The following is a 57,671-nucleotide window of genomic DNA, read 5'->3' as shown; positions in this document are numbered from 1 at the left end:
GCAATGTTCCGCCAATTGAAGGGCCTTGGCTATCTACTATAAATGATCAGGTTATTTCTTATGTAAAAACCAAAAAATTAAAAAATGCAGTATTGATTGGTCACAGTCTGGGAGGAACTTTAAGTTTGTGGCTGGCATCTGAAGAAACTAATTTATTCAAAAAGTTAATTCTCGTTGATGCTTTACCGGCAAGTGCGGCCTTAATGATTCCGAATTACAAAGGCGAAACGATTCCTTATGATAATCCGCAGAGTAAAATGATGCTGGCTATGGATCAAAATGCTTTTAATGCAATGAATTCACAAATGACTTCTTACATGTGCCTGAACAAAGAAAAACAAAAAATAATCAATGACTGGATGAATATGGCCGATAGAAAAACCTATGTTTATGGTTATATTGATATGCTTAATTTAGACCTGAGAAAAGAAATCTCCAAAATTAAAATTCCGGTAGTAATTTTAGCAGCAACAAATCCAGATCTTGCTACCGTACAAAACACATATAAAGCACAGTATGAAAATCTGCCATCCGCTAAAATTCTTTATGCATCAAAAGCAGCGCATTTTGTAATGTACGATCAACCGGAGTGGTTTATAGAAAATGTAAAATCAGAATTAAAATAAAGTGGCTGAAAAAGAACAATTCAACGAGATATACTCCAAGCATTACAATAAAGTGTTTCGCTTGTGCAAAGGTTATTTTTGTGGAGACACTGCATTGGCCTCTGATGCTACTCAGGAAATCTTTATCAAAGTCTGGGAGAAATTAGACACCTTCCGAAACGACTCGAGCATTAGCACCTGGATTTATAGGATTGCAGTAAACACATGCCTTCTTTATTTAAGAAAATCATCTTCAAGAAAAGAAATTAGAACCGATATCCTGCCGCAGACTGTTTCGGAAACTTATTCGAGCGAAAAAGACGAGCAGCTTCAACAAATGTATCAATGTATACAAAAGCTTGAAGAAACAAACAAAATGATAATCCTGATGACTTTAGACGGTGTTGAATATCAGGAAATATCTGAAGTAATAGGAATTACCGAAGAAACACTTCGTGTTAGAATCCACCGAATCAAAAAAAGTTTAACTCAATGTGTACAAAATGAAAACATTTGAAGAATTACAAAATATTTGGGATCAGCAAACAGAATCTGATGCAAAACCAACAGCCAATGAAATTATTAAAAAAGCCGAGGCAAATACTAAAAAAATTAAGCGCAGTCATTTTTGGACCAAAGTCATTTTAAGTCTGACCTCATTAATACTAATCGCATATTATATTTGGGTAGGCGCTTATAAACAAACATTGTTTAGTTTTGGATTATGCATCATGATTACAATGCTTCTTGTACGTATAGCCTTAGAATGGATTAGCACAAAAAAAATTAAAAACTTAAAGACCGATGTCAACTTAATTGAATATAGTAAACTGGCTCATCAGTTTTATGAATGGAGAAAAAAAATACATTACATTTTTACACCCATCATTTATCTGACTTATATTATTGGTTTTACAATGCTTTTGCCTGTTTTTAAAGACAATTTCTCAAGAGGTTTTTATCTTTACATCCTCTCAAGCGGTTATATTTTTTTATTAATCTTCGGATTATTTATGATAAGAATAATCAAAAAAGAAATAAAGCTTTTAAATATCTTAAAAAACATCTCTTAAAAAGAAAAAAGATGTTTTTCCAGGAAAACTTTTGAGAAATATGGAGCTTTTGTTTTTTGTTAAAACATAAGTTTGGAAAATTTCTAAAAAAAATACGCAAAGTTCACTATGAACTTTGCGTATTTTTTCATTGAAATACTTAGGAAAACCAAGGTATTACCAAATTGTTATCCTATCTTTCTTAGGCAAAAACATTTTATCTCCAGGCTTTACATTAAATGCTTCGTAAAAAGGTGTCGTATTCATTAGAGGTCCGTTAACACGCCAATTTGGTGGAGAATGTGGATTATTGTTAATCCACAAACGCAGGAACTCGTCTTTCATTTTTACTCTCCATATTTTGGCTATAGAAATAAAGAAGCGTTGGTCTGGTGTAAAACCGTCGATTTTTGTGTTTCCTTTTCCTTGTTCAGTCATTTTAAAAGCATCATAGGCAACTGCTATTCCAGCAATATCCGCTGTATTTTCGCCAACTGTCATTGCGCCATTAATGTGTAGATCGCCTAAAACGGTATAAGTACTGTATAAATTGATAACCTGTTGTATTCTTGACTTAAATTGTGCATAATCCTCTTTTGTCCACCAGTTTTTTAGGTTTCCATCCTTGTCATATTGAGCGCCCTGATCATCAAAAGTATGGGTTATTTCGTGACCTATAACCATTCCGATACCGCCATAATTAAGTGCATCATCTGCATTATTATCAAAATATGGAGCTTGCAAAATACCTGCAGGAAAAACAATTTCATTTGCAGTAGGATTGTTATATGCCGTAACTGTTGGAGTTGTCGTATACCATTCTGACTTATCCACTGGTTTACCTAATTTTGACAATTGAAATTGATATGCAACCGTAGAAGCCGAAACCATATTCTCAAAATAAGTATTTCTAGCCACATGCACATTGCTATAGTCTCTCCATTTATCGGGATATCCTATTTTCTTAGTAATGGCGAACAATTTTTCTTTAGCTTTTTGTTTCGTAACAGGACTCATCCATTCCAACTTATCAATTCTTTTGCCGTACGCTTTTTGCAAATTATTCACGAGGACTAACATACGTTTTTTGGCATCTTCTGAAAAATATTTTTTCACATACAATTCGCCCAAAGCTTCGCCTAAGTAATTGTCAACGACATTAGCCATTTTTTCGCCACGTGATTTTTGAACAGCCTGACCAGAAAGCACTTTGGTATACTCAAATGAGGCATCTGCAAAAGGTTTACTTAAATCATCTGCATATCTTTCCAGAGAATTTGCTTTCAGGTAAATTTTCCAACTATTGATCGGGATGGTTTTTAAGAGCTTATTAAGGGCATCATAATACGCAGGCTGACCTACATTAATGAAATCGGTTTTAGCTCCTAAATTATTTAAAAAAGTAGTCCAGTTTATGTTGGGATGCCTTTTTACAAGATCTGTCACCGCTATTTTATTATAATTTGCCTGCACATCTCGAAGTTCCACTTTTGTTTTATGCGAAGTCGCAAGTTGTTTGTCAATATCGTAAACCAAATTAGCATTCTTTTTAGCTTCTTCAGCATTACTGCCTGTTTGCTGAAATAATGTAGCAAGATATTTTTTGTATGATTGCTGTATCGCAACAGTCGATGAATCTGATTTGAAATAATAGTCCCTGTCAGGCAAACCGATACCCGTTTGATAGATTCCGGCAATATTCATACTGCTGTTTTTTTGATCAGGAGATACTCCAAAAGCAACAATAGAAGAATTGCCTGCTTTTTCTTGATTAACTACAAAGTTCATTAAGGATGGCAAATCACTAATTGTTTCAATTTTGGCAAGCAAGGGTTTGATAGGTGCATAACCGCGTTTGTCAATGGTTACGGTATCCATACCTGATGCATAAAAGTCTCCTACCTTTTGTGCAATACTTCCTGCTGGATTCTCGCTTTTCGAAATACTATCTAATATTCTTTGCAAGCGCATTCGTTGCGGGAAATTCATAAACATATAGGCACCTACTCCGGCTTGAGATGCCGGTATTGATACAGAATCGTACCATTTGCCATTTACATATTTAAAAAAATCATTACCAGGTGTCAATGTGGAATCTATTCCAGTGATAGCAACATTTTTTTTCTCTTGATGTTTTGAACACGCTGTAAAAGCTAAGACTGCAATAAAGAGCACTAAGGATTTTTTCATAATCTAGATGATTTCTATTAAAATGAATTAAAAAAGATTTGGAAGCATAGTTAATTTTTGCAGAACAATATACGAATTCAGTTTTTAATTTTAAAGTTTTTGTTAGAATGCTTCCCGCTACTAAATAAAAAGCTTCAGAGAAATCCAGAGTTTTTTTATAGCCCTTTTTACGTTTTTCTTTCCGAACACAAATTGCAAATCTGTATTATCGAGATTATTTATACTTTAGTTCCACCTTCTTCAAACTTATAAATTATATAAAAATTTATCTTCTGTATTAAAAATATTTCATATCTTTATGATATCAATTTAATATCATTTAACTATTACTCAATATGAAAACAGAAAAAATTTTAACACCCTTTAATGGCTATTTGGTTGTTGCCATTCTATTACTTTCAATGACAATAGCACTTTATGGCTTTATCTCGAACAACATGATATTAGCAGTGGCTTCAATTTTAATATCTGTTTTTTTAACAAAGGGTTTTATTGTAATAGGCCCGAACAGCTCAAAAGTTCTATTACTGTTTGGAGATTATAAGGGAAGTATTAAAGAAAGCGGTTTGTTTTGGATAAACCCTTTTTATAATAAAACGAGTTTATCTTTGCGTGCAAGAAACTTTGAAAGCGAAAAAATTAAGGTTAATGATAAAATGGGGAATCCTATTTTAATTAGTGTTATATTAGTATGGAAAGTTAAAGATACATTTAAGTCTACGTTTGAAGTTGATAACTATGAGGCATTCATTAGAATCCAAACAGATTCGGCTGTTAGAAAACTTGCAGGTTCTTTTCCATATGACCATTTTGAAGATGAGAGAGCAACCGTAACATTAAGTACTAATTTTGATGACGTTAACAAAGCCCTTGAACATGAAGTTACGCAACGATTAGAAATCGCCGGAATAGAAGTAATAGAATCAAGAATTGGATATCTGGCCTATGCTCCTGAAATTGCTCATTCGATGTTAAGAAGACAACAAGCGTCGGCTGTTGTTGCTGCACGTCATAAAATTGTAGAAGGTGCAGTTGGTATGGTAGAAAGTGCTTTAAAACTATTAGCAGATAAAGAAATTATAGAATTTGATGAGGACAGGAAAGCAACAATGGTAAGTAATTTAATGGTAGTACTTTGTGGCGATAGCGAAACTAAACCTGTAATAAATACCGGTACTTTAAATCAATAAAAAGATGTCTGAAAAAAAGTCATTTGCATTAAGAATTGATTCAGAAACGATGAAAGCAATTGAAAAATGGGCTAATGATGAATTTCGTAGTGTCAATGGTCAGATTGAGTGGATGCTTAATAACAGTCTAAAGAATGCGAAAAGATTAAAGGAGAAAAATGAGCAAAAAAAATAAAGTATATAATAATTATCTACTAAAAAGCTCAGTTTTTTCAAATCATCAACAAAATGGTTCAAAATGTCCTGTCAGGGCTACTTAGATAAAAGCTTCAGAGAAATCTGGAGCTTTGTTTTTTTATTTAGAATTATAAATGAGAAATTCCAAATTAATTAACCTCAAAACAAATTACTTATCAATTGGTCTTGAATCTTTTAAAAGCTCATTCAATCCAACTTTATCAAATAAAATCCTGCCAACTTTAATATTTGACCATCCCTTTTTTAATTTATATGTAAAAGTGGGTATGTTATTAATCAATTCACAGTCTAAATAGAATGTAGAAATAGTACTGTTTGTAACATCGCTTAATTCCTGAATATGGGTGGATATAAAAAAATATGAATTGGTATAAATACTAACACCATTTATTGTTGTTCTACAAATTTCCGCAGCGTCTTCAACATTTGTTCCACTGAAAAGCTCATCAAATACCGCAAAGCATCTCTTTCCTTCCGCTGCCTTTATAACAACATCTTTAAGATTAATAACTTCTGTCATAAAATGGCTGTAGCCACTTAAAATATTATCTCGTTTATTAATTCCAATTGAAAAATTACTACAAAAAGGAATTATTCCTTTTGATGCCGGAATGGCCAGTCCGAGATTCCCTAAATAGATACACAAACTAATCGATTTAAGAAAAGTCGACTTTCCTGACATATTAGGCCCATTTAGTACAATAACATTAGTTAAAGCTGTAAAGTTATTTTTAACTGGATTTTTAATTAATGGATAGTAGAAATCATTCAAACTTATTTCTTTTTCTTTAAAAGTTGGAAAACAAAATTTTCTATTTTTAATTGCCAAACTAATAGAACAATAGGACTCAAACAAAAATAAATCTTCCCAAAATAGTTCTATCCTCTGTTCTGTTTTTAGCTTTAATATTTTATTTGTTAATTCTTTAATATGTTTTCTTTTTAAACGTTTCTCTCTAATTATTAACTCATAATGTTTCAATTCAAAGAAGGAAAGAAAAGATAGAATTCTATTCAAATCTTTTCTATAAATTTCAGGAAAATCTTTTATATTGATTCTTGAAAAATACACAGATTCAAGCCTGTGAAAAAATAATAACATTTGATGTAATTTGTTGTTTAGAACAATTTCATCATAATTAGGACTCGAAAATAGAAAACCTGTACTTTTAAAATTTACTGCTTTAAAATTATTTAGGAAAAAGTGAACCTCGTTTAAATAAAGCACCGTATAAGAATAGTTCTCTAAAACTTTCATATTAGATCCAAAGGCCTTTAGAATATTTTGTCTTTCTATAATTTCACCTTCACTTCGTAAAGGTGTTTCCAATAAGTAAAGAATCTTATTTTTTGTGAAAGAATTTAAAGAATAATCAAATATAGGCAGTATCTCATTTTTTATTTTTAAATCTTGAATATTATTCATCTTAGCACTTTAAAGTTAATTTTAATATTCACTACAGCGATTATTTCTATTTAAAAATTCAGAATGTGATTGCATTAAAAATATGCAAAATTTATTAAACTCAAATACTAAAACTTAAAAATAAAATAACATCTAAGTTTTTGGCTTCACCAATAATTTACTGATAAAATGGACTTATCAGCGAAATATAATATTAAGTCTGTATTTACATTTGTGCAGCTTTTCATGAAGAACATTTAGAAGAGCAGAAGGAAACATAATAAAATCTCATGTGACATAAAATCTTTCTCAAAGAATATTTTTTCTATCTTCCCGAAATAAATTTTTGCAAAATGAATCAACTGTTATCAATTAAAAAATCTTTTTTATACACTGCTATTCTGCTGACAAGCTATTTTCTAGTTTCGTTCTATCCAAAAAACACAGAGCAAACTACTTCTGATAAAATCAAAAAAGTACTGATTTTTTCTAAAACTAATGGCTTCAGACATGAAAGCATCACTGCCGGAATTGCAGCTATAAAAAAATTGGGTCAGGAAAATCATTTTCTGGTAGATGCTACTGAAGATTCTCTTGTTATTAATTCAAAAAACTTAAAGCAATATCAAGCTGTTATATTTTTAAGTGCTTCTGGTCATGTTTTAGATGAAAATCAGAAATTGGCTTTACAAAAATTTATACAAAAAGGAAATGGTTTTGTTGGCATTCATTCAGCTACAAACTGCGAACCAGACTGGTCTTGGTATACACAAATGATCGGCGGTATTTTTGACGGGCATCCGGAACCGCAAAATGCTAAACTAATAATCGTCAATCACGAACATCCTTCTACAAAACATCTTCCGGAAATTTGGGAAAGAAAAGATGAATGGTACAATTTTAAATATTTAAATCCAGATGTAAATGTGCTAATAAAAATTGACGAATCTTCCTATAAAGGCGGTAAACATGGCGACAATCATCCTTTGGCATGGTATCATGAATATGATGGTGGCAGAGCATTTTACACTGCTTTAGGACATAGCCCTGAAAATTACAGCGATCCTCTTTTCGCACAGCACTTGCTTGGAGGTATTACTTATGCAATGGGCAAATAGAATTCACTTTATTTAAATGACTACGATTAATCTGAAAATTCCATTTCTTCCTATATTTTAATCTTAGCCATTTTAGAATGGCATACAATACAACATAAATTAAGATCGTACTTACACAAATCCTGTTTTTCAACAGATTCTCAATAAATTTGGAATCTGTTGAATTTATTATTTAAGAAAAAATTAAACGGCAAAAAGCATACTTGCAGCACCTAATAAAGCGGCAACTTCATTATCTGTCGAAACAGAAACGGTAATTTCAAGACCCGATTCCTTAATTTTTTTATTGAAACTCTTCAGAAAAAATTCGCTTGCATTCGCAATTTTTCCGCCAATGATAAAACTATCAGCATCAAATTTTTCTAACCACGGAATCACTACTGAAGCTAAATCTTCGCCCATTTTTTCGAATACTTTTATAGCAATTTCATCTTCGGCGACAGCCAGATTAAAAAGTTCTAATCCGTTATTGAGTTCTTTTTTCGCTAATGTTTTATAGTGTGATATAAGACCTCTCGCCGAAACATAATCTTCAGCAATACCATCTTTATAAGGGATATTGTAGATTTCACCTTCTGTTGGAACCAATTCTCCAGAAACAATTGAAACGCCTTTATCGATAAAACAAGCCCCAAGTCCGGTTCCAAGCGTCACAGCCATTACCTTTTTAGAAAGATTTGTTGCATCTTTAAAAACCTCTCCTTTTCCAAAACAAACAGCGTCGTTTTCAAAAAGAATTGGAAATTCGCTGGAAAGATTGAGCGAACCCTGAAATAAATAACGAACGTTCAATCCATAAAAGTGTTCGTATTTTGATTGATCTTTTATCCAGCAGAGTCCGTTAATATAATCAAACGGGCCTGGCATGCATACCGCAAGTCCCTTGATTTGATCTACTTTTGAATTTTCTACTGAAGTACGAATCGCTTTTTCCCAAATAGACATGACCTCATTAACAGGCAAATTAGAATCAAATGATTCTTTATGCAATGAAAAATCAATCACTTTCATGTTTACAATATCTATTATCGCTGCGGTAATATGAGTTCCTCCAATGTCTATTCCAACGGCATATTCTTTATTCATCTTATTTTTCCTGAATTGAACCATTAAACGATTAAGTACTACCTAATCTCTTAATAGTGTATTTTATATTTTTAATTTTAGATATTCTTATCTTTTAAAATCTGAGGATATTTGATACTCGTATGAACAATCATTTCTCCAAACAATGTATTCGCCCAGGCAAACCATTTTCGGGTAAACTTAGTCACATCGTCTTTGTGAAATGATTCGTGCATAAAACCAGTATCTGCATTTGTTTTGATCAAATTGCTAATACAAGCTTTAATTTCTTTTTCGTCTACACTTGTAATGGCTCTCAAAACAATACTCATTGGCCAAATTGTATCAGCTCCGGTATGTGGTCCGCCCACACCTTCGCCTGCTTTTCCTTTATAGAAAAAAGGATTGTTTTCTGAAAGCACTACTTTTCGCGTATTCAAATAAAGTGGGTTATCCGGTTCAATTGCGCCAAGGTAAGGTAATGATAATAAAGAGGGAACATTGGCATCATCCATCATATGAAAACTTCCGTATCCGTTTACTTCAAAAGCGATGATTTTACCAAATTTTGGATGATCAATAATGCCGTTTTCTTCTAAACCTTTCTGAACCTGTTCTCTTAATTCTTTGGCTTTAGCCACCAAATCTTTGTCTAACATTGACGGCAAAGAGAAGATTTCGATTAAATAACCCAAAACCTCAATCGCAAACATATTACTCGGAATCAAATAGCCAAATAAAGTACTGTCATCACTTGGTCTGAAAGTTGAAACAATCAATCCGCAAGGTTTTACAGGATATCCGTAACCGCCTAAAGGCACTCCATCTGTAGCCCAGGCCGTTTCACGCTGAAAAGTATACGGTCCTTTATCATGCCAACGTTGTTGCTCTTTGAAAGTCTGCAATACCAAAAGCATTGCTTCTTTCCATTTACTGTCAAATAAACTCAAATCGCCGGTTTCCTTCCAATAGCCATGAGCCAATCGAACAGGATAACACAAACTGTCGATTTCCCATTTGCGTTCATGGATTCCGGGTTGCATTTTAGTCATATCGTTTTTCCACTCGCTGACTTTAGTAAAATCTTTATAAAAAGCATTTGCATAAGGATCCAGCAAAATACATTTCGCCTGGCGGTTGATTACTCCTTTTACCAATTCTGCCAGTTTTTTATCTTCTTTTACAAACGGAATATAAGGCCATATTTGAGCTGTACTATCACGAAGCCACATGGCATCGATATCTCCGGTAATTACATACGTATCCGGTTTTCCATCGATAATTTCAAAATCAACTGTAGTGTCAAGTGTATTTGGAAAACAGTTTTCGAACAACCAGGCCAATTCAGGATTGGCAATTTGTTTTTTAATTCTGGTAATTGCTGCTTCTATCGCCGGACTTGTAAATTTTCGTTCTGCTAATGGAGGTCTTTTGCTGATAAAATCTTTAAGAGCAAAATTAAAAGTATCCGATTGCATTCCAAAAACATCTGTTTGAATTGCGAATAATCCTGCTGAAAAAATTCCGGTATTTTTTATAAATTTTCTACGTGATGATTGCATAGTATTATTTTGAAGTTGAATAAGAATATGGAAAGGCACTTGCTGATGTTCCTCTTTGTAAATTAGGTTCGCTGGTCATATCAAAATTTAATTCACCACCTTTTAAAACATCAAAATGGTTGATGAAATTTTTAGAGTAACCTGCATTGTCCCATTTTAAATCCTGAACATATTTATTCGTTTCTGAATTTTTTGGAGCATTTATAAGGAGCTGTTTTCCGTTTTCTAATTTCAAGGTTAATTTTTTAAATAATGGCGCACCCAAAACATATTCGTCCGTTGCCGGGCAAACCGGATAAAATCCCATTGCAGAGAAAATATACCAGGCTGAGGTTTGTCCGTTATCCTCATCACCGCAATAACCATCGGGAGTTGGTTTATATAAGCGGTTCATTACTTCTCTTGACCAATATTGCGTTTTCCAGGGCTCGCCAGCATAATTATACAAGTAAATCATATGTTGAATCGGCTGATTTCCATGAGCATATTGTCCCATATTCATGATTTGCATTTCGCGAATTTCATGAATTACAGATCCATAATAACTGTCATCAAAAACCGGAGGTGTTGTAAAAACAGCATCCAGTTTAGCTGTAAAATTTTTCTGCCCGCCCATTAAATCAATTAATCCCTGAACATCATGAAAAACACTCCAGCTGTAATGCATCGCATTTCCTTCTGTAAAAGCATCTCCCCACTTTAACGGATTAAAATTTTTCGGAAAACTTCCGTCTTTATTTCTACCGCTCATAAAACCAATCTCAGGATTATAAAGTTTTTTATAATTCATCATTCGTTTTTCAAATACGCTGATTTCTTTTTTAGGACGATTTAACGCTTTTGCTAATTTCCAAATTGCAAAATCATCATAAGCATATTCAAGTGTTCTGGCGGCGTTTTCATTGATTTTTACATCGTAAGGAACGTATCCTAAAGTATTGTAATAAGAAACTCCTTTTCTTCCTACAGCTTCTAAAGGTCCTTCATTATTGGCGCCGTGTACTACAGCTTCATACAAAGTATTGATATCGTAACCGCGTAAACCTTTCATATAAGCATCTGAAACCACAGAAGCTGAATTATTTCCAACCATTACATTTCTAAAACCGGGACTTGACCATTCTGGTAAAAATCCTCCTTCTTTATAATCGTTGATTAAACCTTCCTGCATTTCTTTATTAATCGAAGGATAAACCAAATTTAGCAAGGGATAAAGAGCACGGAAAGTATCCCAAAAACCAGTTCCGGCGTACATATAACCTGGTACAACATTTCCGTTATACGGACTGTAATGTATCGTTTCTCCTTTTGCATTTATTTCGTATTGCTTTTGAGGAAAACAAGTTGCGCGATACAAACAAGAATAGAAGGTTTTTAGTTGCTCTTCGTTATTACTTTCTACGGCTATTCTATCCAGAACTTTATTCCATTCTTTTTTTGAAGCTGCTACAGTTTCAGTAAAAGAAGCATTTCCTAATTCTGATTTTAAATTCAGTTCTGCCTGTTCAGGACTAATAAAAGAGGAAGCTACTTTTACATTAATAATTTCTCCTTTTTTTGTTTTAAAACCAACCACTGCTCCGGCGTGATTGTCCTGCAATTCTAATTTGTCTTTTTCTAAACCTTTTTCATTCCATGTTGAATTTAATGCAAATGGTTTATCAAAAATCAAAACAAAATAGTTTTTGAAATTGGTAGGAACGCCACCGCTATTGCGGGTTGTATAACCGATGATTTTATTTTCAGAAGGAATAATTTTTACATAAGAACCTTTATCGAATGCATCAATTACAATGGAAGATTGTTCGTTTTCAGGGAAAGTAATCTGAAAATGCGCTGCTCTTTCAGTAGCTGTAATTTCTGTCGTAACATCATAATCAGCCAAATAAACGCTGTAATAATAGGGTTTTGAAACCTCAGCTTTATGACTGAACCAGCTTGCTCTGTCTGCTTCGGCGAAAGCCAATTTACCTGTTACCGGCATAATCGAAAACTGACCATAATCGTTCATCCATGGTGATGGCTGATGTGTTTGTTTAAAACCTCTAATTTTTTCGGCCGTATAAATATAAGCCCATCCGTCTCCCATTTTTCCGGTTTGTGGTGTCCAGAAATTCATTCCCCAAGGCCTGCAGATTGCCGGATAAGTATTTCCATTTGAAAGACTGTGCAAAGATTGTGTTCCCATTAAAGGATTGACATATTCAACCGGATCTAACGTTTTAACTTGCGCATTTACAAAAACGTAGCTTTGTAATAATCCTAAAAAAATTAAACTTTTTATTTTCATACTCTGTATTGTTATTCTTCAGTTTTTTTATAAAATGTAAATCTCGAGGCTAAGCTTTGTCAAAGTTTTAAACTTTGACAAAGCTATCTGAACCTGAAATCATACCTACAAGGTTTTAAAAACCTTGCAGGAAGCAAAACTTCCTAATTCTTAAATCTAAAATCTGAACTCTAAAAATCTAAAATTTAAAGAGGTCTATCTTCTTTTTTTACTCCAAAAGTTGTTGATGGCTTGCTTCCCATATATAATTTCAATTCACCGCCTTTCACAATCATATCCTGTGTAATAAATGATTTTGTATACGGTTTTCCATTGTATTCTGCTTTTTGAATATACATATTTGAAGCGCTGTTATCTATAGCTTTTACTGTAAATGAGATTCCTTTTTTATGATGAATAGTAGCTTCGTTTACTAATGGACTTCCAAAAACATAAATTCCATTCGCCGGATTAACCGAATAAAATCCCATTGAAGATAAAACATACCAGGCAGACATTTGTCCTAAATCTTCGTTACCACATAGTCCGTCCGGTTTTGTAGAATAGAATTTATCATCAATTTCCCTAATTAATTTTGCTGTTTTCCAAGGTTCTCCTGCATAGGCATATAAATACGGAATATGATGATTGGGTTCGTTTCCTTGTGCATATTGCCCAATCAGACCGCTGATATCTGGTGAAACTTCTTCTCCTTCTACTTTATCTGTAATTAGAAAAAGGGAATCTAATTTGGCTAAAAATTTACTTTCACTTCCAAATAAATCAATCAAACCATAAGCATCTTGGGGAACCAACCAGGTATATTGCCAGGCATTCCCTTCAACATAATCGTCTTTACGATGCGCAGAGGATAGCGGATTAAAAGGTGTTCGCCAATTTCCATTGGTTAATTTACCACGCATAAAAGTGGTTTCTTTATCAAAATAAAGTTTGTACAAATTGGCTCTTTTTGAGAAATAAGTATAATCTTCTGTCTTGTTTAGTGATTTTGCCATTTGAGCGACACAATAATCATCGATAGCATATTCTAAAGCGTTCCCAACCGTTTCAAGCATTTTATCAGCAGGAATGTATTCTAATTTTTGTATATAATCCATTCCGTCGCGCGTTTGCATAGCCGTTTTTTTGATGGCTTCGTAGGCTAATGCCACATCGTAATCACGGTAACCTTTTAGATAGGCATCCACAATAACGGCAATAGAATGATTTCCATTCATTGTATTGGTTTCATTTCCCATTAAATGCCAGACCGGTAATCTTCCCTGTTGTTGGTAAATAGCCAAAAATGATTTTACAATGTCATTAATTTTATCCGGTTGTGTGATTGTGTATAAAGGATGTAAACCTCGGTAAGTATCCCAAAGTGAAAAAGTTGTGTAGTTTGTGAAGTTTGCTTTTTCATACACTTTTTTATCTGTTCCTCTGTAATCTCCGTTTGCATCATTAAAAATGGAAGGCGCAAATGCAGTGTGATATAATGAAGTATAAAAAACTTTCATTGTTTTATCATTTGCTTTGATTTGAATTTTGCTTAATTCTTTGTTCCATTTTGACGTTGCTTCTTTAACTGTTTTGTCAAAATCCCAATTCGGAATCTCCGCTTTTATATTCGCTGAAGCGTTTTCATAACTTACCGGTGAAATTCCGACTTTTACTAAAACCTGTTTGTTTTTTAAAGACGCAAAATCCAAAACAGCTTTCATTTTTAAACCTTCACCTTCAGTTCCTGAAACGGCAGTTTTATCATCGTATAAGGCTAAATTTGAAATTGGTTCAGAAAATTCCATTGCAAAATAAACACGCTGATCCGTTGCCCAGCCTTCTGAAAAACGATAGCCGACAAGTGTCGTTTCATTTGTTTTTTTGATGAACGTTTTTACTGGTTTATCCCAACCCACACCATCAGCAAGATCTAATAAAACATGTGAATCTGTAGCAGAATTGAAAGTATATTTATGAAAACCAACTCTTTCGCTGGCTGTTAATTCGGCTTTAATTTTATATTTATCCAATAAAACGCTGTAATAACCGGGCTTGCTTATTTCATTTTCATGAGAAAAATAAGAGCCGTAACCGTTTATCATATCTTCTTTTGTACCTTTAAAAAGAGGCACTTTTCCGGAAACGGGAAGTAAAAGAATATCATTTAAGTCTCCAATTCCGGTACCGCTTAAATGTGTATGTGTAAATCCTAAAATGGTATTACTGGCATAATTATAACCACTACACCAATCCCAGCCTTCAAAGATATTTACAGGCCCTAATTGAACTGCCCCAAAAGGAACATTAGCGCCTACAAAAACGTGTCCATGCCCCGCAGATCCTATAAACGGGTTTACATATTGGGTATAATCTGAGTTAGTTGCTTTCGCCTTTTTTTCCTGTGAAATTGAAGTATGGGTAAAAAACAGGTTTAAAGCTAAAATTCCGCTAAACACTATTTTGTTGTATTTTGTAAACATATTCTATTCTTTTATTTGACTTCTATAATGGAATGCTAATGACACGGATTAAATTGTTTATTTAAACCTTTATCTCTCTAAACTTAATCAAAAATCGTAACTTAAAAATAAGCCGGGAGGTACAGGTATTCCAACCCGGCTTAATTCAAACTAACTAACCAAAATTTTTAAATTATTCTTTATTCCGGAAATAAATTATTATTTCTCCTTCTTAATACTATTCTTCGTTTATTAACTAAATTTTCAATTTTCTTCTTCTTAAGAAAACCCAATTAATTCAATACTTTAATACTAAAACAAGCTAAAACGATTTAGTAAAATAGCTAAAAAAAACGAATCGTTTTTCCTTTTAATTTTAAAAATCTTGTGACTAAATCAGACAGATTCTCTGATAATCAAATTGCCCTTTTTAAGACATTTTTCAACTTCAAATGTTTCTATATCTGTCATCTGACTCATTAATAACTGAATGGCATTAATTGCAATATCTTCAATTGGCTGTGCAATTACACTTATTGTAGGCGTATGCAATTTAAAACTGTCATGATCATCAAAGCTAATAACAGCGATATCTTGAGGAATTCTAATCCCCATTCCTCTAAAGGCCTGAAGACCCGCCAATCCCATATAATTTGCTAAAAACAGAACAGCGTCTATCTTAGGATTTTTATTGAAAAAATTTACTAGTTCTTCAATTCTTGTTTCTTCATTGCTATGATAATTTACATGAAGAACAAGCGATTCATTGTACATTCCAGCTTCTTTTAAGGCGTCTCTGTAACCATCTTCCCTTAAAGTCATCTGAATCATTTCAGATGTAATATTAACAACAGCAATATTTTTACATCCCTTATCGATTAGAAATTTCGTAGCCGAATTTGAGGCTTCATAGTTATCCATTACAACATGACTTACTTGCTGTCCCGGAAAATATCTATCAACTAATACAACGGGTTTTTTCAATTTTAAAAGAAGATCAATTTTGTCTTCAAGATTTTGTGTAGGTGTAATAATAAAACCATCTACGTTTGCCTGCAAAAGACTATGTATCAATTCTTCAGAACGTTCATCATCATCTCCTGTACTGCAATAAAAAACTCTGTAATCTATATTTTTAGCCTCATCTTCGATGACTCTTGCCAAATCAGCAAAAAATTGATTCGAAATATCCTCTACAATAAGTCCAATAGATCTTGTTTTTCCAGTCCTCAAACTGGTTGCAATCATGCTGGGTCTATAATGAAGTTTTTCAGCGATATCCTGCACTTTCTTTATGACAGCAGCGCTGATTCCCATTTTTTCCCCTTTACCGTTAATTACAAAAGACACAGTAGATATTGAGACTTCAGCCTTTATAGCAATATCCTTTATAGTAATCTTTTTCATTTATGGTTTATCTTTTTTAAGCTTTAAATATACACAAATATAAACTAAAATAGAATTACTAAAACGATTTTGTAAATATTTTTTAAACAAATCGTTTTTTTAGAGTTAATATAAAGCACTATTCTCAGTATTTTTTGGTCTTTCATGCTAAATTACAGCTTATTTCGGGCTAAAACATTCATTTTTATGAAATTAAAACTTCCAAAATTGATATGTCTTTTATTAAACAGAATCATTATAAGTGGCATTCTAAATTCAAAATAAATGATATATTAGCTAAAGAATTTATAACACTTAAGTTATTTATAACAAAACCTTTATGACCAAAAAAACGATAATTCTAATTGCATTTATTATTCTAAAATTTGCTTTACAATATATCCTTATAAGTCCGGAATATGATTTGCAGCGTGATGAATACCTGCATCTTGATCAGGCGCATCATTTAGCCTGGGGATATTTATCCGTTCCGCCGGTTACTTCGTGGTTTTCTTATTTGATATTTTTGCTCGGAAATTCTGTTTTCTGGATTAAATTCTTTCCAGCTCTTTTTGGCGTATTGACTTTACTAATTGTCTGGAAAACTATTGAAACGCTTAAAGGCAATTTATACGCTTTAATTCTGGGTGCGACTTGTATTCTCTTTTCATGCTTATTGCGACTCAATACATTATACCAGCCAAACTCTTTAGATGTTTTGTGCTGGACCGCTTTTTATTATGTTATTATTCAATACATAACGACAGAAGAAAAAAAATGGTTTTATATTGGAGCAGTTGTATTCGCTTTTGGATTTTTGAACAAATACAACATTCTGTTTTTACTTATCGGACTCTTACCTGCTCTTTTACTTTTTAATCAAAGAAAAATTTTAGCAGAGAAAAAACTTTATTTTGCTTTGATTTTGGGATTATTATTGATTCTTCCAAATTTATTATGGCAATACAACAATCAATTTCCGATAGTGCATCATATGAAAGAACTGGCCGAAACACAACTAATTAATGTAGATCGTATTGGCTTTTTAAAAGAACAATTGTTGTTTTTTATTGGTTCTTTTCTCGTTATTCTTTCCGGATTATATGCTTTATTATTTAACAAACCCTTTGCAAATTTTAAGTTCTTTTTTGCTTCAATAATTTTCACCCTGATTGTTTTTATTTATTTTAAAGCAAAAGCATATTATGCTATTGGCTTATATCCTGTTTATATCGCTTTTGGCGCTGTTTTTCTTTCGAATATTTTAAATTCAGGATGGAAAAGATATTTAAAACCGATTTTTATTTTGATTCCGTTATTGTTATTTATTCCGATGTACAACATGGCTTTTCCAAACAAAAGTCCTGAATTTATAGTGAAGCATCCTGAGAAATATAAAAAACTGGGAATGCTGCGTTGGGAAGATGGAAAAGATCATGCGTTGCCACAAGATTTTGCCGATATGCTGGGATGGAAAGAATTGGCCCGCAAAACAGATTCTGTTTATGCTTCTCTTCCAAATCCGGAGAAAACACTTGTACTTTGTGATAATTACGGACAAGCCGGAGCTATCAATTATTATTCTAAAAAAGGAATCAAAGCCGTTTCTTTTAATGCCGATTATGTAAATTGGTTTAATCTTGATGTGAAGTACAAAAATGTGATCAGAGTTATAGAATATGAGGAAGCTGAAGCTGAATTTAAAGAAACAAGCCAGCATTTTCAATCTTCTGCCTATGTTGGTCAAATAACAAATAAGTATGCACGAGAATATAAGACCTCAATTTTCACTTTTATAAATGCCAAAGTCGATATTAATAAAATATTAGAAGAAGAAATCAAAGAAGTAAAAGATTATAGCAAGTAGAATGGCAGACTTTAGCAATATTGAGTATTTAAAAACCGGAAATCAAAAACAAATTCTGGCTTATGAGATCTTAACCCGAAATAATGTTTTGTTGAATATTGCTGAATTTGAACCTATTTTAGTTGGCACTATTCCGATAAATATTGATATTGAAAATAGCGATCTTGATATTATTTGTTACTGGAGAAACAAAACTGATTTTATAGCCAAAATTCAAGCTGTTTTTGGAAATGAAAGAGAATTCAAAATTCGGGAAACGCAAATTGATAATCAGGAAACTATAGTAGCGAATTTCAGAATTGATCCTTTTGAAATTGAAATTTTCGGACAAAACATTCCGACAAAAAATCAAAACGGTTATAAACATATGATTATCGAACACCAAATCCTGGCATCAAAAGATGAAAACTTCCGATTAAAAATCATTCAACTCAAACAAAAAGGTTACAAAACCGAGCCTGCTTTTGGTCTTTTATTGGGTTTAAAAAATGATCCTTATCTGGAATTACTGAATTATAAAATTGATTCCATTAGCTAAATCGCTTTCTAAAAACACACAAACGACTGTATGTTAAGAAGTTATTAAACTTTAAAGCATCTAAAAAAATATTTCTGTAATTTCTTGCCATAACCGTATTTACTGCTTATCTTTGCACCCGAAACATCGCGGGATAGAGCAGTAGGCAGCTCGTCGGGCTCATAACCCGAAGGTCACAGGTTCGAGTCCTGTTCCCGCTACTAAAACAAAGCTTCAGAGAAATCTGGAGCTTTTTTGTTTTAATCTACGTCGGACTCATATTCGCCGCGGCGAACACAGGTTCGAGTCTTCGCCGCGGCGAACTACTAAGACAAAGCTTCAGAGAAATCTGGAGCTTTTTTGTTTTAATCTACGTCGGACTCATATCCTCCACGGCGGACACAGGTTCGAGTCTTCGCCGCGGCGAACTACTAAAACAAAGCTTCAGAGAAATCTGGAGCTTTTTTGTTTTTTAATACTTCCGAAAACAGACATACGCTAGCAAAAAAAGATTTAAAAAAGCAAAGCCATCCCGTAACACAATGGCTTTTGCTTTATTGATTTTGATTGCGTTCACCAGCGGGACGCTCGCGCTAGCGGGGGACACTGGTCAGGGAAGTTTAAAAAATGTGGAATTTTCACTTAAAGCATTGATGTTATCGGTTGGAAGAGGTACACAATTTTATAGTACGGGGAGGTAATTTGAAATTAAGAATCTTGGTATTTGGTATCGAGACAGCTGATACAGGAAGGGGATAAGTTGCAGATTTTGATTCGGATTATTTTTCGGGGTCGTCCAGCGGTTGCAGGATAATCTAAGTACGTAAATTACGCTTTGGTACGTTATACATGATAACAATGTCGCTATAAAAGCCAAAAGCCATTCCGTTATGGAATGGCTTTTGGCGTAGGTTTACCGCAATAAATTTATTTAATTGAAAATTTAATAACCTAAATCTTTAGCTTTACTTTTTGTATATCCTTCAAGTTTAGAGATTATTTCCGTATTAAATCTTGCTTGAATTCTACTTTCTTCTTCTTTGTTAAAATCTTCTTGTTTAAGCCACTTTCTTTTATTTCCCATAAAAACTGCACGAATAGCAATATCGATATGTGTCGAATCTTTAAAGGTTTCTTCATCTCCGACAAAAGAGACATAGTACATTTCCTCAGGTGCCTGACTAAAATAGAATATCCGAGTGTCTAAAAAATCATATCCACTTTTTGACCAATTATCAAAACTCTTATATTTATCTGGAATCCTATAATCAGGGTAATTTGAATATAAAGTATCTATTGCGTTTTCAATATTTTTCTTTGATGTAGGAAAACTAATTGTATTGAATCCTCCTAAGGTTCCATCACAACTTATTAAAGAAACTGTAACAAGTAAAACCCATCCTTTTATTTTATTTTTGAATATCATAATTTTTATTTTGCTTATTATTCTTTAGTTGCTTCGTGAATTTTCCCATATGTGTCCATTACAGTAGAATAAACTGTTTTTGGCAAAGCAAAAGTTCCCAATCCTATAGCCATTGCACCTGCTCTTCCTCTTGTCTGAGCACTATAACCAGGAGTCAATGCAATCGCCAATTCCTGAGTGACAAATTTATAATCTGCTTTAATAGCTTTTGTAGCAGTAAATAATCCTGCACCTCCTCTAATCTTTAATTTATCATACGCTAAGTCATGCGCTAATGCTGGAAATTCCTCTATTCCTTGGGGTACATATGAATAATCGTCATTTCCTGCATAAGTCTTTGGGTTAGATGGACCTGGATAAGTTAATCCTCCAAATCCAAAAAATTGTTGCCCAATGGTTCTAGGGTCTAAGGCATCTGGTGTTAAACTTCTTTGCACTCCATGCGAAAAATCTTGTAGTGATTTATCTGCATAACCTTCAAATTTTCCATTTTTTCTACTGCCAACAATTGTTAATTCATCTGCTAAAATTGCTCCATCGCTTGTTTTTCCATGTCCTCCCTCTGACATTTCTCCTTCAACAAATGAACCCATCTGCTCATCTGTAGGAGAGTTGTTTAATGCATTTTTTTCAAATCCTAGGTATGACATAAAACGTTTTATATCATCTGCTTTATCAGTTGTATAACCAGTAGCAGTTTCTTCCCATAGTCCACTTGGGTCAACAAATCTAATAGGATTGTTATAACAGTAGCGATTTGGGGTTAAGTCATATGCTAGCTCGGCTAAAGGGTCAATATTCATCCAGCGACCAATCGCAGGGTCATAATTACGTGCCCCATAGTCATACATGTTAAGTCCAAGCTCGTCTTGCAACTCTTTTCCATTGTATTTATACTTTTGCGCTGTTGCATTTCCTGCACCAATTACCGTTGCATTATTATAGCCTTTATGTTTTAAGCCAAACGGATAATAATTATTTTCTTCAATAATATTTAAGTTCTTGTCGTAACTCAAACGAACATTACCCAGATGATCTTTATACTGATAAATATAGTCAAAAGTTCCTGAATTATAAGATACGTAACCCTCTGGCTGGGAGAAAAACTTCAATTGACTGCCTTCATAGATAAAACCTCCTGCGTAATCTGTCACAATTCCATTTGCTGTTTTCTGTTGTTTTACACCCGTAGCATCATATTCATACTTTATATTTTGTCCTGCGATAGTTACTTGCATTGGTAAATTAAGATGATTGTATTGTACCGCTGTAATCCCTTTATTGGTATCGCTTTTCATATTTCCGTTAGCATCATAAGTATAATCAGTAGAGCTATCTGCTGTCGGTCCAATCTGATCATCCCTGAATCCATAAGTATCATTGGCACTGTCAGACACTGTTTGAAGCTGATTTCCCATGTCATAGGTATAGGTAAGATTGTCCATAATGCCAAAATCCGACGGATTGGTAATATAGGGTACACCGGCCACAATTTCCCCTTGTCGTACAAGATTAGTAATGTTTCCATTTTGGTCATAATTTATACTTTCTCTAAACTTGTTTAAATTATCAACCGCGTCAGTTAATCTGTTTAATTTATCATAGCTATAGGTATAGTTTTTTATACTTGCATCACTATTGGTCGTTTTCCAAAAAGTCTGACTGATGTTTCCATTAAAGACTTTTTTAGTGTTATCAGCAATGTCATTGTAATTGATTTGGAAAGCAAACAAATCAGTACCAATCGTGTTCACATCGTTAATATTTTTAAGCCATCCTCGGATATTATATCCATAATTTACAGTTTGCAAGCCTTGTACCGTTTTGCCTCCTACTTTTTTGATGATTAACTGTCCTAATTCATCGTAGGTATTGGCAGCTATGATTTCAGGCGGAGTGGCTCCGTTAATAGATTGTTCCTGTTTAGTGAGCCTATCGGCATGATCATAAGTAAAAGTATCTTTTATGGTAGTAGTGACACTATTTCTGGTGTGCAACGATGTCACATCTAAAGTTTTGCCAACAAAATCAAGTTGACTTTTCACGATGCTGGTAGTGCCCAAATAATCATTTTTACTGTAACTGTAAATAGGCCTTCCTTTCTCATCATAGTAGTTCCAATTGGTTATCCAGTTGGATTTTCCTAAAATACGCACTCTGCTGCCTGTTGATAAACCTTTAACGTTGACAGTAGGGGTGATACCATAGGATAGTACTGAAGTACCGGCAGGAAGAGCATCAAAATTATAATCATCATAGTAGTTTATGGTAAACAAATTAATATTTACATCATTAATGGCAGGAAAGGCATTGTTGGTGTAATATACTGTACTTCCATTTATAGTGTTTGCTGCTTGCCTGGTTTCAAAAAGTGAAGTACTTGCAGCTGCAAGCAACTGCATATCAACACGGGTCGTTTTTACTATATTGGTATATTCTCCTGTATAGACTGGCCTGCTAAAAGCATCATATTTGGTAAAAAGCCATTTTTTATCTGTTCTTAAATTGGCATCTTGTGTAAGGATAACCCTGTCCAGTTTGTCGTATACAATGTATTCCCAATCTTTGCCCGGTAATTTTTTCTCCACCAGGCGATTTCTATTATCGTATATATATTGGTAACACAATTCCTTTAAAACAGAAATTCCTGAGTTCACAATTTTAGCACTAAAGGCGCTGCCAGCCTGGGCATGAAATCCCTCAAGGAGCCGTATAGAATTGGTGGCAGTTATATACAGTGGATTGCTGGATGAATTTATTTGTGCTGTTGATGTTTCATTTGGCAGTGCATTCATCGAACTATTACTAATTAAATCAACAGCTTTGGGAGGAATTACAAAAGTCAGATTTCCGTAAATATCATACACATAATAAGTATCATGAGCTATATTATTTTGAGAGGTACCATTTACCATAGAGTTGCCATAGGTTCTTTTTAAAATTACCTGACCCTCTTTATTTTTAAATTCTACCGTAGATCCATCTCCTTCAAGTGGCGAAGCTGCAGTATTCTCGTCATAGACTATAGTCTTGTAAAGTTCCTTCTCATTATAAAAACCATTATTAGCTGTACTTTTTGATAATGTAGGGATATACGTATTGTTTGCCACAGTGAGGCTAACTTTGAAATTGATTACTTCACTAGCGGTATTAGTTTGGTAGTCGAATTTTATTTCATGACCTCCATTGATTCTCCAATCATATCCCGGTGCCGCTTGTTTTAAGACGCGATCAAGAGGAGAAGCTTCTAATTGTTTCTGGCTATAAGGGTTGTCATTGGAAGCGCCATAATTGGTTTGATACTGCGCTTTAAGATTGACAAGCAAAGTGGCAGAATCAATATAACTGGAATTGCTCTGAGTAGATGCATAAGGAAGATACTCTTTTTCCTCGCGTCCAAAAGCATCGTATTCTATGGGAACTATAATATCTTTTCCCGTGGGTGATTGTTTACTGGCTATTTGCTGTACAGGCCTGCCCAAACCATCAAAATAAGTAATATTTTCACTCGCCTGATTAATTGTTGGTGATACTATTACCGAGCTACTTTGTGTTTTATAGGCTACAGTTTTTATATAATTTTCGCTATTTGTTTGACCAATAATTAGTATAGGAAATAAAAACAAAAACAGAATTATAATTTTTTTTATAATCATTTGGTTTACTTTTTTATATAATTAGTTTAGAATATATTCTACTTTTTTTTTGCTCAGAATTCAAAGGTTTACCCTTGAAATTACTATTGTACAAAAGGCTTGAAATTGTAATTAAAAGATTTGAGCAAGCTCTTTGCATCGGCTGTGTCCTTAAGATAAATCTCTTTAAGTCGGCCAAATCCATCGTAGTCATAATATTCAGCCCTATTATCAGGTTTCATAACGCTGGTCGGAGCTTTAAAAAAAGAATCATAGGTAAAAGTGGTCATCTGAGCCTCTACAGGATACAATCTAACTTCATCTATATAAGCGTATGAGCTGCCAACTGTATATACGAACCCATTGCTTGTATTTAAAACATTCTCCACATAGGTCCAAGGTGATGATACATTTGTTTTGCCCCAGTAAGAAACAATAACTTGAGTATATCCGGCAGAAGCTGGCGGTATGTTAATAGTATAAGATCCACTGTGGGATTTTTTGCCAGTCTTGGCGTAAACCGTATTTATAGCTTGCGTATCCTCTTCAAAACTGGTATGAAAAGGAATATTCAATTTTTGTTCCACAGTAGAGGTTAAATTAAAGTTTATATCATGCTGGTACGGCCCTGATTTTCCTCCATATCCTACATTCATTACAATTGTATAGGTTCCTGCTGGCAAGAAATAAGACGATGAAACTGATGCATCGGTCTGACCTGTAGAGAGATAATCACTGATTTGTGGCAACGAGAATCCAGATTTGTATACAGAGATATAAAATGTCGTTTCATGGTCATTATTTTTGACATAGTCCCGACTAATTTGCACCGTCTTATCCGTCGAGACTGTAAAGGTACCCACAGTATAATTTTGATTTAACGACATTGGTTGTACAAACATATTACTGAATAAATATTCCGTTTGCGAGGTACTTTGATCTATATTATTAGCGTTTTTTACCTCAGCGATAGGAAGGGTTTTATTGTATCCATATAAGTAGGTTATTGGAATATCATCTTCTTTTTTTAAACTGATAATATTGCCTTTTTGGTCATAGGCCAAAAATCGAATTCTATTTTCTAAAGCCGATTGTGTATCTTTTTGATATTTAACAAACTCTGGCTCTATAATATTATTTCCCCAGTTTTTATATTCATTATATATCTTTTGAATTTGTACACCTTGATTTTTAGTAGTCTGTTCAATTACAGGAGTTATAATGTTTTTATCTACCATAGTTGTATAGGGATAAGTAGAATAAAAATCATTTGGATACTTGTATGAGGTTATTATATTTTCTCCTGAACTATTTAATTTAGAGACTTCTTTTTCTCTTAGATTTTGCTGATTATATTGGTAATTTATAGTTTCAGAAATAGCTTTATTTGGATCGAGTTTATCATATGTTTTTCTCAAAGTGTAGGTTAGTAAGGAAGCTTTTCTATAACATTTAGTATCTATAGCTATTACTGATGCTAAAAAATCTTGTACAACTGGAGAACATATACCTCCAGCCTGGCAAGTTGTTGAAGGAGCAGAACAATAGCAACAAGGAGAAACATAGGCATAGTTTGCAGAAAAATAATTTTGATCATAGAGTTTTGTCCTACTAAGTTTAATACCGGTATTAAAAGTAGTTTCAAAGTAGTTATCGTACTGATTATGTTCTTCATATACTTTATTTCCAGCACTGTCATAAGTTTCTTTATCTACTAATTTTGGAACATAATTTCCTTTATCATAATGTTGGGGATGATAATAAAATTCTGATTCAAATGCAGCGGGATGCTCTGGATTGTTATAATAATCTACTGCTGATTCAGGGATATTGTATTTATAAATAGTTTTACCCGCATTGCTTAGAGAAGTACCAATCACTTCAGTAACCGAAGGATACATAATTGTTAAACCCGGTGCAACTTCCATTGGGAAAAAAGGTTCTGAATAAACCATTTTCCTTTGATAATCTGTCCAACAGGAAGTATCAGGAACTCCCGGAGAACCAGGAATATTGATTACTTCAGTAAATCTCTGGTCGTGAGAGAAATATTCTTGCTTAGGTGCTAGATAAACAGCTCCATTATAGCTGTAAGATTTAATTTCTGGATTTAGATCTGTATCGCTTTTAAAATTTGATATTTTTTTTACTCTAAATCCTCCTATATATCCTCCTTTATTAACCGCGATACCAGATGTATTTTTATATGTATATAAATAATCTGCATAGTGCCTTTCAAATTCAAAAGCAGTTTTACCCCCTGTTGGATACTTAATTTCCTGCAACATAAAAGCTGCTGCTGTTGCTTGATCTGAACTTGCATTTCTATCCCCTCCATAGCTATTCCTATTGGCAATAGGAAGAAATTCAGCTGGAAGATTTGAGATATTGTTTACGCCATTATAATAGCCCCAAAAATCGACACTATACCTCCTATTTGTCATGTGTTCAGGGTAAGGTGGAAGCTTATTGACTTCATTATATTTGAATGCGTATTTTTGCGTATCTGAATTCTCTGGATTAGATATTGTTACATAATCTAATGCTAATCTCTTGTCTACATTATCCCAGGAATTAAAATATTTGGATGAAAATTCGATTTTTTTCTTAACTACAGCCGGGTTATCTTTAGAGGAAACGTTAATCTCTTTTAACCTCTTGAGGTATAAAAAATCACTTCGCGTATCGTAAACAAAATTTATTATTTCACTATTACTTTCAATACTACTTAAAACAGGAGTTGTAAATTGTCTTACAGGAGAAAGAGACAATGAAGAAGAAGCGCCAATATCATAAGGCAAACAATTCATTCCCTGGGGATTGTCAATGCCACTTTGAAACACAAAATCCCATCTGTTATAAGCAATGCCTTGATTTTGGGCCACGTAATTTAGCTTAATCTCTTCAGTACCATCTGCGGAAACTATATTGGATAAATACCACTCAGAGATAATCCCACCACCTGTATAGACTGATTTAAAGGTGTAAATGGTTCCATTTTCATCTGTAATTTCAAATGAGTTTAAAGTTGAAAGATTGTTTTTTATTTTGATAGGCCTGTAAGGCAATGTAATTGCATTATTTAGTTTATTATTGAAAACAGAATAATCATAAGTAAATACACCGGAGCCCGATCCTGGAATTTGAAAAAAATATCGATCACTCATCAAATCCTCAACATCGTTAACTTTATTTCTTAAAAAATCTTGCAAATTATAAGCTCCAGTTAAACTTCCACTATTACATTGATACTGATAGGCCCTATTGTTTAAATCAGTGTATAGCTGACTAGAATTATAATATGTCCTTGATGCTACATCAGCTTCATCTCTATTACCTCGTATTGTTCTAGAGACTAACCCACTACAATTCAACACCCAGCCTAAACCAATTTCTGAAGCTATATCGTCTACTTTTATTCCAGAAGCGTGATATGATATTGAAATTGGCAATGAAATTTTATTTCCTTTAACGGTATATATTGGAATTTCAATATTTGGAATACCCGTACTATAATCAACAGGGATTTCTCCATATCGCATAAAATTTTGAGCTGTTGGTACAGGAGGTATTATTTTTGGTGTTTGAATGGTTTGTCCAAAAGCAACAACAGCAAACAAAAGTGTAAAAAAAAGAGAAAGTTTCTTCATAGTTTTAATTCAATTAAAATTATTCTGTTTTAAATATTTGTGTTTTTGCAACGATATTTATTTAAATCTAAAATGCCAATAGAAAAAATTATTTTCAAGTGGTTACAAAATTTATCAATGCATTTTGAAAATTGTATGATTCTATAGCACTGTATAACAAATTCAATCAACAATAAAAAAAACAACCGTTTATCAAGGATAGCTTAAATAACTCTTGTAATACAGCAACCGGTTGTGTTAAGAGTCCAAAAAAAATAATTACTACACAATGATAAGAATTAAATATCAATTAACAAGATAATTAGATTTTTTTTAATAGGAATATTTAACATTTATAAGATCACTTTTTAATCATATCAAATTTTCTGCTAGTTAAGTTATGGAAGTTATATTACGCAAAGAATGTTCGAATAAAAGCCACGAAACTTGCCTTTTACCAAGTAATAAACTTTTAATTATTTATCAAATTTACTAGAATAAAGCGCTAAACTGGATTTGTCTACTCATAAAACAACCCCCAATAAGTGTCTTTTGGGGGCGGTTTATTACTGTTCATTAAATTATTGGTTGCTACTATTTTTTCTATTTCAATATGTTAGAAATTTAAAATCTAATAGCATTACCCTGAAGAGTTACTAAATAAATTACTCTAAAGTTTTTACTAGCAGTTATTTAGAAATATTATCACATTTTTTTAATATAATAGTGTCTTTACCAAACACTAATCCAATATCTGTATTAATTTTTTCTTGAATTTCTTTAGGAGTGATCTTTTTTTCTAAATTGCTTTCAAATAGAGATGTTATTAATGGAATAATTATTGTTTCATTTTCTATAGTAAATTGCTTTCCAGTACCGAAAGGTGTCAAATAAAAATATTTCCTTTCCTCTTTATTAATGGAATAAAGAATTACTTCTTGCAATTTACCGGAATTCATTTTTTTTTGTAAAAACTCATTTTCATCTCTAATTTGGATTTTTACCATCGATGTTATAAGTTTCTGGCGTTGATCTATATACTCAATCTTTTTTATACAACAATTATTGGATACCTTATTATTGCACGAAAAACAGACAATTAAAATTAGTATTAATAATTTTTTCATTTTTTAAAATATTGCTTTATTAATGAATAATGTATTTTTGTTCCTGCTATTTGTTCTATAGCATCCCTGTATCCTTGTGATGTATGATTCCAAGTTTCATCCTTAAATTGTTTCATATAAGCATTCCCTTCAAAATCAGTATCATAAATCCCAGAACCTAATTTTTTAAAGTCTTCAACGTGCTGGCCTCTTTCGTGAACATAAAGGTTCATTATATCATAGCCATTTTGTAAAGCTAACCCTAAATGACCATAAGTTACACTAATATCAATCTCTCCTTTTTTTAAATGCTCCGACTTTGGTGAGACTCCACCATATCTTGTTAAAGCTATTCCGCTTTCAAAATCATCGGTTATTCCTTTTGCTTTTAATTCTTCTAAATTATATCCAGCTTGTGTATAATAAAAATTAAGTACTCCTTCGGCAAAATTTCTTTTATATTCCAAAGAAGTAATTTTAGTAATCTCTGTTGAACTTTTTAATCCAACCTTTCTATTAACAGTTCCGTCTTTATTATAAAAATTAGCAGGAGGATTAAACGCATTTTTTTTCATTTCTAATGGTGAAACTGAATTATTAACAATATATATTGCTTTATCATTTACATCGTCTGACCCCATATAACTTCCCTCTGAATCAAAATAATCACCGTCTAACATTCCGTCAGGGTCAATTCTGAGAATTGGATTATTTTGTACATAATTGTAAGGAGACAACCAATTACGTTTCTCCGCCATAGGATCTAAATTCATAAATCTTCCAACCGCTGGATCATAGTTACGCGCTCCATAGTCGTACATGTTAAGTCCCAACTCATCCTGTAGTTCTTTTCCATTATACTTATATTTTTGAGCAGTACTATTTCCTTTTCCAAGAATTGTGGTCGAGTTGTAACCTTTCTGCTTAAGTCCAAAAGGGTAATAATTGTTTTCCTCAATAATTTCGGCTGTATTAACACTGCCGTTATTATTTGCGTCGCCATAACTTAGTCGTATATTACCCAAATGATCTTTGTATTGATAAATATAATCATAAGTTGTCAAATTATTAGTAACATAACCTTCAGGCTGAGATAAAAACTTTAAAATGCCATTCTCATAAATAAATCCTCCTGCATAATCAGTTGTAATGCCGTTTATCCTTTTTTGTTGTTTTACTCCTGCGGCATCATATTCATATTTTATGTTTTGACCTCCTATATTTACCTGCACAGGCAGATTGAGATGGTTGTAGCTTATCGCTGTTATTCCTTTATTAGCATCACTAATCATATTTCCGTTATCATCATAGGCATAATCTGTAGAAGTATCAAGTCCTGTTCCGATATAATCATCTTTGAATCCGTACGTTTTGTCGGCATTGTCGGATACTATCTGAATTTTATTCCCTGCGTCATAAGTATAGATAAGGTTATCCATTATGCCAAAGTCGGTTGGAATATTAATGTTAGGGACTGTTGAACCGCCTACTACTTCTCCCAGACGTTTAAGATCTAATATATTACCATTTTTATCATAGTTAATAATTTCATTAAACTTGCCTAAATTATCTGTAGCTGTAGCTAATCTATCGAGCGCGTCGTATGTATAATTATAATTTTTTAGGCTTGTATCTATGTTAGCAGTTTTCCAAAAAGTCTGGCTGATATTTCCATTAAACAATGCTTTACCTGTTGAAGGTGTATTGTAATTAACCTGGAAGCCGAATAAATCGCTTGATTCCATTGTAATTGTGCCATTATTAGAATCTGAATCATTGATCCCTTTTAGCCAGCCTCGAATATTATAAGTAAAATTTACAGTCTGAAGTCGATTAGGGTTGTCAATTTTTCCACCAACTCCTTTAGTGATTAACTGCCCTAAAGCATTATAAGCGTTAGAAACAATAAACTCAGGAGTTTGTGAATTAATTTTCTGTTTTTGCGTTAGAAGTCTACCTACTGAATCATAAGTATAGGTGTCAACTATTATAATAGTTGCATTGGTTCCCTTTTTGTGTGTACTTGTCGTTTCGAGAATTTTTCCTGGAAAATCCAGCTGACTTTTAATTGTATTCTCTGTATCAAGAAAATTGTTTTTATTATAATTACAAATAGGTCTTGCTTTCTCATCATAGTAAATGACATTTGTGATCCATTGAGAGGTCTCTAATACACGAATTTTAGAACATGTGCTTAGCCCTTTTGCATCAACAATTGGCGTTATATTATATGATATTGCATTAGCTGCAGTACCATTCTCCAGATTTATATTCAAATAATCATCATAATAATTGATCGTAAAAAAATTAATACCTAAAGTAGGGAAAGCTACATTTGTATAATTTATACTGGTTCCCTGAATTATTTGTGCTGCGGCTTGTCTTGTCTCAAACAAAACACTGCCATTTGCCATACCTTGCACTGCAGGCCTTGTAATTTCGGTAGTGTTTACATATTCTCCGGTAGCTATTGGTCTGCTCAGAGCATCATATTTGATAAACAACCATTTTTTATTCTGTCTTAAATTGGCATCCTGTGTTAAGACAGGTCTATCGAGTCTGTCATAAACAATATATTCCCATTCCTTACCCGGTAGTTTTTTCTCCACCAGACGATTCTTGTAGTCGTATTTATATTGATAGCATAAATCATTGAGAACAGTATTTCCCGCAACAATTTTAGCCGTAAAAGTACTTCCTGCCTGCGCGTGAAATCCTTCAATTAAACGAATTGAATTCGTAGCAGTTATATGCAGCGGAGCACTACCTGAATTAATAATTGCTGCAGATGTTTCGTTTGCAAGAACGCTTGTTAAGCTAGCACTTATAAGATCTACCGCTTTAGGAGGAATTACATAAGTCAGGTTTCCATAATCATCATATACATAATAGGTATCATGTCTTAGACTCGTTGTCGCAGTTCCGTACTTTGCATAGCTTCTTTTCAAAATTAAACGTCCTTGTTTGTCTTTAAATTCTTCTGTCGTATACTCATTTAAATCAGGTTGGGTAGCGTCCCAATTCTCATCTTTAGTAACAGATTTATACAATTCATTTGCAAGGCAATAGCCATTATTAATACCGCTTTTTGATAGTGTCGGAGTATAAGTATTATCTGCAAAAGTTAGACTCACTTCAAAATTCATTACCTCATTAGCGGTATTGGCCTGATAATCCATTTTTATTTCATGACCAGCTCCCAATTTCCAGTCATTTCCAGGTGCTGCTTGTTTTAGAACCCGATTAAGCGGCGATGCTTCTAATTCTTTTTGTGAATAAGGATTGAGGGTATTCTCGTATGAGGCAGTATTATAAAAAGTACCAACCTCACTACTCGCGGTGGTTTTATAATTAAGAGATGCCGGAGCTGTGGGCACATACGGTAGATATTCTTTGAGCTGTCGACCAAAAGCATCATATTCTATAGGGGTGACAATATCTTTTCCGGTAGGTGACAGTTGGTGTGCCACTTGCTGAACAGGACGACCAAGACCATCAAAATAGGTTATATTCTGATCGGCCTCTGCAGCTGTTGGTGTTACGATACGAGCCTGGGCAGGCACCTTATAAGTTGTTGATTTTATATAATTTTCTGTGGTAGTTTGGCTTAATACAGCAATTGGAAACAAAACCAACAGCAGGTTTACTATTCTTTTCATGTTTCTTTTGGTTATTGTTTGTAATTGTATTGGTTCTCAGATAATATGTTTCCGTTTTTATCTTTTACATTTTCCAATCTGCCAAAAGAATCATAATTATAATAGATGACGTAACCTCTAGGATCAATAATACTTGTTACACCAATTAATGGATTATAGGTATAACTGGTTACCTGCCATTTATTTTTGTATGTAGCGTCATTACGGAGATTATTTAACGAGGTTCTTAGGTTCTTTTCGTTACACGATTGTGTATCGAGACAATTATCTGTATCTAAATTCGATTTTGATTGCAAATCCGTTATATATGCAACTACTTCACTATAAGTTGCATTTTCTATCATGGCTATAGGATACTCGTTGTTATAGCCCCAGATATAAACAATGTGAATTCCATCTGCTTTAGAAACCTCTTGTATATTTCCATTCGGGTAATAGCTGTGGTATTGAATTCCATTCTCTAATGAATTAGTTCCTTTTGCTATTTTTACATACTCTGGAAGAAAAACATCATCTGGAATATTGTCCTGATTCACGTCTAAATTCCAATCTTTGTAGGTTGTAACCTCAGTTGAAAGCAGATTACTGTTTAACTTTGTTTCTTTTTTAATAACGGGGTTAAGAATATTTTGGCTAACCATCAAATTATAGTCATTAGTTGTCATACCAATACCTGCAGGCTGATCAGAAGGGTATTTGTTTGTGGTAATAATTTGCTGCCCTTTAGTATTCTTTATCTGGGTTTCAGTCAAATTTTTGTGTAAAGTATTTTCATATTTGAAAGTGGTTGAGCTCGTTATTGGATTTAGTCCATTTAGGTCATAAACTGTTTCTGTTTTGTTTTTAAGGTATCTCCATTCCGAATAGATATCATAGAATCGGATATTTTTAGAATATACTAAATTGTGATATGGAAAAGTAGCATCGTATCTTTTTATTCCTTTGATATTTATATGAGAAGATGCGTTTGTTTCGTACAAATATTTTTTTTCATTTATAATCTTTCCATCCTTATTTGAATATACTTCTCTTAATAATTGTCCATTATTTAAGTTTCTTCTATTAGGTACACCTGGTAAAAAATTTTCGGCCGGAATTTCTGCCGTATTTGTATAAAAATAAGTTGAAGTTCCTAAATTATTATTATTCGCATCCACATCTGAAACAGTTACTTGATTGTATCCCAAAACTTTTCCTTGTGCAGAGTATCCAAATGGAGCTACACTATTTGATGTACGAACAATAAAGTTTGTCAAGCCGTCATAAGAACCCTGATCAGAATCTATACTATTGTCAGCATTTACCGTAAAAGATTCATTATACCAATAGTTGACCGGGCTTAATAATCTTCCTGATGAGAAACCGTCAGCTTCATCATAAGAATATTTTTTTCGTTTGATTACATTTTGTTTATCAATAGTTTCTATAGTGCTTATTCGAATGCCCGGCCCATCTTTTTTATATTGAAAGACTTCAGAAAGCTTTAAATAAGTTCCGTCGAAACTAACATCCGACATATTCTCATTCCCATTGTCAGCATATACCTGATAGGTACCAGGTTGCAAGAATATGGACTGTGTTGATTCATAATTGCCCCACTCATCACGCTGAATGTTCGAATTTAAGGATGTAATAATAGTATTGTTATTAACGGATCGTAAATAAGCCTGTCCAACAAAGGGTGTCGGATGGTCGCTATACATATAATCATTACTATATAGATGAAAATTTAAAGTAAGTAAAAGAGGTTCAACAATTGTAAAGGTCTCTTCCTTTTCGTCAGGTTGCGAATAATGATCAGAAAAATCTCCTCCCCAGAAATTGAATGGTTCTCTCACAACAACTGCTGATTTATCATCATAGGAATATGTATTTGACTCATAATTTAATTTCATTGATCCTCCTGTAGGATAACTTATTTCTTTTAAAATAGCCATTTGTACTGCATCAGGATTTACATTTCGATTTGCACCTGGTAAATATTTTACATCCTGAGCATTTAAATTTGTATAGCTTGGAGTTAACATAGCTTGTGGATAGTTGGAGTTTACATTGATATTGCTATTATCGATGTTATTAAAATATCCCCAATGATCCAACGAAAATGAAAATTTATCAGGAAGTGAAACAGAATTATTATATGTAAAAGTATATGGGGGATAACTGGAATAAACACCTGAATTTTTATCTTTAAAAGATTCCACAACAGAATCTAATTTTAACCTTAAAAAATTCTCCTTATGTCCAGGATCTAATTGTATAATATTCTCGTTAAAATAACTATAATTAAAATCTACTTTTTTTATTGAATTATTATTTAAATCAAATAATTCGGCTGATTTTATTTTTTGAGGTTTTTGTATATAAGAATTATTATTGAACCTACGCAAGTCCTCCCTGTCTTCGGTTTTAAAATCAACATATCCATTTTTGAAAATAATTTTTTTAAGATACACATCCTGAACCACCTGCTGACTGAAACTAGAAAATTGTTGATGTGATGAATCAACTTGATATTGAAGATTGGTCAGATTAACCAATTGTACATGGCGTTCGCTATAACTAAGATTACTAAGTGTTTTGTAGGCGAAATTATCAGCATACACAAACTCCATCTTGTCTCCTTCAGGAGTTATTACTTTTGTAATATACCAAGCTGTATCAGTAGATTCAGTGGAGCCATCGTAAGGTATAATATTTCTACTATCTAGAATATAAGGATTTGAGGACACTGGCCCCTCAATTGTATAATCATAATCTGTTGTATTTTCTGTCGCATGCAAGCTGCCTTTTCCAAAATAATACTTCCACCCATTACCATCTGTAATGGTCCACTCATTTTCATTAGCGTTGAATGTAAATTTTAAATTATTTTGATCTATAGAAACCGCTGTTACAGTACCATTCGAATAATTTTGTTGTGTGAATAATAACTCTCCTGAATAACCCATGAAATTATAATAAAATATATCAGGCTCTCCATCGATTCTCATAATAGGATTAGACGAATTTAAGTACATATAATACTCATTATCATATTGTAGCGGATTATTTGGAGGAAGATAAGGGAAATTACCACCTGTCGAAGGAGGAACAGGCCTGCTGATATATCCATTTGTTTTAAAATCGTCAAAACCTCTAACTTGTCGTGTTATTAGCCCTCCTGTGTTTAATGCCCAACCTAGGCCCATTAAGCTCGCTTCTTGACCGACTTTTATACCAGAAGCGTGATAACTTGCTGTAATTGGTAAGTCAATCTTCCCAGATTTAACATTAAATAACGGAATTGATATGTTAGGTACACCACTATAATTACTTACTGGTATATCAGCATACTGAGCCAACGATGCTGCATTGGGAGAAGGTGGTGTTATTTTATTCTCAGTAACCTGAGACCAACTACTAGATGTGAATCCAGTAAAAAATGACATTATGAATGCTATATATATATTTTTCATTGTTGAGTGTATTTTATATAACCAATGGCTTTATTAAGAAGTTTAATTATTGTTATTGTAATGTATTGTTTGGAGTATTTTTAATAGCGTTTCGTAATTATTTAAACTTGTTTCATTACCAACTCCATCTCGATCAAGTATGCCAAGAATGTCACATTTTCAATGTTTATCAGAATCTTCATTTGTATTATTTATCATCGGATAAGATAAAACTTCTACATAGGCAAACCTGCTCATCGTACTGCTGATCAATTTATATCAATGATAAACTGTTTTCTATTTGGCATCTGAGAAAATGCCTATTGCAAATAGTATAAGAGTACTTATTTTTTCCCTATTTCTATTTTTCATATTTGAAATTATTTCCTTTCAACAATTTCTAATCTTTTTGTCAGCGTCTCAATAACTTTAGTTAGTTTTTCAGTATTTTTTTGTTGTTCAATTGTGTACAAGGTTAATTCTTCAATTTTTTGTAATAATTTAATATTCATTTCAGATAAATTGATCCCTTCTTTTTTCATTTCATCAGCTGAAGCAATCTCCGGCAAATGTTTTTTTTCTTTGATGAATCTATCAACAACATCAAGGGATGGTAAATTGTAGTTGTTTTCAAAAACAAAATCAGCTCCCGCATCTACGGTTACTTTTACTTCGCGGGAATTGATGTTTCCAGCCACAGTAAGTTTCGAAGTTGGATTAGCCGTACCAATTCCCACATTGCCATTATTGGCAACGATTGCGTTATCATAAAGTTGAAATTCTGGACGTCCTGAATTTGAACTTGTTAACTTTAATACTTGTTCCTGATTATCTAAATAATTCGAAACCGTAAAATCCAAATCTATTGCATCTCCTCTATCTATGGTTTTGAATCTCCATCTGTGGCTATTTGGATAATCTGCTGAGAGAATGATATTTGTCGCCTCGCCGGCATTTCCATAAATATCTAATTTTGCACTTGGAGTAACCGTCCCAATTCCTACATTTCCACTAATACTTTGATTTCCTGTAAAATCATTTTTCCCTCTCGTTGCTAATTCATTCCAGGGATTCCAAGTATTAGTATCTCCATTTTTAGTTCGATATGATATGTGACTACCTCCATGGGGGCCATAATCTGAACTTATTTGAGTATCATAATTATTTACCGCGAACCCCCCATAACTAATGAGAGATCCATTCCAAGGTGTTCCAGACGTTGCATATGCAAAAGTATATCCACCTTTAAAAGTATCAGCAGTACCAGTGGTTCCAATATTAGAGGTCGGGTTTAAACTTTGCGCCATTAGCCCCATGAAATTTAACATGGAAAATGTTATCGAAACTATAATTGTTTTTTTTAGATTTTTTTTCATTTTAATTATTTTCAACTTTTTTTAATCTATTTTCTAAATCAATAATTTTTTTATTCTGTTCAATCATATAAAGTGTCATCTCTTCAATTTTCTGAAGTAGCTTAGCATTCATTTCTCCCAAATTAATCCCGTTTTTTAATACCTCTTCTTCATTTGGAATATTCTCTAAATGTCCTTTTTCGCTAATATGTTTTTCAACTTCTTGAAGTGTTGGTAAATTATATTCTTTCTTAAAAACAAAATCCGACCAGCCATTTACATCTACTTTGACTTCTTTGGAATGAATTGTCCCGTTAACATCTAATTTATTCTGAGGATTAGTTGATCCAATACCAACATTTCCGTTATCCATAATAGTAAAACGATTGTTACACATTCCTGTTCCACAACCTAAATTATCATAAGCCCAAAATTGCAAACTATTACCATATCCACCAGTCATATTATAAATCATCCAAGTACTAGCGATTCCATTAGAAATTTTAGAGGGATTTCGTATTTGTATCTGCCCACCTTCATTATCTGAAATAGAAGTAATAATTGCTCCCTGAAATACAGCATGACCATTTACTTCTAACTTTTGAGATGGGTTTATCGTTCCAATACCTACATTTCCATCACTACCCCTCATGTAAAGAATATTGTCACGCTGGCCCCCTCCTGTATGGGCTCCAAAATTTATATACCCTTTAGTTCCATCATATCCCATATTCATTCTAGCGACACCACCACTGTTTAACAATGTATTATAAACATTATCATTACTGATTTGAAGACTTCCAACATTTAAAGGATTTTGAGCAAAACTACTTTGGATTGCAAATAGGGTAAGTACTATTATTTTTTTCATGCTTATCGTATCTCAATTTTTTTTATTCTTTCTTCTAAATTTCTCTGATTGCTTTTGAGCGATTCATTCTCTTTTTTCATTTCAATCATATACAAAGTCATCTCTTCAATTTTCTGAAGTAGCTTAGCATTCATTTCTCCCAAATTAATCCCGTTTTTCAAAACTTCTTCTTCACTTGGAATATTTTCTAAATGGCCTTTTTCATTAATGTGTTTTTCGACTTCTTGAAGTGTTGGCAAATTGTATTGTTTCTTAAAAACAAAATCCGACCAGCCATTTACATCTACTTTCACTTCTTTGGAGTGGATAGTACCGTTTACCGCTAGCTTCGAATCTGGCGTCGTTGTGCCGATACCAACATTTAAATCGTCATTTATTGATAAAGCTGGCGAAAAAAAGGCATTATTATCTTTCCAACCCAATCTTAAATACCTATTGGATGATCCACCTGCATAACCATTTGTTTTAATCTGAATCGCACCACTACTTGCTGGACCAGCTATAGTACTTATTTCACCTTCTTGACCAATAATAAAATTACCTGTTAAGGTTTGGTTCCCTATTAAATTTTGATTTCCATTAAAAGTATTGGCTCCCCTTGTTGCTAATTCTAACCATGTTGTATTTACCGGAGATAGATCTCCAGCAACAATTTTTCGGAAGAATAAGCGGTCATTTACGGCAAAAGATGAAGTCAATTGCAATTGATAATTATTACTCTGATTTGTATGTCTCAGTACAAATAAGTGTTGCCATACATTACTATTGTCAGGCGCCATTCCACTTGTCGTAGTATTTAAACCATTATATATACCCGATTTTTGCGGAGCTGAAAAGTCAGAAATAACCACTGGTGCATAACCATCTCCAATTTGCTGAGAATATGAAGTAATAGTTAAAAGGAATAATACTATGAATGCATTTTTTTTTAGTTTCATCACGATTATTATTTTTTAGGAGATAGTTTTTTTTCAAGATTTAATCTTCTTCAATTTGTTTTTCAATTGTAATTTTGGATTAAGCTTTGCTTAAAACTTAGTTTTCTGAGTAAATCTAATCTACTTATTTGTAAAATTTTTACGGGAAACCACATTTTGTATTTCGCTATTCTATTTTCTCAATAAACATGTGCAAAACTTCATTTATTTTTTTTATAAAAATTAAAAGCCTCTAAAATCATTGATTTTTAGAGGCTAACTTTAAAATAAATTTCATTAAATAATTTAAAAAATGGTTCGAGAATTGTCCTTTTCTCGCTACTAAAACAAAAGCTTCAGCAAAATATGGAGTTTTGTTGTTAATTAACAGCCATAAAAAAACAACCCAAAGATTGTTTTAATTTTGACTTTCGTCGCATTATAAAATTTTCTACGTTTATTGTATCAAAAACAAAGTACGAGTAACGCTTGTATTAATTTAACCTTTAGAAAAATCCAAAGTTTCAATTTCAGATAAATCAATATTAAACTTGACAAAACTTGCCGGAAATCCCTTTTTTATTTCCCCTAATTGATCTTGCAAACCTATTGCACTTGCCACTCTTGAACTGGCCATTTTTAAAGCTTCATCTGTCGAAACATTCAAATGTCGATACGCATTTTGAACTGCTTCCTGCATTGATATGGCAGCGCCCGCTAAATTGCCTTCATTATTTCTATAAAAACCATCTTGCAAATGCGCATCAAAATTCTCCCATTTAAAGCTTTCAACTTTACGTCCTAAAAAGGCTGCATCACTAATTAAAAACATTTTTTCCTGTTTTAATTTGTACGCCACTTTTGCTGCTGCATAATCACAATGCGCTCCGTCGAGAATAACTGGCGCATAAACATTTTCATTTTCAAAAACAGCTCCAACTAAACCGGGCTCACGATGCCCAAACTGCGTCATTGCATTAAAAAGATGCGTAACTAATTTTATCCCTTTAGAAAAGTAATGTTGTGCTTCTTTGTGCGTCATCGTTGAATGTCCTGCCGATATAACAATGCCGCTTTCCAACAACATATTCAATTGTTCGTCGGTAAAACATTCTGGTGCAATTGTAATTACTTTTATAACATCTTTTCCTAGCCTAATAATTTCTTCCAGCTCAGCATTTGTAGGCTTACGGACCTGATTAATACTATGTGCACCACGCTTTAAAGGATTTAAAAACGGACCTTCCAAATGCATTCCGATTACACCGTTATTATGTTTTTTTCTGTAATTGCGAACAGCTTCAATTCCTTGCAGAATTGTTTCATGAGAAGACGAAATTAAACAAGGAAGCACGTGAGTGGTTCCGTATTTAAGACTTGCATCATAAATATCTTCAATCGCTTCTTCGGTTGGAGTTTGGCTGAAATAGAGTTTTTCTCCGCCATTTATTTGAATATCAATAAAACCTGCCGCAATATGTTTTCCTTGCAAATCAATTGTTCCAACGCCATTTGGAATGTCTTTTTGAATTGAAAGAATCTTTCCTTTTTCAATAATTATGACATTATCGGTAATTATTTCATCACCTGTATGTATAGTGCCATTGATAATTGCTTGTTTCATTTTTCTTATTTTTTTTTATAAATCAGATAATACTGCTACAAAATTTTTCTCGCAGATTTGGCAAATTTAATTCGTGGCAATTCGTGCAATTCGTGGCTAAAGAAATCCTTTTAATCTGTTTAATCAGTGGCTAACTTTTACTTATTAATTTGCCTCCAAATTTTAGCACTAAAATCATCTTTGTACATTAATCGGTTTGTTCTCGTTGGGTTTACGCGATTGGTTAGAATAATTAGAAATCTGTTATTATCTGGATTCATAAAGAAAAAAGTTCCTGTAAAACCTGTGTGTCCAAAATCATTTGCTTTGAAAAACTCATCTGGTTTTCGTTTATCAAAACCGAGTCCGCGGTAAATTCCTTCTTTGGCAAGAGGCGATTCTGCAAACTCTTTTACCACTTTTGCTTTTAAAATTTGTTTTCCTTTATACTTTCCATTATTCAACAACATTTGACAAATAACTGAGATCGATTGTGCATTCGCAAATAAACCTGCATTACCAGAAACACCGCCAAAAATCGCCGCAGCTTCATCATGAACATAGCCTTTAATAGTATCTTTTCTGAAGAAATTATCCAATTCTGTTGGCATTACATTTTCTTCCGAAGTCCATTTTAGCGGATTATATCCAATTTTTGTGATTCCTAATTCTGTATAAATTTCTTTAGCCAATTGATCTAATTTCAAACCTGTTTTGGCTTCGATCATTTGTTTTGCCAAAAGCAAATTCAGATCGCTGTAAACATATTTCCCTCTTACATTCGTATTTGCGGCAGCAATTTGAGCATAAACCGTTTTATAAAATTCCGGATTTAACCACATGTTTTTGTAAACCTGAACCCAATTTTCTTTCGGTATAAAAGAAAGATAATTGGCATCGTAAACAATATTTTTGTTCATATACATCGTGTCAAATAAATCAGGATAATTGTCTGACTTATCTTTGCTTAACAAAGGCGAACCATCAGGTGTTGAAAGCAAATCTTGATAAAAAGTAATACTGGCTTTCAATCCTGAAGTATGTGTTAACAATTCGAACAACGTCAAATCGGCAATTGGCGTGTTTTTATAAACCGCAACCAAATCCCCTACTTTGTCGGTAAGCTTTATTTTATCTTCTCCAACCAAACGCATCGTTACAAGAGTTGCTCCCAAAACTTTAGACATGGAAGCCAAATCGTAAACATCATCCGATTTTACAGGCTGTTTTTTCGAATAATCGTGAAAGCCATAATTTTTCGAAATTAAAACAGCATCTTTATTTCCCACTATAATTTCGGCTCCCGGAAAAAATCCTTTTTCGAGCGCATTTGTCATCATCGAATCGATATAAACTTCGTTTCGTTTCTCATCAAAAGACTTTTTCTGCGAATAACTATTTGTTCCGAAAAAAATCAAAGAAGCAATTATAATTTTAATACCAATATTTTTCATATTTCTATGGATTAATTCTTAAGTCCTGACTTGCCATTAAAGGCTCGTTATTTGTTCCTGTAATAACAATTTTTACTGCTTTTACAGGCTGTTTTGGATAGATTGACGCATTTCCGTAATCAAAAGCATCGCCTTTTATAAAATCAATTCCGTTATACGAATATTCTACATAACCGTTATTTACAATAAATCTTGGGTGATGCGGAATTCCGGTTAATACATCAATTTTAGAAGAAGTTACAGGATTTGTAAAAGTATACAAAATCCAGTCGCCAGCTGCACAAGGAACATCTGTACGCAGATAACTTTCTATATTATAATCTTCTAAATTTCTAATGGCAAATTTAGGATTCTCAGCCATAGACGACGTTACTTTTACTTCTGGCTCTAAATAAGGCGAACAATTGAAATTTACTTGTACCGACGATTCTTTTGCTTCTTTATTTTCAACAGTAAAATCTAAACGATACGTATTTTTTTCATTGTAATTCTCAATAACAAATCGAAGACGCGATTTTGACTTCAAGTTTTTTTCTTCCGGAAAACTTTGAATCAATTTGTCATTTTCAAAAAGAGAAATCGTTCTTATAACGCCATTGGCACTTCCGTCTGTTGTTGGGGTAAAAGTTAAATACCAAATGCCATTTTTGTCTACATGTTCCGAAATATTTTTTGAAATATTTAAAACTTCCACTTTTGAAGTATTCCAATTGGCAACAGGCAATTTTTCTGCTTTTATTGCCGGACTTGCCACATCTTCATTAAAAAATGTACGGAATAGATATTGCTCGTAATCCTTTGTCTGAATTGGTTTTGTATATAAAGTCGATTGTCTTGTAGGCTCGTTTCCTTGCGCATCATAACGTACAACCGCACCTTCATAAGGCGGCGTTACGGTAATTGTTCCGTTTTGATAAATTGCTGTTGGCGGAAAATCTCTAAAAGCAATTCCCATGTTAGCCAAACGCTGTAAATGACTGTGTGTTAATCTTCCGTAAAAATCCTCCCAGTTTTTATCTTCTTTTTTGGACCATCCAATTTCAGATAAAGCACTGATTCTCGGGTAACTTTGGTATTCTACAAATCGTGTTGGGCGATCTAAATATTCGCTCCATAAAGCGCCTTGAACTCCTTTTATCAATTTCTGTTGTTCTGGCGTTAAATCATCATTTGGAATGGGCTCAAATGAATAGGCTCTTTTGGTATCCGTAATAGCGGCCCAGCGATGACCTCTTTCGGTATCAGATTGTGCCATATCAAAATAAAGATATTGTCCCGGCATCATAATGGTTTCATATCCTTTTTTAGACGATTCAATTCCGTAACTAATGCCTTGCCAAGCAGAAATTAAAGTATTTGGGTTGATTTCTCCACCTTTCAAAATTTCATTCCAACCGTTCGTCTTTTTATGGTATTTATCTACAATGGTTTGAACTCTTTTAAAGAAATAATTCTGAAGCTGAAAACTATCTGTAAATCCTTCTTTCGCCATCAAAGCCTGACATTTTGGGCAATGCTCCCAATTGGCTCTGTTTACCTCATCTCCTGCAACATGAATATACTCAAACGGAAACATTTCTGAAAATTCCCTGATAATCGAATCTAAAATTTGGTAGTTTTCTTCACGTCCCACACACCAAACATTTTTTACTTCTCCTTGAACACTTTTGAGTTCCTGACTTATAGCGCATCCAATTTCTGGATACGAAGCCGTTACCGCACGCGAATGTCCCGGAATTTCAATTTCAGGCATTACCGAAATACCGCGAGCCGACGCATACGCCACTACTTCTTTCATATCAGCCTGCGTATAAAAACCTCCGTAACGTTTATCGCCAGATCCATAAGATGGAAGCAAGACTTCGCCTGGTCCTCTCCACGCGCCTTTTAAAGTTAAATCCGGCATTGATTTAATTTCGGCTCTCCAGCCATTATCATCGGTTAAATGCCAATGAAAAATATTCATTTTATGCGCTGCCAGCCAATCGATATAATTCAGAACGGTTTGTTTATCAAAAAACTGTCTCGAACAATCAAGCATCATGCCGCGCCATTCAAAACGCGGATAATCTTCTATTTTTGCAAATGGAATACTTCCTTTTTTAACGTCTTTTGCAGAACAAATTTGTAATAAAGTTTGAAGACCGTTTAAAACCCCGTTTGAAGATTTTCCTTTTATCAGAATTCCTTTTTTATTGATGTTCAATTTATAACCATCATTTGGAAGATTCATTTTTTCATCTACCAAAAATGCAATGGTGTTTTTTTTATGTTTGTTTCCAATAGCAATAACTGGAGTAATTCCAGTATATTTTGAAAATGAAGCCTTTATGTAATCAGCACTTTTTTCTGCCTTTTTATCTATTATAATTTGTACCGATGAAGGGATAATAAATACGCCTTCTTTTTGTTCGACTTTTACCGGTTTCGGAATTATATCTAATTGCTGTGCATATAGAGAACTTAAAGAACTTAGAAAAATGGCGATTAGCAAAATGCTTTTTCTCATGGCTTTTATCTTTTTATTTTGTTGTAAATTCTATCGGACTGCTTTCTGTCTGGGTTTGACTTAAAGCGGAAACGGCGTAGATATAATGCTCCAAATCAGCGTTTGGAACTTCTAATTTTGTTGCGGTTGTTACGTAATAAATATTGGCTGGATTTGAGAAATCGGTTATTTTCCCTTTTGGAAATTTATAAATCACATATTTCTTATCGTTAATTCCGGCCTTCCAAATCAATGATGCAGCATTGCCTTTTTTATCAATTACTGCATTTGTTGGCGGTTGCGGTTTTATTCTTGTAATTCTGTTTGCTTCTGGCGTTAAGGCAATATATTTATATGGGTTTTGAATAAGAGGATTTCGCAATGTATCTCCTTTTTTAAAGAATGAATTTGCTGTAAAATGCATCGAACCGTCGATTTGAGGTATTTTTCGAATCATTTCAATCTGTTTCACAATTTGATCAGGACTTCTCCACTCTGGTTCTTTGGCAGTATTCGAAATTTTGTAATCGCCGTGGCCAACATAAACATTAGCTCCGTACTTATGCTCCGCCCACCATTTTGCCAAAACCTCAAAATTGGCTCTGTCAAAACCAATATGCCAATAAATTTGCGGTGTTACGTAATCGATCCAGTTTTCCTTCTGCCATTTTAAAATATTAGCATACAGATCATCATAATTGGTTGCTCCTGCTCTGGTATTAGAACCTTGTGAATCTTTTGCGATATTTCGCCAAACACCAAATGGCGAAATTCCGAATTCGACTTCTGGTTTATTTGCAATTATGGTATCTCTGATTTGTTTGATAATCAAATCGACATTGTCTCTTCTCCAATCGTCTTTGTCTTTGAACTGACGTGGTTCTTTAGCGAAAGCTTTTTCATCAGGAAACTCCTGTCCTTCAATTTTATAGGGATAGAAATAATCATCCATGTGAACGGCCTGAATGTCATAATTCCGAACTATTTCGCCTACTACAGATGAAACGAAATCCCTTGTTTCTTTATAACCAGGATTAAAATATCTTGATTTTCCGTATGTCAAAAACAATTCTGGTTTCTTAAAAAACAAATGCGTTTTCGTCAATACGTCTTTTAGAGTATCTTTTTGCACACGATACGGATTCAGCCAAACGTGTACGTTCATTCCTCTTTTTCCAGCCTCATCAATCATCATTTGCAAAGGATCAAATCCTGGAGCAACGCCTTGAGTTCCGGTTATCCAATGTGATGCCGGTTCTTTTGTCGATTTGTAATAAGCATCGGCAGTTGGGCGGATTTGAAAAATTACAGTGTTTAAATTATTTGATCTTAGATTATCTAAAATCATAATCATTTCCGATTTCATCTGTTTGTCTGATAATCCTGGTTTTGAAGGCCAGTCGATATTGTCTACAGTCGAAATCCAAGCAGCACGCATTTCTCTTTTTGGTGATTCCTGACTGAAAAGTTTCGTTTGAAACAGCAATATTAGGATTATGATTTTTAGAGTTTTCATAAGGTTGTATTTTTGGTTAGCTAATTGTTGTTGAATAATTTAACCGCAAAGTTCGCTAAGATTTACGCAAGGTTCGCTAAGTTTTATTTTAAGTTGTATTCCTTTTTAATCTCGCAAAGTCGCAGAGTCGCAAAGTTTTTTTTCATTTTAAAATTATTATAATCTAAACTTAGACGCACTGCTGTGCGCCTCTACAGAAACCTTTGTCCCTTTGTCCCCTTGTCCCCTTGTCCCTTTGAACCTTTGAACCTTTGAACCTTTGAATCTAAATCACAAAGTTATTCCAGTAAAAAAATTCCGCCTTCGATCAATGATGCCCAAACTTGTCCTTTATCATCAACTGTAAAACCATTAATACTTGAACTTCCCAGATTAATTTGTTTTATAATTTCAAATTTAGCAGCATCCACAATCATTACTTCTCCTTTTCGGCTTCCTACGTATATTTTATTGTTTTTTTCTAATATCCCCGCAGGATTGTGCTCGTAACCCCATTTTAAATCCAAAACTTTAGTTTCTTTTACAAAACTTTCTTCGGTCAATTCAATAGCATCGTTAAGTGGTACTCTTATCAATTCTCCTTCCATTGTTTTTCCATAAAACCATTTTCCGTCCTGGCTTTTCCCCATAGATTCTCTAATTCTCCATTTCTGAGTTCTTAGAAGCGTTTTACCTGTTTCAATATCTAAAACGGTTAAGAAACGTTGAGGCGTAACAAAATAAAGTCTTTTTGCTGTTGAAACCATATTGACATTTCCAGCCGAATATAAGATTTGTTTATCATTTCCATTATTCCATTTCCAGATTAGTTTTCCTGTGTTTTTGTCCAAACAATAGACATACGAATCCCAAACTCCAAAAATTATTTTATCGCCTTGTATTAACGGAGTTCCCTGTGAATAGGACGATGGTAAATTATTTTGCCAGATTACTTTTCCGGTCACAGCATCTGCACAAATAAACGCTGTAGAACTCGCTGTATAAACTTTATTGTTTTCTGCAATTGGTGAACCTACCAAAACGCCGCCAACAGGAATAGTCCATTTTTGTTTTCCTGATTGTGTGTCAAAACCTTGCAGATTTCCATCTATTGTACCAATAACTAAATTATTTTTTACAATTATTGGTGAAAAATAAATCGAATTTCCTGTCTCCGTTTTCCAATTCTGGGCTTTATTTTTCAGATTTATAGATTTTATTTCACCTATAGAATTCGTAAAATAAAGATTCTTTTTATCAAATGCCGGAAGACTATAAATTGAAGCAATATCTTTTAAAAAAGGAGTTTGCATAACGAAATTATCTTTCGGAATTTCAATTTTTGAAGGTTTTGAAGGAACCGAAAATTTAAAAACTCCTGGCTTATCTATTTCTTTCTGATAAATACTAATACTGTCGTTGCTTATAATTACCTCATTATAACTTTTTGTTTTTCCGTCAAGCGAAGTTATTGATGTTCCCATTAAACCACTTAAACCAGAGAAATCATATTTTCTTAAAGTGTGTCCGTGACCGCAAAAAGTAGCAACCGTCGGATATTTTTCTAAAACAGAAAGCACTTCTTTATAATTGCTGACGCTGTTATCTAACGGATAATGCGCAAAATTCAGCACTTTTTTATTAGTATTTTTAAGATTCTCTTTGAGGGTTTTGTCAAGCCAAAGTACATCTTCGTGTTTTACAAAACCATCTCCCATTTTCATATAAGGACCACACGGAAATCCGATAAAAACATAATCTCCTTTTGAAAACACAAATTTATCCTCACCAAATACTTTTTTATAAGTCAATCCGGCACTTTCACTCCAGTTGGTTTCGTGATTTCCAGAAACTACATAATACGGTTTTTTCAATTGAGCAAGTATCAAATGCACTTGTTTTAGTTCGTCATCGGCACCGCGATTGGTTAAATCTCCGGTTACAACTACAAATTCATTGTCAGAACTATTGATTTCTTTTACAATATTTTGCAGTAAAAAATCATTATCATTTCCTACTGAAACATGCAGATCAGTAAGCTGTACAAACTTGATATTTCCTGATTTTTCTGCATTTTGAGAAAATCCGGAAACGACTATAAAAAATAATAGTATTCTAGAAAAGATGTGTTTCATGATCATTTATTTAATTCATTAAGTAAAATTTACAAAAAAACTAACAGGCCTGAGAAAACCTGTTAGAACTGGTAACCAACCAAAATTTATGTACCGCTTTATTTGAATTCACAAATTGCAACACACAATCTCTTTATATTTTGTTTTCATTTTTAGGTAAAAACTACTATGCACCTCTACGAAAACCCTTGTCTCTTTGAACCTCTAATTAGACGCACTGCTGTGCGCCTCTACATATGCCTCTACGAAAACCTTTGCCCCTATGAACCTCTGCATCTTTGAACCTTTGAAAAATTATTTCAAACAATCTCTTAAAATGGTAACTGGATGCATTGCTTTTCTGTTTGTTCCGTCAAAAATCTGGTGACGACAGCTTGTTCCTGCAGCTGCAATTGCTGTTGTAGATTCCGTTGCACGAATTTTCGGAAACAAAGTATCCTCGCCCATTTGCATACTGATTTCGTAATGTTCTTTTTCATAACCAAATGAACCCGCCATTCCGCAACATCCAGAATTATAAATCGTAACTGTACTGTTTTTGGGCAAATTCAGCATCGCAAAAGAAGCTTCAACGGTGCTTAATGATTTTTGATGGCAATGTCCGTGAATCTTTATCGTTTTCTCCACATTCGAAAATTGTCCGGAATGAATTTTTTCTGCTGTAATTTCTCTTTTGAAAAACTCTTCGACAGTAAAAACATTTTTTGAAAGTTTTTCAGCACTTTCTTTGTCTTTTGCCAATCGGAGATATTCGTCTCTAAAAGTCAATATTGCTGATGGTTCAATTCCGATTAATGGAATATTTTCCGAGATTAAATCTTTGAAAATAGTCACATTTTTATTGGCAATTTCCTGTGCTTCTTCCAGAAAACCTTTTGATATGAAAGCTCTTCCGCTTTCTTCGTGATCTGTAATAATTACTTCATATCCTAAAGCCGTCAGCAATTCGTATGCGTCAATTCCAACAGAGACATCATAATAGTTGGTGAATTCATCACAAAAAAGATATACTTTTCCGTTTTTAAAAGAATTATTTTCTGCCGACTTTTTATTTTTTTCGTACCATTTTTTAAAGGTTTTTGGTGCTAATAATGGTACTTGTCTTTCAGGAGCAATTCCCATACTTTTTTTAACCAAAGGCAGATTAGCCACAAAATTGGTCATTGATGGTGCAATACTTCCGAACTTATTCAATTTTGAATTGAAAGCAAATATTTTGTTTCGAACAGAAAATCCGTTTGCTTTTTGATATTGGTATAAAAATTCTGCTTTTAAAGTCGCTACATCTACATTGCTTGGGCATTCGCTGGCGCAGGCTTTACAGCTCACACACAACTCAAATACTTTATATAATTCTTCGTGGTTGAATTTATTTTCTTTTTCAGAATTGGTTAAATATTCTCTCAGTGCATTAGCTCTCGCACGAGTCGTATCTTTTTCATTTCGTGTGGCACGGTAACTCGGACACAAAGTTCCTCCCGCCGATGGCAATTTTCGGCAATCGCCTGAACCGTTACATTTTTCGGCTGCACGAAGAATCCCTAAACTATCAGAGAAATCCTGAATCGTTTTAATATCCGGTTCAACTCTTCCTGCTTCAAAACGAAGATTTTCATCCATTTTAGAAGCATTTACAATTTTCCCAACATTCAAAATCGTATTAGGATCAAATGCTTTTTTTATACGTTTCAGCAGTTCATAGTTTTTATCACCAATCATAAAAGGCAGAAACTCTCCTCTTAAAATTCCGTCGCCATGTTCACCGCTTAACGAACCTTTGTATCTTTTCACCAAATGAGCCACTTCCGTGGAAATATTTCTAAACTGGTGTAATCCTTCTTTTGTTTTTAAATTTATCTTCGGACGTAAATGCAATTCTCCCGCACCAGCGTGGGCGTAATAAATCGCACTTTGCCCGTGTCTTTCCATCATCGCAGCAAAATCGGCAATATAATTAGGAAGATCGCTGAGTTCAACTGCGGTATCTTCAATGGAATCGGCTGCTTTATCATCGCCTACGATGCTTCCTAAAAGTCCAAGACCAGCTTTTCGAACCTCATTTACTTTGTCAATATCGGCTCCGTAAATTTTAGGCAGCGCATATCCAAAATTATTATCCTGAAGGTCTTTAATTAAAGCATCGGCTTGTAATTCGGCATCTTCCATACTAATGTGCGATCCTACTTCAAGCATAATAACCGCTTTAGGTTCTCCCACAATAAAAAATCGGTTTTTAGATTGTTCCCTGTTGGTTTTGGTACAATCCAAAATGGTATCGTCCATCATTTCGCAAGTGTACAAATGATGTTTCATTGCGGTAACCACCGCTTCTAAACTTTCATGAATGGTATGAAAATGCGCCACAACCATAATATTGTTTGTGGGTGGCAAATCATCTACTTTCAAGGTAATCTCTGTCGTAAATGCCAAAGTTCCTTCACTTCCGCAAAGCAATTTCCCTAAATTGATTGTATCTTCTGTTCCCGAAAAAAGTTCTGATTTTAATAAGATATCAATTGCATAACCTGTATTTCGTCTGTGGATTTCTGGTTTTGGAAATTCTCTTAAAATTTCTTCCTGATTTTCTTTATTCGAAAGTTCCTCGTAAATCGTTTTATAAATTTTACTTTCTAAAGAATCGCCTTTTGTCTTCTCAATAAATGCTGAAGAAGATAAATCTTTAAAAACCGCAATACTTCCGTCACTCAAAACGGCTTTTATCTCTACAATTTTATCTCGCGTAACACCATAACGTATGGAAGTTGTTCCAGATGAATTATTTCCCACCATACCGCCAATCATACAACGATTTGTGGTTGAAGTTGTTGGACTAAAAAATAATCCGTGTGGCTTTAAATATAAATTCAGTTCATCGCGAATTACTCCGGGTTGTACTGTAATGGTTTTCTTTTCGGCATCAAAAGCAACAATTTTGGTAAAATGTTTCGAAACATCTACAATAATTCCGTTTCCTACCGTTTGTCCCGCCAGAGAAGTTCCTGCCGTTCTGGGTGTTATAGAGATATTATTTTGTGATGCAAAACGAATAATTTTTACAATATCTTCTTCGGTTTTAGGAATCGCAACGGCTTCCGGCATAATTCTATATGCTGAAGCATCTGTAGCGTACAGTTTTTTATGAAGATCATCATAAAAAAGCATTCCTTCTAAGGAATCAGATAGTTGTTGTAATTGGAGAGAATCGGGCATTTATTTGGTAATTGTTGTTTAGTTAATCTAAAAAAACGATTATATTATATAAACCTGACGGATTTTAAAAACCCGTCAGGTTTAAAACTAACTAATAATCAAAACGTTTAAAAGCTTCAATTGCTTCGTATTCTGCTAATCCTAATTCATCGTAAAGGATTGCTGTATTTTTGTTTCGGTCTTCTGCCCTAACCCAAAATTCGCGAGAATCATTTCCTTGAAACATAACTCTGTCCTTTTGAGATTGGTGGTATAAAATCGCATGACGCTTCAATAATACTTCTGATGGAGAAAGTGGCACTGCCATATCAATTTCATGAATATCCCATTCGTGCCAAGCGCCTCTGTATAACCATAACCAGCAGTCATCCATATATTTTTCTGGTTTCAATTCTTTCATAGCTGCAAAAATCGCGTTTAGACAAACTTCATGCGTTCCATGCGGATCTGCTAAATCTCCTGCAGCAAAAACCTGATGCGGTTTTATTTTAGCAATAATATCTTTTACAATGGCAATATCTTCAGGTCCTAACGGATTTTTCTTTACTTGTCCTGTTTCATAAAATGGAAGATCTAAAAAGTGTGTATTTTCATCTTTTAATCCGATGTATCTTGTTGCTGCGTAAGATTCTCTTCTTCTGATAAGTCCTTTTAATTTTCGAACTTCCAAAGAATCAATTTGGTTTTCTGATTTGCTATTCAAAAACTCAATTACAGCTTTGAAATTTATTCCACTGCCGGCTTCACCAATAAAATCTTTGGCAACTTCGGCAAATTTCAACGCCTCATCATCTGTAACCGCTATATTTCCAGAGGTTTGATATACTACATGTACATCGTGTCCTTGTTTTATCAATTTTGAAAAAGTTCCTCCCATAGAAATCACATCATCATCTGGATGCGGACTAAAAAGAATCACTCGTTTTTTTGCAGGATTGGCTCTTTCCGGACGATGTGAATCATCCGTATTTGGTTTTCCACCTGGCCATCCTGTAATGGTATGCTGCAATACGTTGAACATATTAATGTTCAAATCGTAAGCAGAACCTTCTTGTGCCAAAAGATCAGACATACCATTATTATTATAATCTCTATCGGTAAGTTTTAAAATGGATTGTTTTGTTTTTTTACAAAGCCAAACAATCGCTTTGCTTTTTAATTCTTCTGTCCAAACACATTCCCCAACTAGCCAAGGCGTTTTGAAACGTGTTAATTCTGAAGCTGCAGACTGATCTAAAACGAAAGTAGCATTTTGATGGTTTTGCAAAAATGTAGCAGGAACTTCCGAACTAATGTCCCCCTGAATTGTTCTCTTAATAATAGAGGCTTTATTTTGTCCCCACGCCATTAAAACAATTCTTTTCGATCTAAGAATGGTCGAAACTCCCATTGTAATAGCACGTTTGGGAACGTTGTCAATACCATTAAAGTCTGAAGAAGCATCGACTCTTGTAATATGATCTAAAGTAATGATTCGGGTTCCTGAATTGATATGCGATCCCGGTTCGTTGAAACCAACGTGACCTGTACGTCCGATACCTAATAATTGAAAATCAAGTCCCCCAGCTTGTTTAATTTTCAATTCATAATCAATACAGTATTGATTTAACTGCTCTAAAGCAATTGTTCCGTCAGGAATATTTACATTTTCAGGCTTAATGTCAATGTGGTTAAAAAGATGCTGATGCATGAAGTAATGGTAACTTTGGCGGTTTTCCTTATTCATTGGATAATATTCATCCAAATTAAAAGTGATAACATTGCTAAAGCTAAGACCTTCCTCTTTGTACATTCTAACTAATTCCTCATATACTTTAATTGGTGAAGAACCAGTTGCAAGTCCAAGCACGCAAGATTGATTTGCAGCTTGTTTTAAACGTATTAATTCAGCTATTTCTTGAGCGACATTTTTTGAAGCTTCCGCAGAATTTTCAAAGATCACATTATGATTTTTTTCAAATCGGGTTTCTTCAAATTTCCCAGGTATGTCGTAAGCCAAAGAAGTAGTGGTTTTCATAATATATCTATTGTAGTTAAAATTTAGTTTTAACAAATATAGATACAAAAAACAAAACAAGTACATTATTTTGCGTTATTTAACAAAATAAAATTAAAATAACGCAAAAAAACGCACACTAGTTTGAATGAGTTTTAAATTACAATATAAAAACGCCTGATTTTCGATACTCTTCGAGCCTTGTGTCTTCAGGATTTAAATTCGTCACGATGGTATCTAATTGATTCAAATCGCAGACAACATGAGGCATTTTTGTATTTAATTTTTCTGAAGAAAACATCGAAATAACTCTGTCAGAAGCCTCTATCATTGCTTTTTTTACCATTGAAACTTCATAACCAACCTCGGTAAGTCCTTGTTTAATATTAATACTGCTCGCACCTATAAAACAAATATCAGCCTTAATTTTAGACACCACCTGAATCACGTCTATACCGATTGTTACCATTGCGTTTTTTTGCATTTTCCCACCAATAAATATTAAATCAATATTAGGGTGTTGAGATAACTGCATTGCAATTGGAAGACTATATGTATATATTGTAGCTTTTAAATCTGAAGGAATAAGTTTTGCGAATACTAAATTTGTACTTCCTCCACTCATTATAATAACTTGGTCATCATGCAATAACGATAATGCTTTTGTAACAATCTGCTTTTTTTCTTCTTCTTCTGAAATATGTATATCAAAAACATTAGCAGATTTTTCTTTAACCTGTACTGCCCCGCCATACACCTTCTCCAGTAGTTTCTTGCCGTCAAGTTCGTTTAAATCCCTTCTAATAGTATCCTCTGATAAATCCAGAGCCAAAGCCAAATCAGTTGTCACAACCCTCTGTTCTTCAACAAGCTTAGTCATTATATATTTATGTCTTTCGGCTTTCAGCATTTTTTAAAAAGTTAAAATTCAGGACAAATATATCAAATAATTCTATTGAAAGTGTGGGATTAATCAGAAACTGCAATAGTTTGCATTTTTAAGATAAAAAAATAAAAACAGAAAAAATTAACACATAAAATTTGCGTTATTTTGCGTTATTTAAGTAATTTTTAGAAATAAAACACAAAATATTGCATTTGTATGCAATAAATAAATATATTTGCTCAACAACCATTAAAAAAAACCAAAATAATTATGAAAAAATTATTCCTTATTTCATTATTGGTTTTGTTTATTCAAGCGTCGTTTGGACAAACAAAAACAATTACTGGTACTGTAAAAAGCCAAAAGGATGGAATTCCTATACCGGGAGTTACAGTCCAGATACAGGGAACTACAAATGGTACAACAACTGATTTTGACGGAAATTTCAACATCAGTATCGCACCAGGACGTAGTCTAACTTTTAGCTACATGGGATTTGAAACTCAGGTAGTAAAAATTGAAGGACAACAAAAACTTACTGTTTCTCTTGTAGAAAGTACTTCAAAATTGGATGAAGTAGTTGTAGTGGGATTCTCTTCTCAGAAAAAAGCAAATCTTACTGGAGCAGTTGCTAAGGTAGATGTTAAAAAAGCTTTAGGAAGTATTCCTATTACAGACATCACAAGAGGTTTACAAGGAACTACTCCCGGACTTAATATTACTTTTAATTCAGGTAATATAAGCAAAGGATCAAATGTTAATATTCGTGGTGCCGGAACTATTGTAAATGGAGTAGCTACAGGATCACCACTTATCTTAGTTGACGGTGTTCCAGGCGATTTGTCATTATTAAATTCAGAAGATGTAGAATCAATGTCTGTACTTAAAGACGCTGCTTCTGCTTCTATTTACGGTGCACGTGCTGCATTTGGAGTTATATTAATTACTACTAAAAGTGGTAAAAATGCAAAAGGAAAAGTAAGATTCGCTTATAGCAACAATACAGGCTGGAGCAATCCAATTTCTTTGGTTAATTTTAATGATCCTACTGTAGAGCTTCCGGCAATGATCGAGGCACAAGCCAGAGCTGGTAATGCGAATCCGGAATCTTTTGGTATGAACTACAAAACATTATTGCCTGGTATCATTAACTGGAAGGAAAAATACGCTTCTACAAGAAACCCTAATGACAAAAATATGATTTTGGGAGAAGATTTTGATGTGATTGGTGGAAAAGAATATTTTTACAGAATTTGGAATCCGCATGATGAAATGTTAAAAAAGAATGCAACACAAACGCTTCACAATTTATCAGCTCAGGGTTCTTTGGGTGAAAAAAGCTCGTTTATTGTTTCGTTAGGTCTTTCTAACCAAGAAGGTGTAATGAAAATCAATAACGAAACCAACAAAAGATTCAATCTTAACCTTGGTATGACTACACAGTTAGCTAGCTGGCTTACCGGAGATTTTAAAGTATTAGGAACTTTCCAGGAATATGACTCTCCTTTTAACTACTATAACAGTGGTCTTGATACCGAGGGTAATGGATATTTTGGATACTATATGCGTTGGGGGTCTTATTTCCCATATGGTACTTATAATGGTACTTATTTCAGACATGCGCCAGGTTATATGGCAAACGCAAGTCAAAATGAAAATAAGTCAAATGATATGAGGATAAGTGGAAAACTTACCGCTCAAATTACAAAAGACTTCAATATAATTGGGGAATATAGTATAAATAATAATTTTTCAAGCCTTAAGATGAATGGTGGTCAGGTACCGCTTTGGGACTGGTGGACAAGTGCAGCTGACTTAGTTTCAGGAAAACCGACATCAATGGAAACTGCAAATGATTTTGTTGCTCAAGCCAAATCATCTTATGTAAGAAATGTAGCAAATGTTTATGCAAATTACACCAAAACATTAGGAGAAAACCATAACTTTAAAGTATTAGGTGGTTTGAACTCAGAATGGTATGATTTTGAAAGAACGTATGCTCGTAGAAATACACTTTTAGATAAAAACAAACCAGAGTTTAATTTAGCTATTGGTGATCAATTTACTTCACCTCTTGTTTCTACTGCAATTTTAAACCCAGGTTTATCAAGATACGCAATTGCCGGATTTTTTGCACGTGTGAATTATGATTACAAAGGAAAATATTTATTGGAAATAAACGGACGTTATGATGGTTCATCAAAATTCCCTACTGATGAGCAATGGGGATTCTTCCCTTCTGCTTCTGTTGGATATAGAATTTCAGAAGAAGGTTTCATGACAGGTACAAAAAGCTGGTTAAATGATTTGAAAATTCGTGGATCTGTTGGTTCAATTGGAAATCAAAATATTGCTGCCAATGCCTTTTTACCAACTATGACTAACTCTAACCCTTTTTGGGTAGGTAGTGGTGCAACTGTGCCTCCTTCTGTTAATCAACCATCAAACATTGATCCGAATTTAACATGGGAAAAAGTAACTACTCAAGATGTAGGTATAGATATTCGTATCTTTGATATGTTAGGTTTAAGTTTTGATTATTACCAACGTGATACCAAAGGAATGTTAGCTCCAGGTAAAACGCTTCCAGGTTCATTTGGTCAGGCTGCTGCCAATACAAACTCAGGAAATTTAAGAACAACTGGTTGGGAACTAGCACTTAACTTTAATAAAAACATAAACAAAGATATAAGTGTTTACGCTGATCTTACCCTTTCAGACAATACTACAGAAGTAACGGAATGGAATAACACTTCTAAATTAATCAGTACTACCTCTTTTTATGCTGGTCAAAAATTGGGTGAAATCTGGGGATTAGAAACAGACCGCTTAATTCAATCTACAGATAATATTGATGCAACAGGATTAATCGTAAATGGTGTTGATTATAAAAACATAAGAACAGGTACTTTTAAATATGGCCCTGGAGATGTAATGTATAAGGACTTAAACGGAGACGGAGTAATCTCAAGAGGAGATGGAACGGCTACTAACCCAGGAGATTTAAAAGTTATTGGAAATACAACACCTCGTTACCAATATGGAGTTCGTCTAGGTGGTGCTTTATACGGATTTGATATTGACGCTTTCTTTCAGGGAGTTGGAAAACGCGAATATTGGGCAACTTCTGACTTAATATTGCCATTCTACAACAGAACAGATGCTATGTATGAGAACCAGAATGACTATTGGACACCACAAAATACCGATGCGTATTTCCCTAATCCATACCCTGGACATTCTGGTAATGCTTTTGGAACTTATGCACAGGGATCAAATAACTTTGTTGCGCAAACACGTTATTTGTTAGACATGTCTTATTTACGTCTAAAATCAGTAACTATTGGATATACTTTTCCTAAAAGTATTACCCAAAAAGTTGGAATCGATAAAATCAGACCATACGTTTCAGGTTTAAATTTAGCTACCTGGAAAAGCAGTAAATTGCCAGTAGATCCTGAAATTAATGAAACTGAAGCGGTT

At 33.6% G+C, this 57,671-nt stretch carries 33 protein-coding genes and 1 tRNA gene (2 of these 34 only partly in view); 10 read left to right on the top strand and 24 right to left on the bottom strand.

Going from position 1 to position 57,671, the window contains the following annotated elements; all coding sequences use genetic code 11:
* The 3 genes in view from AC1RRN_RS08340 to AC1RRN_RS08330 are tightly spaced (at most 1 nt apart) and all read left to right on the top strand, a layout consistent with a single transcriptional unit that may run on beyond the window.
* A protein-coding gene (locus AC1RRN_RS08340) for an alpha/beta fold hydrolase (RefSeq protein ID WP_492966862.1) crosses the window boundary here: on the top strand, window positions 1-626 show its 3' portion. It extends 211 nt beyond the left edge of the window; the window shows 626 of its 837 coding nt (coding positions 212-837); its start codon lies beyond the left edge, outside the window; it ends in the stop codon at window positions 624-626.
* Window position 627: 1 nt separating this feature from the next.
* Complete coding sequence (locus AC1RRN_RS08335; protein WP_492966861.1) at window positions 628-1,122, top strand: RNA polymerase sigma factor; 495 nt, start codon at window positions 628-630, stop codon at window positions 1,120-1,122.
* On the top strand, window positions 1,109-1,678 hold the full coding sequence (locus AC1RRN_RS08330) for a hypothetical protein (protein WP_492966860.1): 570 nt from the start codon (window positions 1,109-1,111) through the stop codon (window positions 1,676-1,678). The genes AC1RRN_RS08335 and AC1RRN_RS08330 overlap by 14 nt, the downstream gene beginning before the upstream one ends.
* A gap of 156 nt (window positions 1,679-1,834) precedes the next feature.
* On the opposite strand, the gene AC1RRN_RS08325 is transcribed toward AC1RRN_RS08330, so the two are convergent.
* Window positions 1,835-3,847 carry a M13 family metallopeptidase gene (locus tag AC1RRN_RS08325; protein WP_492966859.1) on the bottom strand — a complete coding sequence of 671 codons (2,013 nt, stop codon included), beginning with the start codon at window positions 3,845-3,847 and terminating at the stop codon, window positions 1,835-1,837.
* A gap of 335 nt (window positions 3,848-4,182) precedes the next feature.
* Here AC1RRN_RS08325 and AC1RRN_RS08320 point away from each other — a divergent pair, with 335 nt between their 5' ends.
* Entirely contained in the window at window positions 4,183-5,037 is an 855-nt protein-coding gene (locus AC1RRN_RS08320) for an SPFH domain-containing protein (RefSeq protein ID WP_492966858.1), read from the top strand.
* A 4-nt stretch (window positions 5,038-5,041) separates the two neighbouring features.
* Complete coding sequence (locus AC1RRN_RS08315) at window positions 5,042-5,212, top strand: type II toxin-antitoxin system antitoxin (RefSeq protein ID WP_089352030.1); 171 nt, start codon at window positions 5,042-5,044, stop codon at window positions 5,210-5,212.
* Window positions 5,213-5,383: 171 nt separating this feature from the next.
* Here the strand turns inward: AC1RRN_RS08315 and AC1RRN_RS08310 are convergent, their stop codons facing one another.
* Entirely contained in the window at window positions 5,384-6,661 is a 1,278-nt protein-coding gene (locus AC1RRN_RS08310; RefSeq protein ID WP_492966857.1) for a MutS-related protein, read from the bottom strand.
* A 332-nt stretch (window positions 6,662-6,993) separates the two neighbouring features.
* Here AC1RRN_RS08310 and AC1RRN_RS08305 point away from each other — a divergent pair, with 332 nt between their 5' ends.
* Window positions 6,994-7,758, top strand: coding sequence for a ThuA domain-containing protein (locus AC1RRN_RS08305; RefSeq protein WP_492966856.1), 765 nt, complete (start codon window positions 6,994-6,996; stop codon window positions 7,756-7,758).
* Window positions 7,759-7,941: 183 nt separating this feature from the next.
* Here AC1RRN_RS08305 and AC1RRN_RS08300 read toward each other — a convergent pair whose 3' ends face one another.
* From AC1RRN_RS08300 to AC1RRN_RS08280, 5 genes are all read right to left on the bottom strand, one after another.
* A complete protein-coding gene (locus AC1RRN_RS08300) occupies window positions 7,942-8,844 on the bottom strand; it encodes an ROK family protein (protein ID WP_492966855.1) in 903 nt (300 codons plus the stop codon).
* A 77-nt stretch (window positions 8,845-8,921) separates the two neighbouring features.
* Window positions 8,922-10,385 (bottom strand): glycoside hydrolase family 125 protein, encoded by a 1,464-nt coding sequence (locus AC1RRN_RS08295; protein WP_492966854.1) that lies wholly within the window; start codon window positions 10,383-10,385, stop codon window positions 8,922-8,924.
* 4 nt (window positions 10,386-10,389) lie between these two features.
* The gene (locus AC1RRN_RS08290; RefSeq protein WP_492966853.1) at window positions 10,390-12,675 is read right to left on the bottom strand and encodes a GH92 family glycosyl hydrolase; all 2,286 of its coding nucleotides are present in this window, start codon (window positions 12,673-12,675) and stop codon (window positions 10,390-10,392) included.
* Window positions 12,676-12,860: 185 nt separating this feature from the next.
* The gene (locus AC1RRN_RS08285; RefSeq protein WP_492966852.1) at window positions 12,861-15,137 is read right to left on the bottom strand and encodes a GH92 family glycosyl hydrolase; all 2,277 of its coding nucleotides are present in this window, start codon (window positions 15,135-15,137) and stop codon (window positions 12,861-12,863) included.
* Between the two features lie 375 nt (window positions 15,138-15,512).
* Window positions 15,513-16,523, bottom strand: coding sequence for a LacI family DNA-binding transcriptional regulator (locus AC1RRN_RS08280; RefSeq protein WP_492966851.1), 1,011 nt, complete (start codon window positions 16,521-16,523; stop codon window positions 15,513-15,515).
* A gap of 319 nt (window positions 16,524-16,842) precedes the next feature.
* On the opposite strand from AC1RRN_RS08280, the gene AC1RRN_RS08275 reads away from it, so the two are divergent.
* The 3 genes from AC1RRN_RS08275 to AC1RRN_RS08265 all read left to right on the top strand — a co-directional run bounded on the left by AC1RRN_RS08275 (window position 16,843) and on the right by AC1RRN_RS08265 (window position 19,107).
* Window positions 16,843-18,369 (top strand): ArnT family glycosyltransferase, encoded by a 1,527-nt coding sequence (locus AC1RRN_RS08275; RefSeq protein ID WP_492966850.1) that lies wholly within the window; start codon window positions 16,843-16,845, stop codon window positions 18,367-18,369.
* Between the two features lies 1 nt (window position 18,370).
* A complete protein-coding gene (locus AC1RRN_RS08270; protein WP_492966849.1) occupies window positions 18,371-18,907 on the top strand; it encodes a DUF4269 domain-containing protein in 537 nt (178 codons plus the stop codon).
* A gap of 127 nt (window positions 18,908-19,034) precedes the next feature.
* A tRNA-Met gene (locus AC1RRN_RS08265) sits at window positions 19,035-19,107 on the top strand.
* 722 nt (window positions 19,108-19,829) lie between these two features.
* Here the strand turns inward: AC1RRN_RS08265 and AC1RRN_RS08260 are convergent.
* The 17 genes from AC1RRN_RS08260 to AC1RRN_RS08180 form a co-directional block, all read right to left on the bottom strand.
* The gene (locus AC1RRN_RS08260; protein WP_492966848.1) at window positions 19,830-20,312 is read right to left on the bottom strand and encodes a hypothetical protein; all 483 of its coding nucleotides are present in this window, start codon (window positions 20,310-20,312) and stop codon (window positions 19,830-19,832) included.
* 17 nt (window positions 20,313-20,329) lie between these two features.
* The gene (locus AC1RRN_RS08255) at window positions 20,330-23,968 is read right to left on the bottom strand and encodes a DUF6443 domain-containing protein (RefSeq protein ID WP_492966847.1); all 3,639 of its coding nucleotides are present in this window, start codon (window positions 23,966-23,968) and stop codon (window positions 20,330-20,332) included.
* A gap of 83 nt (window positions 23,969-24,051) precedes the next feature.
* The gene (locus AC1RRN_RS08250) at window positions 24,052-27,597 is read right to left on the bottom strand and encodes a hypothetical protein (protein ID WP_492966846.1); all 3,546 of its coding nucleotides are present in this window, start codon (window positions 27,595-27,597) and stop codon (window positions 24,052-24,054) included.
* A gap of 668 nt (window positions 27,598-28,265) precedes the next feature.
* The gene (locus tag AC1RRN_RS08245; protein WP_492966845.1) at window positions 28,266-28,703 is read right to left on the bottom strand and encodes a hypothetical protein; all 438 of its coding nucleotides are present in this window, start codon (window positions 28,701-28,703) and stop codon (window positions 28,266-28,268) included.
* Window positions 28,700-32,341, bottom strand: a complete 3,642-nt coding sequence (locus AC1RRN_RS08240; protein WP_492966844.1) for a DUF6443 domain-containing protein — start codon at window positions 32,339-32,341, stop codon at window positions 28,700-28,702. Before AC1RRN_RS08240 ends, AC1RRN_RS08245 begins: the two co-directional genes overlap by 4 nt.
* 11 nt (window positions 32,342-32,352) lie before the next feature.
* Window positions 32,353-35,799, bottom strand: a complete 3,447-nt coding sequence (locus AC1RRN_RS08235) for a hypothetical protein (RefSeq protein WP_492966843.1) — start codon at window positions 35,797-35,799, stop codon at window positions 32,353-32,355.
* 359 nt (window positions 35,800-36,158) lie between these two features.
* Window positions 36,159-37,154 (bottom strand): hypothetical protein, encoded by a 996-nt coding sequence (locus tag AC1RRN_RS08230; RefSeq protein ID WP_492966842.1) that lies wholly within the window; start codon window positions 37,152-37,154, stop codon window positions 36,159-36,161.
* Window position 37,155: 1 nt separating this feature from the next.
* Window positions 37,156-38,004 carry a hypothetical protein gene (locus tag AC1RRN_RS08225; protein ID WP_492966841.1) on the bottom strand — a complete coding sequence of 283 codons (849 nt, stop codon included), beginning with the start codon at window positions 38,002-38,004 and terminating at the stop codon, window positions 37,156-37,158.
* A gap of 2 nt (window positions 38,005-38,006) precedes the next feature.
* The gene (locus AC1RRN_RS08220) at window positions 38,007-38,942 is read right to left on the bottom strand and encodes a hypothetical protein (RefSeq protein WP_492966840.1); all 936 of its coding nucleotides are present in this window, start codon (window positions 38,940-38,942) and stop codon (window positions 38,007-38,009) included.
* A gap of 478 nt (window positions 38,943-39,420) precedes the next feature.
* On the bottom strand, window positions 39,421-40,545 hold the full coding sequence (gene nagA / locus AC1RRN_RS08215; protein WP_492966839.1) for an N-acetylglucosamine-6-phosphate deacetylase: 1,125 nt from the start codon (window positions 40,543-40,545) through the stop codon (window positions 39,421-39,423).
* A gap of 137 nt (window positions 40,546-40,682) precedes the next feature.
* Window positions 40,683-41,978 (bottom strand): serine hydrolase domain-containing protein, encoded by a 1,296-nt coding sequence (locus AC1RRN_RS08210; RefSeq protein WP_492966838.1) that lies wholly within the window; start codon window positions 41,976-41,978, stop codon window positions 40,683-40,685.
* Between the two features lie 4 nt (window positions 41,979-41,982).
* On the bottom strand, window positions 41,983-44,487 hold the full coding sequence (locus AC1RRN_RS08205) for a beta-N-acetylhexosaminidase (protein WP_492966837.1): 2,505 nt from the start codon (window positions 44,485-44,487) through the stop codon (window positions 41,983-41,985).
* A 13-nt stretch (window positions 44,488-44,500) separates the two neighbouring features.
* Complete coding sequence (locus AC1RRN_RS08200; RefSeq protein WP_492966836.1) at window positions 44,501-45,982, bottom strand: glycoside hydrolase family 10-like protein; 1,482 nt, start codon at window positions 45,980-45,982, stop codon at window positions 44,501-44,503.
* 278 nt (window positions 45,983-46,260) lie between these two features.
* On the bottom strand, window positions 46,261-48,096 hold the full coding sequence (locus tag AC1RRN_RS08195; protein WP_492966835.1) for an outer membrane protein assembly factor BamB family protein: 1,836 nt from the start codon (window positions 48,094-48,096) through the stop codon (window positions 46,261-46,263).
* A gap of 294 nt (window positions 48,097-48,390) precedes the next feature.
* On the bottom strand, window positions 48,391-51,306 hold the full coding sequence (locus tag AC1RRN_RS08190; protein ID WP_492966834.1) for an FAD-binding and (Fe-S)-binding domain-containing protein: 2,916 nt from the start codon (window positions 51,304-51,306) through the stop codon (window positions 48,391-48,393).
* Between the two features lie 91 nt (window positions 51,307-51,397).
* The gene (gene nagB / locus AC1RRN_RS08185) at window positions 51,398-53,323 is read right to left on the bottom strand and encodes a glucosamine-6-phosphate deaminase (RefSeq protein ID WP_492966833.1); all 1,926 of its coding nucleotides are present in this window, start codon (window positions 53,321-53,323) and stop codon (window positions 51,398-51,400) included.
* A 139-nt stretch (window positions 53,324-53,462) separates the two neighbouring features.
* Entirely contained in the window at window positions 53,463-54,212 is a 750-nt protein-coding gene (locus AC1RRN_RS08180) for a DeoR/GlpR family DNA-binding transcription regulator (RefSeq protein WP_492966832.1), read from the bottom strand.
* A gap of 246 nt (window positions 54,213-54,458) precedes the next feature.
* Between AC1RRN_RS08180 and AC1RRN_RS08175 the strand changes: the two genes are divergently transcribed.
* A protein-coding gene (locus AC1RRN_RS08175) for a SusC/RagA family TonB-linked outer membrane protein (RefSeq protein WP_492966831.1) crosses the window boundary here: on the top strand, window positions 54,459-57,671 show its 5' portion. The gene runs 60 nt beyond the window's last position; 3,213 of the gene's 3,273 nt are visible here — the first part of the coding sequence; its start codon is at window positions 54,459-54,461; its stop codon lies off the right edge, out of view.

The sequence above is a fragment of the Flavobacterium sp. GW821-FHT11G01 genome, from assembly GCF_058808175.1.
Note: the sequence above shows the minus strand (reverse complement) of the source record. Positions and strands in the feature narration are given on the sequence as shown.

Coding starts and splice junctions, on each gene's coding strand:
- AC1RRN_RS08245 (WP_492966845.1), bottom strand. CDS start 28,703: ATGAAAAAATTATTAATACTAATTTTAATTGTCTGTTTTTCGTGCAAT.
- AC1RRN_RS08190 (WP_492966834.1), bottom strand. CDS start 51,306: ATGCCCGATTCTCTCCAATTACAACAACTATCTGATTCCTTAGAAGGA.
- AC1RRN_RS08300 (WP_492966855.1), bottom strand. CDS start 8,844: ATGAATAAAGAATATGCCGTTGGAATAGACATTGGAGGAACTCATATT.
- AC1RRN_RS08330 (WP_492966860.1), top strand. CDS start 1,109: ATGAAAACATTTGAAGAATTACAAAATATTTGGGATCAGCAAACAGAA.
- AC1RRN_RS08195 (WP_492966835.1), bottom strand. CDS start 48,096: ATGAAACACATCTTTTCTAGAATACTATTATTTTTTATAGTCGTTTCC.
- AC1RRN_RS08275 (WP_492966850.1), top strand. CDS start 16,843: ATGACCAAAAAAACGATAATTCTAATTGCATTTATTATTCTAAAATTT.
- AC1RRN_RS08280 (WP_492966851.1), bottom strand. CDS start 16,523: ATGAAAAAGATTACTATAAAGGATATTGCTATAAAGGCTGAAGTCTCA.
- AC1RRN_RS08225 (WP_492966841.1), bottom strand. CDS start 38,004: ATGAAAAAAATAATAGTACTTACCCTATTTGCAATCCAAAGTAGTTTT.
- AC1RRN_RS08250 (WP_492966846.1), bottom strand. CDS start 27,597: ATGAAGAAACTTTCTCTTTTTTTTACACTTTTGTTTGCTGTTGTTGCT.
- nagA (WP_492966839.1), bottom strand. CDS start 40,545: ATGAAACAAGCAATTATCAATGGCACTATACATACAGGTGATGAAATA.
- AC1RRN_RS08210 (WP_492966838.1), bottom strand. CDS start 41,978: ATGAAAAATATTGGTATTAAAATTATAATTGCTTCTTTGATTTTTTTC.
- AC1RRN_RS08305 (WP_492966856.1), top strand. CDS start 6,994: ATGAATCAACTGTTATCAATTAAAAAATCTTTTTTATACACTGCTATT.
- AC1RRN_RS08240 (WP_492966844.1), bottom strand. CDS start 32,341: ATGAAAAGAATAGTAAACCTGCTGTTGGTTTTGTTTCCAATTGCTGTA.
- AC1RRN_RS08180 (WP_492966832.1), bottom strand. CDS start 54,212: ATGCTGAAAGCCGAAAGACATAAATATATAATGACTAAGCTTGTTGAA.
- AC1RRN_RS08295 (WP_492966854.1), bottom strand. CDS start 10,385: ATGCAATCATCACGTAGAAAATTTATAAAAAATACCGGAATTTTTTCA.
- AC1RRN_RS08285 (WP_492966852.1), bottom strand. CDS start 15,137: ATGTTTACAAAATACAACAAAATAGTGTTTAGCGGAATTTTAGCTTTA.
- AC1RRN_RS08205 (WP_492966837.1), bottom strand. CDS start 44,487: ATGAGAAAAAGCATTTTGCTAATCGCCATTTTTCTAAGTTCTTTAAGT.
- AC1RRN_RS08260 (WP_492966848.1), bottom strand. CDS start 20,312: ATGATATTCAAAAATAAAATAAAAGGATGGGTTTTACTTGTTACAGTT.
- AC1RRN_RS08315 (WP_089352030.1), top strand. CDS start 5,042: ATGTCTGAAAAAAAGTCATTTGCATTAAGAATTGATTCAGAAACGATG.
- nagB (WP_492966833.1), bottom strand. CDS start 53,323: ATGAAAACCACTACTTCTTTGGCTTACGACATACCTGGGAAATTTGAA.
- AC1RRN_RS08320 (WP_492966858.1), top strand. CDS start 4,183: ATGAAAACAGAAAAAATTTTAACACCCTTTAATGGCTATTTGGTTGTT.
- AC1RRN_RS08255 (WP_492966847.1), bottom strand. CDS start 23,968: ATGATTATAAAAAAAATTATAATTCTGTTTTTGTTTTTATTTCCTATA.
- AC1RRN_RS08230 (WP_492966842.1), bottom strand. CDS start 37,154: ATGAAAAAAAATCTAAAAAAAACAATTATAGTTTCGATAACATTTTCC.
- AC1RRN_RS08290 (WP_492966853.1), bottom strand. CDS start 12,675: ATGAAAATAAAAAGTTTAATTTTTTTAGGATTATTACAAAGCTACGTT.
- AC1RRN_RS08310 (WP_492966857.1), bottom strand. CDS start 6,661: ATGAATAATATTCAAGATTTAAAAATAAAAAATGAGATACTGCCTATA.
- AC1RRN_RS08325 (WP_492966859.1), bottom strand. CDS start 3,847: ATGAAAAAATCCTTAGTGCTCTTTATTGCAGTCTTAGCTTTTACAGCG.
- AC1RRN_RS08200 (WP_492966836.1), bottom strand. CDS start 45,982: ATGAAAACTCTAAAAATCATAATCCTAATATTGCTGTTTCAAACGAAA.
- AC1RRN_RS08220 (WP_492966840.1), bottom strand. CDS start 38,942: ATGAAACTAAAAAAAAATGCATTCATAGTATTATTCCTTTTAACTATT.
- AC1RRN_RS08270 (WP_492966849.1), top strand. CDS start 18,371: ATGGCAGACTTTAGCAATATTGAGTATTTAAAAACCGGAAATCAAAAA.
- AC1RRN_RS08235 (WP_492966843.1), bottom strand. CDS start 35,799: ATGAAAAATATATATATAGCATTCATAATGTCATTTTTTACTGGATTC.